This window comes from Citrobacter sp. U14242, assembly GCF_046555775.1.
In the GTDB taxonomy this organism is placed as follows: Bacteria; Pseudomonadota; Gammaproteobacteria; order Enterobacterales; family Enterobacteriaceae; genus Citrobacter.
This window is the reverse complement of sequence record NZ_JBKGLW010000005.1, coordinates 230687-288357: the sequence shown is the minus strand read 5'-3', so window position 1 is coordinate 288357 and position 57671 is coordinate 230687. Positions and strand designations below refer to the sequence as shown.

The 57671-nt window shown below is 52.4% G+C and carries 55 protein-coding genes and 2 tRNA genes (2 of these 57 running past the window's edge); 35 read left to right on the top strand and 22 right to left on the bottom strand.

What is annotated here, in order from left to right; genetic code table 11:
- A protein-coding gene (gene gltB, locus ACLJXE_RS10650; protein WP_410750854.1) for a glutamate synthase large subunit crosses the window boundary here: on the bottom strand, positions 1–3415 show its 5' portion. It extends 1046 nt beyond the left edge of the window; the window shows 3415 of its 4461 coding nt (coding positions 1–3415); its start codon is at positions 3413–3415; its stop codon lies beyond the left edge, outside the window.
- A 685-nt stretch (positions 3416–4100) separates the two neighbouring features.
- On the opposite strand from gltB, the gene ACLJXE_RS10645 reads away from it, so the two are divergent.
- From ACLJXE_RS10645 to mtgA, 4 genes are all read left to right on the top strand, one after another.
- Complete coding sequence (locus ACLJXE_RS10645; RefSeq protein ID WP_410750821.1) at positions 4101–5030, top strand: TIGR01212 family radical SAM protein; 930 nt, start codon at positions 4101–4103, stop codon at positions 5028–5030.
- Between the two features lie 94 nt (positions 5031–5124).
- On the top strand, positions 5125–7461 hold the full coding sequence (arcB, locus tag ACLJXE_RS10640; RefSeq protein WP_286629376.1) for an aerobic respiration two-component sensor histidine kinase ArcB: 2337 nt from the start codon (positions 5125–5127) through the stop codon (positions 7459–7461).
- Between the two features lie 229 nt (positions 7462–7690).
- Positions 7691–8344, top strand: coding sequence for an isoprenoid biosynthesis glyoxalase ElbB (gene elbB / locus ACLJXE_RS10635; RefSeq protein WP_410750820.1), 654 nt, complete (start codon positions 7691–7693; stop codon positions 8342–8344).
- Positions 8341–9060, top strand: a complete 720-nt coding sequence (gene mtgA / locus ACLJXE_RS10630; RefSeq protein ID WP_410750819.1) for a monofunctional biosynthetic peptidoglycan transglycosylase — start codon at positions 8341–8343, stop codon at positions 9058–9060. Before elbB ends, mtgA begins: the two co-directional genes overlap by 4 nt.
- A 102-nt stretch (positions 9061–9162) precedes the next feature.
- On the opposite strand, the gene npr is transcribed toward mtgA, so the two are convergent.
- The 11 genes from npr to ACLJXE_RS10575 all read right to left on the bottom strand — a co-directional run bounded on the left by npr (position 9163) and on the right by ACLJXE_RS10575 (position 17088).
- Positions 9163–9435, bottom strand: coding sequence for a PTS phosphocarrier protein NPr (npr, locus tag ACLJXE_RS10625; RefSeq protein WP_003828770.1), 273 nt, complete (start codon positions 9433–9435; stop codon positions 9163–9165).
- A complete protein-coding gene (rapZ, locus tag ACLJXE_RS10620; protein ID WP_048213428.1) occupies positions 9432–10286 on the bottom strand; it encodes an RNase adapter RapZ in 855 nt (284 codons plus the stop codon). Before rapZ ends, npr begins: the two co-directional genes overlap by 4 nt.
- A 45-nt stretch (positions 10287–10331) precedes the next feature.
- Positions 10332–10823, bottom strand: a complete 492-nt coding sequence (ptsN, locus tag ACLJXE_RS10615; RefSeq protein ID WP_048213427.1) for a PTS IIA-like nitrogen regulatory protein PtsN — start codon at positions 10821–10823, stop codon at positions 10332–10334.
- 83 nt (positions 10824–10906) lie between these two features.
- Positions 10907–11194, bottom strand: coding sequence for a ribosome hibernation promoting factor (gene hpf, locus ACLJXE_RS10610; RefSeq protein WP_005121327.1), 288 nt, complete (start codon positions 11192–11194; stop codon positions 10907–10909).
- Between the two features lie 22 nt (positions 11195–11216).
- Positions 11217–12650, bottom strand: a complete 1434-nt coding sequence (rpoN, locus tag ACLJXE_RS10605) for an RNA polymerase factor sigma-54 (protein ID WP_410750818.1) — start codon at positions 12648–12650, stop codon at positions 11217–11219.
- A 46-nt stretch (positions 12651–12696) separates the two neighbouring features.
- A complete protein-coding gene (gene lptB / locus ACLJXE_RS10600) occupies positions 12697–13422 on the bottom strand; it encodes an LPS export ABC transporter ATP-binding protein (protein WP_048213425.1) in 726 nt (241 codons plus the stop codon).
- Between the two features lie 6 nt (positions 13423–13428).
- A complete protein-coding gene (lptA, locus tag ACLJXE_RS10595) occupies positions 13429–13983 on the bottom strand; it encodes a lipopolysaccharide ABC transporter substrate-binding protein LptA (RefSeq protein WP_286629380.1) in 555 nt (184 codons plus the stop codon).
- Positions 13952–14527, bottom strand: coding sequence for an LPS export ABC transporter periplasmic protein LptC (lptC, locus tag ACLJXE_RS10590; protein ID WP_410750817.1), 576 nt, complete (start codon positions 14525–14527; stop codon positions 13952–13954). The genes lptA and lptC overlap by 32 nt, the downstream gene beginning before the upstream one ends.
- Positions 14524–15090 (bottom strand): 3-deoxy-manno-octulosonate-8-phosphatase KdsC, encoded by a 567-nt coding sequence (gene kdsC / locus ACLJXE_RS10585; protein WP_286629381.1) that lies wholly within the window; start codon positions 15088–15090, stop codon positions 14524–14526. Before kdsC ends, lptC begins: the two co-directional genes overlap by 4 nt.
- 20 nt (positions 15091–15110) lie before the next feature.
- Positions 15111–16097 carry an arabinose-5-phosphate isomerase KdsD gene (gene kdsD / locus ACLJXE_RS10580; protein WP_410750816.1) on the bottom strand — a complete coding sequence of 329 codons (987 nt, stop codon included), beginning with the start codon at positions 16095–16097 and terminating at the stop codon, positions 15111–15113.
- A 13-nt stretch (positions 16098–16110) separates the two neighbouring features.
- The gene (locus ACLJXE_RS10575; protein ID WP_271440746.1) at positions 16111–17088 is read right to left on the bottom strand and encodes a calcium/sodium antiporter; all 978 of its coding nucleotides are present in this window, start codon (positions 17086–17088) and stop codon (positions 16111–16113) included.
- A gap of 214 nt (positions 17089–17302) precedes the next feature.
- On the opposite strand from ACLJXE_RS10575, the gene mlaF reads away from it, so the two are divergent.
- The 7 genes from mlaF (at position 17303) to murA (ending at position 22151) form a co-directional block, all read left to right on the top strand.
- On the top strand, positions 17303–18115 hold the full coding sequence (gene mlaF, locus ACLJXE_RS10570) for a phospholipid ABC transporter ATP-binding protein MlaF (RefSeq protein ID WP_048213420.1): 813 nt from the start codon (positions 17303–17305) through the stop codon (positions 18113–18115).
- Between the two features lie 7 nt (positions 18116–18122).
- A complete protein-coding gene (gene mlaE, locus ACLJXE_RS10565) occupies positions 18123–18905 on the top strand; it encodes a lipid asymmetry maintenance ABC transporter permease subunit MlaE (RefSeq protein WP_048213419.1) in 783 nt (260 codons plus the stop codon).
- 4 nt (positions 18906–18909) lie between these two features.
- Positions 18910–19467: an outer membrane lipid asymmetry maintenance protein MlaD gene (gene mlaD / locus ACLJXE_RS10560; protein WP_048213507.1), complete on the top strand. Its 558-nt coding sequence runs from the start codon at positions 18910–18912 to the stop codon at positions 19465–19467.
- Positions 19468–19485: 18 nt separating this feature from the next.
- The gene (mlaC, locus tag ACLJXE_RS10555; RefSeq protein WP_286629382.1) at positions 19486–20121 is read left to right on the top strand and encodes a phospholipid-binding protein MlaC; all 636 of its coding nucleotides are present in this window, start codon (positions 19486–19488) and stop codon (positions 20119–20121) included.
- On the top strand, positions 20121–20414 hold the full coding sequence (gene mlaB, locus ACLJXE_RS10550) for a lipid asymmetry maintenance protein MlaB (RefSeq protein ID WP_271449024.1): 294 nt from the start codon (positions 20121–20123) through the stop codon (positions 20412–20414). Before mlaC ends, mlaB begins: the two co-directional genes overlap by 1 nt.
- A 169-nt stretch (positions 20415–20583) precedes the next feature.
- The gene (gene ibaG / locus ACLJXE_RS10545) at positions 20584–20838 is read left to right on the top strand and encodes a BolA family iron metabolism protein IbaG (RefSeq protein WP_005121314.1); all 255 of its coding nucleotides are present in this window, start codon (positions 20584–20586) and stop codon (positions 20836–20838) included.
- A 53-nt stretch (positions 20839–20891) separates the two neighbouring features.
- Positions 20892–22151: a UDP-N-acetylglucosamine 1-carboxyvinyltransferase gene (gene murA, locus ACLJXE_RS10540; protein WP_040234132.1), complete on the top strand. Its 1260-nt coding sequence runs from the start codon at positions 20892–20894 to the stop codon at positions 22149–22151.
- Between the two features lie 57 nt (positions 22152–22208).
- On the opposite strand, the gene sfsB is transcribed toward murA, so the two are convergent.
- Together sfsB and ispB are read right to left on the bottom strand one after the other, a co-directional pair.
- Positions 22209–22493: a DNA-binding transcriptional regulator SfsB gene (gene sfsB, locus ACLJXE_RS10535; protein ID WP_410750815.1), complete on the bottom strand. Its 285-nt coding sequence runs from the start codon at positions 22491–22493 to the stop codon at positions 22209–22211.
- Between the two features lie 226 nt (positions 22494–22719).
- Positions 22720–23691, bottom strand: coding sequence for an octaprenyl diphosphate synthase (gene ispB / locus ACLJXE_RS10530; RefSeq protein WP_410750814.1), 972 nt, complete (start codon positions 23689–23691; stop codon positions 22720–22722).
- 258 nt (positions 23692–23949) lie between these two features.
- Between ispB and rplU the strand changes: the two genes are divergently transcribed.
- From rplU to cgtA, 4 genes are all read left to right on the top strand, one after another.
- Positions 23950–24261, top strand: coding sequence for a 50S ribosomal protein L21 (rplU, locus tag ACLJXE_RS10525; protein ID WP_003025032.1), 312 nt, complete (start codon positions 23950–23952; stop codon positions 24259–24261).
- Between the two features lie 19 nt (positions 24262–24280).
- Positions 24281–24538: a 50S ribosomal protein L27 gene (rpmA, locus tag ACLJXE_RS10520; protein ID WP_003025030.1), complete on the top strand. Its 258-nt coding sequence runs from the start codon at positions 24281–24283 to the stop codon at positions 24536–24538.
- 127 nt (positions 24539–24665) lie between these two features.
- Positions 24666–25631, top strand: a complete 966-nt coding sequence (locus ACLJXE_RS10515; protein ID WP_410750813.1) for a DMT family transporter — start codon at positions 24666–24668, stop codon at positions 25629–25631.
- 15 nt (positions 25632–25646) lie between these two features.
- Positions 25647–26819 (top strand): Obg family GTPase CgtA, encoded by a 1173-nt coding sequence (gene cgtA / locus ACLJXE_RS10510; protein ID WP_286629386.1) that lies wholly within the window; start codon positions 25647–25649, stop codon positions 26817–26819.
- Between the two features lie 98 nt (positions 26820–26917).
- Here cgtA and dacB read toward each other — a convergent pair whose 3' ends face one another.
- On the bottom strand, positions 26918–28351 hold the full coding sequence (gene dacB / locus ACLJXE_RS10505; protein WP_410750812.1) for a serine-type D-Ala-D-Ala carboxypeptidase: 1434 nt from the start codon (positions 28349–28351) through the stop codon (positions 26918–26920).
- 248 nt (positions 28352–28599) lie between these two features.
- On the opposite strand from dacB, the gene greA reads away from it, so the two are divergent.
- Positions 28600–29076, top strand: a complete 477-nt coding sequence (gene greA, locus ACLJXE_RS10500) for a transcription elongation factor GreA (protein ID WP_003025019.1) — start codon at positions 28600–28602, stop codon at positions 29074–29076.
- A gap of 213 nt (positions 29077–29289) precedes the next feature.
- Here greA and yhbY read toward each other — a convergent pair whose 3' ends face one another.
- A complete protein-coding gene (yhbY, locus tag ACLJXE_RS10495; RefSeq protein WP_003025016.1) occupies positions 29290–29583 on the bottom strand; it encodes a ribosome assembly RNA-binding protein YhbY in 294 nt (97 codons plus the stop codon).
- 125 nt (positions 29584–29708) lie between these two features.
- On the opposite strand from yhbY, the gene rlmE reads away from it, so the two are divergent.
- From rlmE to glmM, 4 genes are all read left to right on the top strand, one after another.
- Positions 29709–30338 (top strand): 23S rRNA (uridine(2552)-2'-O)-methyltransferase RlmE, encoded by a 630-nt coding sequence (gene rlmE, locus ACLJXE_RS10490; protein WP_137382431.1) that lies wholly within the window; start codon positions 29709–29711, stop codon positions 30336–30338.
- Positions 30339–30437: 99 nt separating this feature from the next.
- On the top strand, positions 30438–32369 hold the full coding sequence (gene ftsH, locus ACLJXE_RS10485) for an ATP-dependent zinc metalloprotease FtsH (protein ID WP_271440744.1): 1932 nt from the start codon (positions 30438–30440) through the stop codon (positions 32367–32369).
- A 99-nt stretch (positions 32370–32468) separates the two neighbouring features.
- On the top strand, positions 32469–33317 hold the full coding sequence (gene folP / locus ACLJXE_RS10480; protein WP_048213410.1) for a dihydropteroate synthase: 849 nt from the start codon (positions 32469–32471) through the stop codon (positions 33315–33317).
- The gene (gene glmM, locus ACLJXE_RS10475) at positions 33310–34647 is read left to right on the top strand and encodes a phosphoglucosamine mutase (protein WP_101741911.1); all 1338 of its coding nucleotides are present in this window, start codon (positions 33310–33312) and stop codon (positions 34645–34647) included. The genes folP and glmM overlap by 8 nt, the downstream gene beginning before the upstream one ends.
- Positions 34648–34696: 49 nt before the next feature.
- Here the strand turns inward: glmM and dcuC are convergent, their stop codons facing one another.
- Together dcuC and iadA are read right to left on the bottom strand one after the other, a co-directional pair.
- Positions 34697–36163 carry a C4-dicarboxylate transporter DcuC gene (gene dcuC / locus ACLJXE_RS10470; protein ID WP_410750811.1) on the bottom strand — a complete coding sequence of 489 codons (1467 nt, stop codon included), beginning with the start codon at positions 36161–36163 and terminating at the stop codon, positions 34697–34699.
- A gap of 10 nt (positions 36164–36173) precedes the next feature.
- On the bottom strand, positions 36174–37307 hold the full coding sequence (iadA, locus tag ACLJXE_RS10465; RefSeq protein WP_286629388.1) for a beta-aspartyl-peptidase: 1134 nt from the start codon (positions 37305–37307) through the stop codon (positions 36174–36176).
- 148 nt (positions 37308–37455) lie between these two features.
- Here iadA and ACLJXE_RS10460 point away from each other — a divergent pair, with 148 nt between their 5' ends.
- From ACLJXE_RS10460 to ACLJXE_RS10450, 3 genes are all read left to right on the top strand, one after another.
- On the top strand, positions 37456–38349 hold the full coding sequence (locus ACLJXE_RS10460) for a LysR family transcriptional regulator (protein ID WP_286629389.1): 894 nt from the start codon (positions 37456–37458) through the stop codon (positions 38347–38349).
- A 168-nt stretch (positions 38350–38517) separates the two neighbouring features.
- On the top strand, positions 38518–38850 hold the full coding sequence (gene secG, locus ACLJXE_RS10455; protein ID WP_003025000.1) for a preprotein translocase subunit SecG: 333 nt from the start codon (positions 38518–38520) through the stop codon (positions 38848–38850).
- A gap of 13 nt (positions 38851–38863) precedes the next feature.
- Positions 38864–38950 (top strand) — tRNA-Leu (locus ACLJXE_RS10450).
- A 207-nt stretch (positions 38951–39157) separates the two neighbouring features.
- Here ACLJXE_RS10450 and argG read toward each other — a convergent pair.
- The gene (gene argG, locus ACLJXE_RS10445; RefSeq protein WP_005131837.1) at positions 39158–40501 is read right to left on the bottom strand and encodes an argininosuccinate synthase; all 1344 of its coding nucleotides are present in this window, start codon (positions 40499–40501) and stop codon (positions 39158–39160) included.
- Positions 40502–40835: 334 nt separating this feature from the next.
- Here argG and ACLJXE_RS10440 point away from each other — a divergent pair.
- The 12 genes from ACLJXE_RS10440 (at position 40836) to mtr (ending at position 54798) form a co-directional block, all read left to right on the top strand.
- Positions 40836–40912: transfer RNA gene (locus ACLJXE_RS10440), tRNA-Met, on the top strand.
- Positions 40913–41119: 207 nt separating this feature from the next.
- Entirely contained in the window at positions 41120–41572 is a 453-nt protein-coding gene (rimP, locus tag ACLJXE_RS10435; RefSeq protein ID WP_003024996.1) for a ribosome maturation factor RimP, read from the top strand.
- Between the two features lie 28 nt (positions 41573–41600).
- Positions 41601–43088, top strand: a complete 1488-nt coding sequence (gene nusA, locus ACLJXE_RS10430) for a transcription termination factor NusA (protein WP_260861734.1) — start codon at positions 41601–41603, stop codon at positions 43086–43088.
- A gap of 24 nt (positions 43089–43112) precedes the next feature.
- The gene (infB, locus tag ACLJXE_RS10425) at positions 43113–45803 is read left to right on the top strand and encodes a translation initiation factor IF-2 (RefSeq protein ID WP_286629390.1); all 2691 of its coding nucleotides are present in this window, start codon (positions 43113–43115) and stop codon (positions 45801–45803) included.
- 220 nt (positions 45804–46023) lie between these two features.
- Positions 46024–46428: a 30S ribosome-binding factor RbfA gene (rbfA, locus tag ACLJXE_RS10420; protein ID WP_003024988.1), complete on the top strand. Its 405-nt coding sequence runs from the start codon at positions 46024–46026 to the stop codon at positions 46426–46428.
- The gene (gene truB / locus ACLJXE_RS10415) at positions 46428–47372 is read left to right on the top strand and encodes a tRNA pseudouridine(55) synthase TruB (protein WP_410750810.1); all 945 of its coding nucleotides are present in this window, start codon (positions 46428–46430) and stop codon (positions 47370–47372) included. Before rbfA ends, truB begins: the two co-directional genes overlap by 1 nt.
- Positions 47373–47645: 273 nt before the next feature.
- On the top strand, positions 47646–47915 hold the full coding sequence (gene rpsO / locus ACLJXE_RS10410) for a 30S ribosomal protein S15 (protein WP_000059465.1): 270 nt from the start codon (positions 47646–47648) through the stop codon (positions 47913–47915).
- A 248-nt stretch (positions 47916–48163) separates the two neighbouring features.
- Positions 48164–50299, top strand: coding sequence for a polyribonucleotide nucleotidyltransferase (pnp, locus tag ACLJXE_RS10405; RefSeq protein WP_286629392.1), 2136 nt, complete (start codon positions 48164–48166; stop codon positions 50297–50299).
- Between the two features lie 109 nt (positions 50300–50408).
- Complete coding sequence (gene nlpI / locus ACLJXE_RS10400) at positions 50409–51293, top strand: lipoprotein NlpI (protein ID WP_003024982.1); 885 nt, start codon at positions 50409–50411, stop codon at positions 51291–51293.
- Between the two features lie 105 nt (positions 51294–51398).
- Positions 51399–51479 (top strand): protein YrbN, encoded by an 81-nt coding sequence (gene yrbN, locus ACLJXE_RS10395; protein ID WP_010723222.1) that lies wholly within the window; start codon positions 51399–51401, stop codon positions 51477–51479.
- Positions 51472–53400 carry a DEAD/DEAH family ATP-dependent RNA helicase gene (locus ACLJXE_RS10390; protein WP_286629393.1) on the top strand — a complete coding sequence of 643 codons (1929 nt, stop codon included), beginning with the start codon at positions 51472–51474 and terminating at the stop codon, positions 53398–53400. The genes yrbN and ACLJXE_RS10390 overlap by 8 nt, the downstream gene beginning before the upstream one ends.
- A 153-nt stretch (positions 53401–53553) precedes the next feature.
- The gene (gene mtr / locus ACLJXE_RS10385) at positions 53554–54798 is read left to right on the top strand and encodes a tryptophan permease (RefSeq protein ID WP_286629394.1); all 1245 of its coding nucleotides are present in this window, start codon (positions 53554–53556) and stop codon (positions 54796–54798) included.
- A 90-nt stretch (positions 54799–54888) separates the two neighbouring features.
- On the opposite strand, the gene ACLJXE_RS10380 is transcribed toward mtr, so the two are convergent.
- From ACLJXE_RS10380 to ACLJXE_RS10370, 3 genes are all read right to left on the bottom strand, one after another.
- The gene (locus tag ACLJXE_RS10380) at positions 54889–55896 is read right to left on the bottom strand and encodes a luciferase-like monooxygenase (protein WP_410750809.1); all 1008 of its coding nucleotides are present in this window, start codon (positions 55894–55896) and stop codon (positions 54889–54891) included.
- 80 nt (positions 55897–55976) lie between these two features.
- On the bottom strand, positions 55977–56855 hold the full coding sequence (locus ACLJXE_RS10375; RefSeq protein WP_286629396.1) for a U32 family peptidase: 879 nt from the start codon (positions 56853–56855) through the stop codon (positions 55977–55979).
- A gap of 8 nt (positions 56856–56863) precedes the next feature.
- On the bottom strand, positions 56864–57671 hold the 3' portion of the coding sequence (locus ACLJXE_RS10370; protein ID WP_286629397.1) for a peptidase U32 family protein. 188 nt of this gene lie beyond the right edge of the window; 808 of the gene's 996 nt are visible here — the last part of the coding sequence; the start codon falls outside the window, past its right edge; it ends in the stop codon at positions 56864–56866.

Genomic DNA, 57671 nt, shown 5'->3' with positions numbered 1-57671 from the left:
AGTTGGTCACTTTAAACGGCAGGCCGTGATAGTGATTCTTACGCAGTTTGTCGTCCTGCGTTGCCACACCGGTTGCGCAGTTGTTCAGGTGGCAAATACGCAGGTATTTACAACCGAGCGCGACCATTGGGCCGGTACCGAAGCCAAAACTTTCTGCACCGAGGATTGCCGCTTTGATGATGTCGACACCGGTTTTCAGACCGCCATCGACCTGTAAACGGATCTTATGACGCAGGCCATTAGCGACCAGTGCCTGTTGAGTTTCCACCAGGCCCAGCTCCCACGGACAACCCGCGTATTTCACCGATGACAGCGGGCTTGCGCCGGTGCCGCCATCGTAACCCGCGATGGTGATCAGATCCGCATAGGCTTTCGCCACACCAGTGGCAATGGTGCCGACGCCGGGTTCGGAAACCAGTTTGACGGAAATCATGGCTTTCGGGTTGACCTGTTTCAGGTCGAAAATCAGCTGCGCTAAGTCCTCGATAGAGTAAATATCGTGGTGCGGCGGCGGGGAGATCAACGTCACGCCCGGCACCGAATAGCGCAGTTTGGCGATATACGGAGTGACTTTATCACCCGGTAACTGACCGCCTTCGCCAGGCTTCGCACCCTGAGCGACTTTAATCTGGATAACATCGGCGTTGACCAGGTATGCCGGGGTCACACCGAAGCGACCAGATGCGACCTGCTTAATGCGTGACACTTTATTCGTGCCATAGCGCGCCGGATCTTCACCACCTTCGCCGGAGTTGGAGTTACCGCCGATGCTGTTCATTGCTTCAGCCAGCGCTTCGTGTGCTTCCGGGCTTAATGCGCCGATAGACATGGCTGCGGTATCAAAGCGTTTAAACAGCTCGGTTGCGGGTTCTACCTCGTCAATGCTTACGGCTTCATCACCAGGCGTGATCGCCAGCAGATCGCGCAGCGTGGCTGCCGGGCGCTCATTCACCAGCTTGGCATATTCCTGATAGTCGCTGTACTCGCCACTTTGTACCGCCTGTTGCAGTGTGCGCACAACGTCAGGGTTGTAGGCGTGATACTCACCGCCATGAACGTACTTCAGCAACCCGCCCTGGCTAATGGGTTTGCGTGCTAGCCAGGCATGTTTGGAGAGGTTTAGCAGAACCTGCTGGAAGTCAGTAAAACCTGCGCCACTGATGCGGCTAACCACGCCCTGGAAACACAGCGCCACGACATCGTCGTGGAGGCCAACGGCTTCGAACAGCTTGGAGCAGCGGTAAGAGGCGATGGTCGAAATGCCCATTTTGGACATGATTTTGTACAGACCTTTATTGATGCCGTTACGGTAGTTCTGCATCACGGTCCGGTAATCTTTGGCGATCGCCTGGGTATCGATCAGACGTCCCAGCGTTTCATAGGCGAGATACGGATAAATAGCCGTCGCGCCAAAGCCCAGCAGCACAGCAAAATGGTGGGGATCGCGGGCGCTTGCGGTTTCGACGATGATGTTGGCATCGCAACGCAGGTTTTGTTCTACCAGACGGGTTTGTACCGCCCCGACAGCCATGGGGGCAGGAACCGGTAAGCGGTTCTTCGCGATGTTACGGTCGGAGAGCACCAGCAGTACCGTGCCGTTACGCACCATCTGTTCAGCTTTATCGCACAGGGCTTTGACCGTTTCTTCCAGCGTGGTTTCAGTCACGTCGAAGGTGATATCCAACCGGTCGGCGCGATAGTGATCTTCTTTCATGGTGGTGAGCTGGGTGAAATCGGAGTACAGCAGAATCGGCGATTTGAAGCTCAAGCGGTGTGCCTGGCCTTCTGCCTCGCAAAAGACGTTCATCTCACGACCAATGCTGGTGGCCAGTGACATGACGTGTGCCTCACGCAACGGATCGATAGGCGGGTTTGTGACCTGTGCGAACTGTTGACGGAAGTAGTCATAAATAATGCGCGGCTGGCTGGAGAGCACGGCAAACGGGGTGTCATCACCCATTGATCCAACGGCTTCCTGGCCGTTCTCTCCCAGTACCCGAATGACAGAGTCCAGCTCTTCAGCGCTGTAGTTAAACTGTTTCTGGTAGCTGGCGAGGGTATCATCGTCCAGTTCGCGGCTGCCGACTTGATCGTCTGGCAGATCTTCAAACGGCACCAGCCGGCGGACGTTCTTCTCCATCCACTCTTTATACGGGTGGCGGCTTTTCAGATCGTCATCAGTTTCGGCGGAATGCAGAATGCGCCCGCTGCGGGTATCAATAACCATCAGTTCGCCCGGGCCGACGCGACCTTTCTCGACCACTTCATCCGGCTGATAATCCCAGATCCCAACTTCAGAAGCGCAGGTGATGAGCTTGTCTTTGGTGATGACATAGCGCGCCGGGCGCAGGCCGTTACGATCAAGGTTACAGGCGGCAAAACGACCGTCTGACATGACAATACCTGCCGGGCCGTCCCATGGCTCCATGTGCATGGAGTTAAAATCAAAGAACGCGCGCAGTTCCGGGTCCATGTCCGGGTTGTTCTGCCAGGCTGGCGGTACCAGCAGGCGCATAGCACGGATAATGTCCATGCCCCCCGCCAGCAGCAGTTCCAGCATGTTATCCATGGAACTGGAGTCGGAACCGGTTTCGTTGACGAACGGCGCGGCATCGTGCAGGTCCGGGATCAATGGGGTCTGGAATTTGTAAGTACGCGCGCGCGCCCACTGACGGTTACCGGTGATGGTGTTGATTTCACCGTTGTGTGCCAGGTAGCGGAACGGTTGTGCCAGCGGCCAGCGCGGCACGGTGTTGGTGGAGAAGCGTTGGTGGAACAGGCAGATGGCCGACTCCAGGCGCAGGTCCGCGAGGTCCAGGTAAAAGCGCGGCAAATCTGCCGGCATACACAGACCTTTATAGATATTAACCAGATTCGACAAGCTACAGACGTAGAAGTCTTTATCGTCCTGGAGGCGTTTTTCGATACGACGGCGTGCGATGAACAGGCGGCGCTCCATATCGCGTGGGCGCCAGCCAGCAGGGGCGTTGACAAAAATTTGCTCGATACGAGGCAGGGAGGAAAGGGCGATTTCACCGAGAACACCTTCGTTGGTTGGCACGTCGCGCCAGCCTACGATCGACAGAGTCTCCTGCTGTAATTCTTCTTCAACAATGCGACGAGATGCCGCTGCCAGTTCAGGGTCTTTATTTAAAAAGATCATGCCAACGGCGTAGTTTTTAGCTAAACGCCAGCCGCGCTCTTGCGCAACAATGCGGAAAAAGCGGTCAGGTTTTTGTAACAACAAGCCGCAACCATCGCCGGTTTTGCCATCGGCAAGAATTGCGCCACGGTGCTGCATACGGGCCAGTGCGTGTATGGCGGTACGCACTACCTTGTGGCTAGGTTCGCCTTCTATGTGGGCGATCAGGCCGAAACCACAGTTATCCTTCTCAAGGGATTTATCGTACAACATATCAGTGAACCTCCCCAGGCTCTGCGGGACACCTCTCCGATACCGTTTGCGCGCGGGCACACCAAGAGCATGGCGACGGGGTTTGCGTTTCATACGCTCACCTCGCATTCGCCCTCTTTATCCTTTTCGCATAGGTCAAACAAGTTTGAGGACTTGCTTCAGAGGGAATCTCAATTACTGCATAAATATGATGAGCAGACTGCTCATCCAGAAAGCTTCCAGCGGATTTCCAAGTTATCGGGAATCCACACACAGGTCAAATGGCAATCTTATTTATGCAAAAATGTGCTATAGGGCGATTAACTTTATGAATGCATTGAAAATAAAGGTATTTTTACATTGATTTAACCAGAGTGTGATCGCTGGTGAAGTGTGATCTGTCTCACTGTCAGGAAGGCCGGTTATCTCCCGTCCTCCCTTTGTTTATCTCAATGTTTGGTATTTTATGCTGGCTTGTAGACTTTTGGCGTCTTAAAGATACTGTTTTTACATGAGAGCCATCAGAAGATAAAAAAATAGCGAGATATAAGGAAAAGTAATTACTTTTTGATTGAATGAAATTTCGGTTATTTTGAATGGTTATTCAATAAATAAAGGCTCGCCAGGGCGATTGATCCAGGTCATCGCCGACTGAGGCTAAAAATGGCAGGCTTTGGCCTCTTTTCAAGGCGCGGTCTATCAGATTATGCAGTTACAGAAATTAGTCAATATGTTTGGTGGGGATCTTTCTCGCCGTTATGGGCAAAAGGTTCATAAACTCACGCTACACGGCGGGTTTAGCTGCCCAAATCGCGATGGCACCATTGGACGTGGCGGATGTACCTTCTGTAATGTCGCCTCCTTTGCTGACGAAGCGCAGCAGCATCATTCCATTGCTGAGCAACTCGAACATCAAGCGCAACTGGTGAATCGCGCGAAGCGCTATCTGGCCTATTTTCAGGCTTATACCAGTACCTTTGCGGAAGTACAGGTGCTGCGTTCGATGTACCAACAGGCGGTCAGTCAGGCCAGCATTGTCGGGCTGTGTGTTGGCACGCGCCCTGACTGTGTGCCGGATGCCGTGCTCGATCTGCTGTGCGAGTACAAGGAGCAGGGCTACGAAGTGTGGCTGGAACTGGGTTTGCAAACTGCCCATGACAAGACGTTGCATCGCATTAATCGCGGGCATGATTTTGCCTGCTATCAGCGTACCACCCAACTGGCACGGGAGCGTGGGCTGAAGGTGTGTTCACACCTTATTGTCGGTCTGCCGGGAGAAGGGCAGGAGGAATGCCTGCAAACGCTGGAGCGCGTGGTGGATACTGGCGTTGACGGTATTAAGCTGCATCCGCTGCATATCGTGAAGGGCAGTACGATGGCGAAAGCCTGGGAGGCTGGACGGTTGTACGGCATTGGACTGGATGAGTACACGGTCACCGCAGGTGAGATGATTCGCCATACGCCACCCGAGGTGATTTATCACCGCATTTCCGCCAGCGCGCGCCGTCCTACGCTACTGGCCCCGTTGTGGTGTGAAAATCGCTGGACCGGGATGGTCGAACTGGACAGGTATCTCAATGAACATGGCGTCCAGGGATCCGCTCTGGGGACCCCCTGGAGCCTGCCAGACGCGTAGCGCGATGAGGGAAACTACGCATTTCTTGCACAATCTTAAACGTCACGCTGAGAATTGAGTATTATTGTGCCAAGTTGTCGTGAAGGAACCCTCTATGAAGCAAATTCGTATGCTGGCGCAATACTATGTCGACCTGATGATGAAGTTAGGTCTGGTGCGCTTTTCGCTGCTGTTGGCGCTGGCTTTGGTTGTGTTGGCAATTGTGGTGCAGATGGCTGTCACTATGGTGCTGCATGGCCAGGTAGAAAGCATTGATGTCATCCGTTCTATCTTTTTTGGCCTGTTAATTACCCCCTGGGCTGTCTACTTCCTGTCTGTGGTGGTTGAACAACTGGAGGAGTCCCGGCAACGCCTTTCCCGACTGGTACAGAAGCTGGAAGAGATGCGCGAGCGCGATCTCAAGCTCAACGTGCAGTTGAAGGATAATATCGCCCAACTCAATCAGGAGATTGTCGAACGTGAAAAGGCGGAAGCTGAGCGGCAGGAGACGTTTGAACAGCTGAAGGTCGAAATCAAAGAGCGTGAAGAAGCGCAGATCCAGCTTGAGCAGCAATCTTCATTTTTACGTTCTTTCCTTGATGCTTCACCGGACCTGGTTTTTTATCGCAATGAAGATAAAGAGTTTTCCGGCTGTAACCGTGCGATGGAGCTGCTGACAGGTAAGAGCGAAAAGCAACTGGTGAATCTAAAGCCGGCTGATGTGTATTCGCCAGAGGCGGCTGAAAAAGTTATTGAAACCGACGAGAAGGTATTCCGCCATAACGTTTCGCTGACCTATGAGCAATGGCTCGACTATCCGGACGGGCGCAAAGCCTGCTTTGAGATCCGTAAAGTGCCCTACTACGACCGCGTCGGGAAACGACACGGTCTGATGGGCTTTGGTCGTGATATTACCGAGCGTAAGCGCTATCAGGACGCCCTTGAGCGCGCCAGTCGTGACAAGACTACCTTTATCTCTACGATCAGCCACGAGCTGCGTACGCCGCTTAACGGTATCGTCGGTTTAAGTCGGATTCTGTTAGATACAGATTTAACCGCTGAGCAGGAAAAATATCTCAAAACTATCCATGTTTCCGCCGTGACGCTGGGGAACATTTTCAACGATATTATCGATATGGATAAGATGGAGCGGCGCAAAGTCCAGCTCGATAACCAGCCAATCGATTTCACCAGCTTTATGGCGGATCTGGAAAACCTCTCCGGCTTGCAGGCGCAACAAAAAGGGCTGCGCTTTGTGCTTGAGCCGACGCTACCGCTGCCTCATAAGGTCATTACAGACGGAACGCGTCTGCGTCAAATTCTGTGGAATCTGATCAGCAATGCCGTGAAATTCACCCAGCAAGGGCAGGTGACGGTGCGGGCTCGCTATGACGAGGGAGACATACTGCATTTTGAGGTGGAGGATTCCGGGATCGGTATTCCGCAGGATGAGCAGGATAAAATCTTCGCCATGTACTATCAGGTGAAGGACAGCCATGGTGGTAAACCCGCAACGGGAACCGGGATTGGTCTCGCGGTATCTCGCCGTCTGGCGAAAAATATGGGCGGTGATATTACGGTTTCCAGCCAGGCCGGAAAAGGCTCCATCTTTACGCTAACCGTGCATGCTCCTGCCGTGGCAGAAGAGATTGAAGATGCTTTCGAAGACGATGAAATGCCGTTACCAGCCCTGAATGTGCTGCTGGTGGAAGACATTGAACTGAACGTCATTGTCGCGCGTTCGGTGCTGGAAAAACTGGGTAATAGCGTGGATGTCGCGATGACCGGGCAAGCCGCGCTGGATATGTTCAAACCGGGTGAATATGACCTGGTGCTGCTGGATATTCAGCTACCGGATATGACAGGGCTCGATATCTCCCGCGAGCTGACCCAAAAATATGCGCGCGAGGACCTGCCGCCGCTGGTGGCGCTTACTGCCAACGTACTGAAAGATAAAAAAGAATATCTGGATGCAGGAATGGACGACGTGCTGAGTAAGCCGCTGTCAGTTCCGGCGTTAACCGCCATGATCAAAAAATACTGGGATACCCGAAACGAAGAGGAGAGCACTGTGACGTCTGAAGAAAGCAGTAAATCGCAAGCGCTGTTAGATATTCCTATGTTGGAACAATACCTCGAACTGGTTGGGCCGAAGTTGATCACCGACGGTCTGGCGGTGTTTGAGAAAATGATGCCGGGATATTTGAGCGTGCTGGAGTCTAATCTGACTGCCCGTGATAAAAAAGGCGTGGTTGAGGAAGGCCATAAAATTAAAGGTGCAGCCGGATCTGTCGGTCTGCGCCACCTGCAACAGTTGGGTCAGCAAATTCAATCACCCGACCTTCCTGCCTGGGAAGATAACGTAGCTGAATGGATTGAAGAGATGAAGCAGGAGTGGCAGCACGACGTAGCGGTATTAAGAGCCTGGGTTGCGAGCGTGGAAAAAAAATGACCCCGGCTTGACCGGGGTGCGCGAATACTGCGCCAACACCAGGGAAATCGTGGCTGCGCCGTAAATTATTATCATTGTTTACAAGGGCGCAGCCCTAATTTTCAGGCCGCACGCAGTTAAGATAGCAAATCTTAAATAATTTGTTACATGAATCAGTTAAATGTGTGAAGCGTGGCATTCTAATCAGAATTATTAATATGCTTCAGTCAGTTGCGAAAGGAGTATCACGATGAAAAAAGTTGGCGTAGTGCTCAGTGGATGTGGCGTGTATGACGGTGCAGAAATTCACGAAACCGTACTCACGCTGCTGGCTATTGCCCGCAATGGCGCTCAGGCTATCTGCTTTGCGCCAGATAAACAGCAGGCGGATGTCATTAATCATCTGACGGGCGAGCCGATGCCGGAAACGCGCAATGTCCTGATTGAAGCTGCGCGTATTGCGCGTGGTGATATTCGCCCCCTGGCCCTGGCGGCTGCAGCGGAGCTGGATGCGCTAATCGTGCCTGGCGGGTTTGGCGCAGCAAAAAATCTGAGCAATTTTGCCAGCCAGGGCACTGAATGTCGGGTTGATAGCGACTTGGCCGCACTGGCGAAGGCGCTGCATCAGGCCGGTAAACCCCTGGGATTCATGTGTATTGCTCCTGCTATGTTACCTAAGATTTTTGACTTCCCGCTGCGTCTGACAATTGGCACTGACATCGATACAGCGGAAGTGCTGGAGGAGATGGGCGCTGAACATGTGCCTTGCCCGGTCGATGACATTGTGGTTGATGAAGATAATAAAGTTGTCACCACACCTGCTTATATGCTGGCGCAGGATATCGCCCAGGTGGCGAGTGGGATCGACAAACTGGTCTCGCGTGTGCTGGTGCTGGCTGAATGAGAAAAGGGGCTACCGCCTTTCTGCGACGTCTATTTCTGCGGGCAATTATTGTCCTCGCCGTGTTTTGGGGCGGGGGTATAGCACTCTTCAGCGTGATGCCCGTTCCTTTCTCGGCGGTCATGATTGAGCGGCAGCTTGGTGCCTGGATACAGGGTGATTTCGGCTATGTGGCGCATTCTGATTGGGTCAGTATGGATGAGATATCACCGTGGATGGGACTGGCTGTCATTGCTGCTGAGGACCAGAAATTTCCCGACCACTGGGGATTTGATGTCTCTGCGATAGAGAAAGCGCTGGCGCATAACGAACGTAATGAAAACCGTATTCGGGGCGCCTCGACGTTATCGCAACAAACGGCAAAAAACCTCTTTTTGTGGGATGGGCGTAGCTGGGTGCGCAAAGGGCTCGAGGCCGGGTTAACGCTGGGGATAGAAACAGTCTGGAGTAAGAAACGAATCCTGACGGTTTATTTGAATATTGCGGAGTTTGGTGATGGAGTATTCGGTGTAGAGGCTGCATCACAGCGCTATTTCCATAAACCCGCCAGCCGTCTTAGCCCGTCTGAAGCGGCATTGCTGGCGGCGGTTCTGCCCAATCCGTTACGTTTTAAGGCGAGTGCGCCTTCCGGCTATGTGCGCAGTCGTCAGGCGTGGATCATGCGCCAAATGCGCCAGTTGGGCGGTGAGTCGTTTATGCGTGAAAATAAGCTGTATTAACGGGGTTATTGCCGGATGGCGGCGTAAACGCCTTATCCGGCCTACGGATGCCTGCAGCGGTTGATTTGTAGGCCCGATAAGCGCAGCGCATCAGGCACTTAACTAATCCTCATCAAACCCCGAATTAAACAGCGCAATCACGGCTGCCAGGGCCTCAACTTCTTGCGGACCCGTGGCTTCGACTTCTATCTGGCGTCCTTTGGCGGAATCCAGCATCAACAGAGCGATAACGCTGTTTGCCTCGGCTTCCGTTCCTTCATCATTACGCAGCAGAACTTCTGCTTCAAAACCCTGCATTAGCTCAAACAGTTTCATTGCCGGCCGGGCATGCATGCCCAGCTTATTCGTGATTTCAACAGTTTGCTTCACGGTCATGATTTGCGTTTTTCCAGCGTACGATGGCGTGACTGCACGTTTTTACCGCGTGAGCGGAAGTAGTCTGCCAGTTGCTCTGCAATATACACCGAACGGTGTTTCCCGCCGGTACAGCCGATGGCTACAGTGAGGTAGCTGCGGTTGTTGGTCTCCAGCATGGGTAACCATAGCTCAAGGTAGCTGCGAGTCTGGTAGATAAAATTGTGTACTTCTGTGTGTCTGTCCAGAAAGGCTGCGACGGGCCTGTCCAGACCGGTCATCGGACGTAGCTTTGGATCCCAGTGCGGGTTAGGCAGGAAGCGGACATCAAAGACGTAATCCGCATCGATAGGGATTCCGTGTTTAAAGCCAAAGGATTCAAATACCATCGTCAGTTCACGTTCACGTTTGCCCAGCAGTCGGGTACGTAACATTTCCGCCAGCTCGTGCACAGACATTTCAGAGGTGTCTACGATCAGGTCAGCGCGCGAACGCAACGGCTCCAGTAAATCGCTTTCTTTATCGATAGCGCTTTCCAGGGATAAATTCTTGCTGGACAGTGGGTGTAAACGGCGTGTATCGCTGTAGCGGCGAATCAGCGTGTTACGGTCGGCATCAAGGAACAGCAGTTGCGGTGAGAAGCCTTCAGGCAGGTTACTCATTGCCTGCTCAAAAATCTCCGGGGACTCGGGCATATTGCGCACATCAATGCTGACAGCCGCAGATATCTGGCGATCGGCGAGGGTTCGAGCCAGTTCGGGCAACAACACGACGGGAAGGTTATCCACGCAGTAAAAACCCATATCTTCCAGAGCGCGCAGGGCGACAGACTTACCTGACCCTGAACGACCGCTGACGATCATCAGTACCATGTACTGTTTCTCCTCACAACGACAGAAAAAGATGCCATTGGGTTGTTATGCTTCATCCTGTCCACCTTCAGTGTCAGTGATGATTTGATACAACTCCTGGTCACTCTGCGCGGCGCGCAGGCGACGACAGATGGTTTTATCTGCCAGACGTTTTGCGACCAGTGACAACGTATGCAAATGCGTTTTGGTTTGGTCCGCCGGGACCAGCAGGGCGAAAAGCAGATCGACTGGCTGATTATCAATGGCATCGAACGCGATTGGCGTTTCAAGTTGAACAAATACACCAACCGCACGCAGGGTGTCCTCTTCCAGCTTTCCATGCGGAATGGCAATACCATTGCCAATACCGGTACTGCCCATTTTTTCACGCGTCAGAATGGCTTCAAATACCACCTGAGGAGGCAAACTAAGTTGTTTTGCCGCCAGTTCACTGATGATTTCCAGTGCGCGTTTCTTGCTTTGGCAGTGAACGGCCGCGCGTGTACATTCCTGGTTAAGAACATTGCTCAGTTGTAGAGTCGTATCGTTATTTGTCATAATTTCACCTAAGCGCTAACTGTACAAATGGCCCGTTGTGTTTCACAACAGGCCGTCCTGCACCCGCTAACTGCCCGGACAAGTTAGTGCTGTTTCAGTTTATCTTTATGTTTTGTTAACTGCCGAGCCAGTTTATCAATTAAACCGTCAATGGCGGCGTACATATCCTGACCTTCCGCGCTGGCATGAATTTCGCCACCGTTTACATGCAGTGTTGCATCCGAGATGTGTGTCACCTTCTCCACTTTCAACACAATATAGACCTGATTAATCCGGTCGAAATATTGTTCAAGCTTGGCGAACTTTGTGGTGACAAAGTCGCGCAGGGCCTCAGTGATTTCGACGTTGTTTCCAGTGATGTTGAGCTGCATAGTGTCTTCCTTATCGGTTGGGTCAAACCAGCTGTTTGCGCTGGTTAGACGGCGGAATGGATAAAGACTCTCGGTACTTCGCAACGGTGCGGCGCGCCACCATGATACCTTGTTCTGACAGCATAGAGGTTAACTTGCTGTCACTCAGCGGTTTCGCAGGGTTCTCCGCAGCAATTAATTTCTTCACCAGTGCGCGGATTGCTGTGGAAGAGGCTTCGCCTCCACCTTCAGTGTTGACGTGACTGGAGAAAAAATACTTCAATTCAAAAATGCCGCGTGGACTGTGCAGATACTTTTGCGTGGTCACTCGGGAAATGGTCGATTCATGCATCTCGACGGCCTGGGCGATATCTGCCAGAACCATCGGTTTCATATACTCTTCGCCTTGCTCAAAGAAGGCCTGTTGTTGCTCAACGATACAGCGGCTTACGCGCAATAGCGTGTCATTACGGCTTTCCAGACTTTTAATCAGCCATTTCGCATCCTGAAGGTTGCTACGAATAAACTGGCTGTCAGCATCATTGCGCGCGTTATTGCACAGAGCGGCGTAGTGTTGGTTAATCTGTAAACGCGGAATGCTGTCACTGTTGAGTTCTACTACCCAGCGATCGTTATGCTTACGCACCAGCACATCCGGGATCACGTACTCTGGTTCACCGGTCTGGATAGACTGTCCGGGTCTTGGGTCAAGCGACTGGATAAGATTGACGGCTTCTTTCAGCACATCTTCTTTCAGTCGGGTTACGCGCATCAGCGTACGGAAGTCGTGGTTGGCGAGCAGATCAAGGTGATCGCTGATGATCAGACGTGCTTCTTCCAGCCATGGTGTGGCTTTGTCAAACTGCGAAAGCTGGATCAGTAAGCAATCGCGGAGATCTTTTGCCGCCACGCCAACGGGATCAAACCGCTGAACGCGTTTAAGCACGGCTTCGATTTCATCGATACCGACGTCGTCATCGCCCATGCTGTCGAGAATGTCGTCCAGCGTGACGGTGAGATAGCCTGTTTCGTCGACTGCATCCACAATTGACGTGGCAATAGCACGATCGGTGTCTGAGAATGGAGTCAGTTCCACCTGCCACATCAGGTAATCTTGCAGCGATTGCGTGGTTTCACCCTGATACACAGGCAGCTCGTCATCGATGTAATCCCCGCTGGTGCCAGACGGCGTACCTGCGGTGTAAATCTCATCCCAACTTGCATCCAGCGGTAGCTCTTCCGGCATCTCTTTTTGTTCGAGTGCGTCAGCCGTATCGAGGGATTCGCTATCCTGCTTTTCCTGGGTATCAATTTCGTCGTGAAGATCGGTTTGCTCGAGCAGTGGGTTACTTTCCAGCGCTTGCTGAAGTTCTTGCTGAAGTTCCAGCGTGGACAACTGCAACAGACGGATAGCCTGTTGTAGCTGAGGCGTCATCGCCAGTTGTTGGCTAAGCCTGAGTTGCAAACCTTGCTTCATGTTCAGAGTTGTTGTCTCCTGCGGTGACGTGAAGTCTACTACCCTATCAGAGTCTGAAGTCTTCCCCAAGGTATACGCGTTTTACGTGCTCGTCCTGCAGGATTTCTGTCGGCGTACCGTGTGCGATCAGATGTCCCTGGCTCACAATGTAGGCGCGCTCACAAACAGCCAGCGTTTCGCGCACGTTATGGTCGGTAATCAGCACGCCAAGCCCGCTGTCGCGCAGGTGTTCAATAATACGTTTGATATCAATAACGGAAATGGGGTCAACACCGGCAAAGGGTTCATCCAACAGGATAAATTTTGGATTAGCGGCCAGTGCGCGAGCGATCTCCACACGGCGGCGTTCCCCACCGGAGAGTGCCTGTCCAAGGCTGTCACGCAGATGTTCGATATGGAATTCTTCCATCAGCTCATTGGCGCGATCTTCACGTTGCTCGCTGGAGAGATCATCACGAATTTGCAGAACCGCCATCAGGTTATCAAATACACTCAGGCGACGAAAAATAGAGGCTTCCTGCGGTAAGTACCCGATACCGCGACGGGCACGCGCATGCAGGGGTAACAGACTGATATCTTCGTCATCAATGATAATGTTGCCAGCATCGCGCGGCACAATACCGACTACCATGTAAAAGGTTGTTGTTTTGCCCGCACCGTTAGGGCCGAGCAGACCGACGATCTCCCCGGAGTTGACGGTCAGGCTGACATCTTCCACCACACGACGGCCTTTGTAGGCTTTTGCAAGATTCTTTGCAGTTAATGTTGCCATAACGAATCAGTTACCTTTTTTCTCTGCCGGAGTCTTGGTCTTGTTTTTGTCCTGCAATTGCGACGGAACCAGAACGGTGGTGACGCGTTTGCCTTTCTCACTGAAGGCCTGCATTTTCTGTTCTTTTACCAGATAGGTGATCTTATCGCCCGTGATGTTGCTATCGAGCTGTTCCAGATAAGCCTTACCGGTAAGGACGACAAAATCTTTTGCCAGCTCATAGTGCATCTGTGAGGCGCGGCCTTTAACCGGTTTACCATTGTCCTGCATCTGGTAAAAGGTCGCCGGATTGCCATAACCATCAATCACTTCTTTACCGTCTTCACCGCCCGGACGAGTGACGACGACCTTATCGGCATTAATTTTGATCGTGCCCTGCGTCACGATGACATTGCCGGTAAACGTCACCACGTTGCCCTGCATATCCAGAGACTGCTGGTCCGATTCAATGTGAATCGGCTGCTCGGTATCGCCAGTGACGGCAAATGCCGGAATGCTGGCGGCCAGAAGTGAGCTGGCAAGCACAAGATTAAGGCTGAGTTTGTTTGTTTTGGATTTCATATGAGGTTCTAACCTTTTCAATCAGCTCGGCGTTCTTGCTGCGTAAGTTGCCGCGCATCTTCAGTCCGCTGGAGTTAAATGTTGTTCCATACAACGTGACCAGATCATCGGAAGTGACATCTTGCGTCACAAGGTTGATCTGCGCGTTATCGGTAGTAATTCTGCGTAGTTGAGAGTCAGGCACCAGCGCGTTAACCTCAACATGGCCATACAGGTACAGCATCCGATCGTTGGTCAATTTGGCCTTATCGGCTTTGATAGACCAGGTCGGTACTTTGTCCTTATCAAATGTGGTTAACACCGGTTGGGTGAACCACGAAACTGCTTGATCTGAATAATATTCAACGTGTTGCGCGATCAAATGGTAGCTCAGCGCGCCCTCAGGGCTGTACACGACGGTGTCGGTATGCTCGCTCTTATAGGTTGGCTCGTTGTTATTTACGACAACCTGAGTCGTGTCGTCTTTGTCTGCCAGGTTAATACCAATCATCACAAGGACAGCCAGCGACAGTAGAATGATAACCCAACGTCTGGTTTTGCTCATATCGATTGCCCTTTGGCCTCATCCAGTTTGCCCTGCGCCAGGAGTAATAAGTCGCAGACTTCGCGAACTGCGCCGCGCCCCCCGTCGATACGGGTGACGTAATCGGCCCGCGGGATCAGCAACGGATGAGCATCCGCTACCGCTATGCTTAATCCCACTTTTGCCATCACCGGCCAGTCGATCAGGTCATCGCCAACATACGCCACATTCTCAGGCGCGATCGCCAGTTTGCTAAGCAGATCGCCAAAGGCAACCAGTTTGTCCGACTGCCCCTGATACAGATGTGTGATCCCTAATGTGGCACAGCGATCTTCTACAAGTTTAGCCTTTCGTCCGGTAATAATGGCAACCTCAATACCGGAAGTGAGCGCACAACGAATGCCGTAGCCATCGCGGACGTTAAACGCCTTCAGCTCTTCACCGTTGTTGCCCATATAAATCAGACCATCAGACAGTACGCCATCCACATCAAGGATCAGCAGACGGATGTTTTCTGCCCTGGTGATGACGTCAGTGCTGACGGGTCCATAACAGGTCGCAAGCGACGCACCTGCTTTACTCATTTTCTTTATCCTTGAGTTTCTTACACTACACCTGCACGCAGCAGATCATGCATATGTAACACACCCAGTAACTGGTCGCCATCAGCAACCATAACCGAGGTGATATGGCGGGACTGCATTAAGTTCAGGGCATCAACGGCAAGAATCCCTGGACGCACGCGAATGCCCCCAGGGGTCATCACATCGGCAATGCCTAACTGGCGTACATCAACGCCCATATCGAAGACACGACGTAAATCGCCATCCGTAAAGATGCCGTCAATCTTCATCGCATCATCGCAAATGACGGTCATGCCGAGATTTTTCCGTGTGATCTCCAGTAAGGCGTCACGCAGACTGGCGCTTTTAGTCACATGCGGGATTTCGTCTCCCGTATGCATAATATCGTTAACGCGCAACAAAAGCTTACGCCCCAGTGCGCCACCAGGATGAGATAACGCAAAATCTTCTGCGGTGAAGCCGCGTGCTTTTAGTAACGCAACGGCAAGCGCATCGCCCATGACCAGCGTTGCGGTCGTGCTGCTGGTCGGTGCCAGACCTAATGGGCAGGCTTCTTTGGGCACTTTAACACACAGATGTACATCTGCTGCACGCGCCATACTGCTTTCCGGACGGCCGGTCATGCAGATAAGGGGGACGTGAAGGCGTTTGAGCACCGGGATTAACGCGGCAATCTCATTGGATTCGCCGGAGTTAGAAATGGCGATCACCACGTCCTGCGGTGACACCATACCCAGATCGCCGTGTGCGGCTTCGCCAGGATGCACAAAAAATGAGGGCGTGCCGGTACTGGCAAACGTGGCGGCCATTTTGCGCCCGATATGCCCTGATTTTCCCATTCCCATCACCACGACTTTGCCCGGGCAACTGAAAATCTTTTCACAGGCGAGGGTAAAGTTCTGGTTGATGTACTGATCAAGCTCCGCCAGGCCTTCACGTTCAATTGTCAGGACGTCCTTGCCTGCTTGCTGAAAGTCAAAACCCGGTTGCAACTCTAAGTGCGACATAATGCGTTTCCAGTTATCCAACGAGAAGTGGCGATAACCAATACAGCATCGCCAGCCATATGATAAAACCGCTGGTCAGAAGCGCACCCGCGCCACGACCAATCTGGCGCGGGCGTCGCCAGCAGAGTAATGCAAAAATAACGCTCACCAGCAGCATGACGCTATAGTCACGGATGAAGGCCATCGGGTTGACCTCGCCCGGTGTAATCAGTGCAGGTAACCCAAGAACAATAACAATATTAAAAATGTTCGCGCCGATGATGTTACCGACGGCAATATCGTTTTCACCTTTACGCAAACCTGCAATGGCGGTTGCCAGTTCTGGCAGACTGGTACCAATGGCCACGACCGTCAAACCGATAGTAAGCTCGCTCATGGCAAAGTAATTTGCCAGTACAGTGGCGTTATCAACCACCATACGCGTTGCCATTGGCATAATGATCAGCGCTATCCCCAGCCATAAAAATGCGACAGGCAATCCGCCTTCGCGAGGCAGTTCCGCAACTTGCTCCCGGGTCAGGCTGTCATTGCCCTGACGTTCTGCCAGACGGGCGATTTTAACAATGAATAGCAGCCATAGCACGGCCAGAAGCAGAAGAAAGAGGCCATCACTGCGGCTTAACTGCCCGTCATACAGTACGGACGCGGCCAAAATGCTTACCAGCAACATTAACGGTAATTCACGACGCAGAACATCAGAATGCACGGTAAAAGGATGAATGAGTGCTGACAGGCCTAAAATAAGAAGAATATTGGTGATGTTGGAGCCGATGGCGGTACCGACGGCTAAATCGAGCTGCCCATTCATTGATGCCGCAACAGAGACAATAATCTCAGGTAGGGACGTGCCGATGCTGACGACCGTCATTCCAATAATGATGGGGGGGATACCAAAGGTGCGGCATAAAATGGATGCAGCAAATACCAGACGGTCGGCACCGTAGACCACCAGAAGTAAACCAATTATTAACAGTGCCGTCGCTAAAAGCATCTAAAGTCCTTTCTTCAGGTATACTCGCCGGTCCACTTGAAGGATCTTCTGGAAGCCGTAACGAATTCTTAATTTTGACTTTATGCGGCTAAAAAGTAAAACAAATGCCAGCTTTCGCTAACCAGGACAGCCAATAATCTGTAAATATGTCGAGTTCAGGGCTAAATTGAGCGCCAACTCTTCGATCAACGAGGCAATAGTAAAGGATGAATCAATGGGTCAGTCTGTGGCGAATCTAGTCGATATGCGCGATGTCAGCTTTTCCCGAGGTGACCGCTGCATCTTTGATAATATTTCCCTGACGGTGCCGCGCGGTAAGGTGACGGCGATCATGGGGCCATCTGGCATCGGCAAAACGACGCTGTTACGTCTGATTGGCGGGCAGATCCCGCCAGATAAGGGCGAAATCCTGTTTGACGGCGAAAACGTCCCAGCCATGTCTCGTTCACGTTTGTACACCGTGCGTAAGCGCATGAGTATGCTGTTTCAGTCCGGTGCGCTGTTTACCGACATGAACGTGTTTGACAACGTTGCTTATCCACTGCGTGAGCATACGACGCTGCCCAAGGCGTTGCTCAAGAGCACGGTGATGATGAAGCTGGAGGCCGTCGGCCTGCGTGGTGCGGCAAAACTCATGCCTTCTGAATTATCCGGTGGGATGGCGCGACGTGCGGCATTAGCGCGCGCCATTGCGCTGGAGCCTGATCTCATTATGTTTGATGAACCGTTCGTCGGTCAGGATCCTATCACCATGGGTGTGCTGGTGAAGCTGATTTCAGAGCTGAACAACGCGCTGGGCGTCACCTGCGTGGTGGTCTCTCACGATGTGCCAGAGGTACTGAGTATTGCAGATTACGCCTATATCATGGCTGACAAAAAGATAGTGGCCTACGGTAGTGCTCAGGCACTACAAGAAAATGCCGATCCGCGCGTGCGTCAGTTCCTCGATGGTATCGCCGATGGGCCGGTTCCGTTCCGCTACCCGGCGGGCGATTACCACACCGATTTACTCAAAACAGGGAGTTAAGCCACCCATGTTGTTAAATGCGCTGGCATCACTCGGACATCGAGGGATAAAAACCCTCAGGACGTTCGGGCGAGCCGGATTAATGTTGTTCAATGCGGTAGTCGGCAAGCCGGAGTTTCGCAAACATGCGCCGCTGCTGATCCGCCAGCTCTATAATGTCGGTGTCCTGTCGATGCTGATCATTATCGTTTCTGGCGTGTTCATCGGGATGGTGCTGGGATTGCAGGGATACCTGGTCCTGACAACCTACAGTGCAGAAACCAGTCTCGGTATGCTGGTGGCGCTGTCCTTGCTGCGAGAACTGGGGCCAGTTGTTGCGGCGCTGCTGTTCGCCGGGCGGGCCGGATCGGCGTTAACCGCGGAAATTGGCCTGATGCGGGCAACCGAGCAACTTTCCAGCCTGGAAATGATGGCGGTTGACCCTCTGCGTCGAGTGGTCTCTCCGCGTTTTTGGGCGGGTGTCATTTCATTGCCGCTGCTGACGATTATTTTTGTCGCGGTTGGGATCTGGGGTGGTTCGCTGGTAGGCGTTAGCTGGAAGGGGATTGATGCAGGCTTTTTCTGGTCGGCTATGCAAAATGCCGTCGACTGGCGTCTGGATCTGGTCAACTGTTTGATTAAGAGCGTGGTGTTCGCCATTACGGTCACATGGATTGCATTGTTCAATGGTTATGATGCGATTCCGACCTCTGCCGGAATTAGCCGGGCTACGACACGCACCGTTGTGCACGCATCTCTTGCCGTTCTGGGGCTGGATTTTGTGCTGACCGCACTGATGTTTGGGAATTGAGTTCATGCAAACGAAAAAAAATGAAATTTGGGTCGGGGTATTCCTGCTGGTTGCGCTGCTGGCGGCGTTATTTGTCTGCCTGAAAGCGGCTAATGTGACCTCCATGCGTACTGAACCAACCTACACGGTTTATGCGACCTTTGATAATATCGGCGGCCTGAGAGAGCGCTCTCCAGTGCGGATAGGTGGGGTTGTTGTGGGGCGAGTTTCGGATATCTCGTTAGATCCCAAAACATACCTGCCACGCGTAACGCTGGACATCGAATCGCGCTTTAACCATATCCCGGACACCAGCTCGCTGAGCATCCGCACCTCTGGTCTGCTGGGTGAGCAGTACCTGGCATTAAACGTGGGTTTTGAAGATCCTGAGCTGGGAACGTCTATCCTCAAAGATGGCAGTACGATTCAGGACACTAAATCCGCGATGGTGCTGGAGGATATGATTGGTCAATTCCTCTACAACAGTAACAGTAAAGGTGATGACAATAAGAATTCTGGCGATGCGCCAGCCGCAACTGAAGGCAATAATGAAGCCACTACGCCTGCGGGCGCAACGAAATAATCTCAGGAGAATCGACGTATGTTTAAACGATTGATGATGGTGGCTATGCTGGTCATTGCTCCACTTAGCGTGGCAACCGCAGCGGACCAGACAAACCCGTATAAACTGATGAATGAGGCGGCGCAGAAAACTTTCGATCGTCTGAAAAACGAACAGCCGAAGATCCGTTCTAACCCGGATTATCTGCGTGATGTTGTCGACCAGGAACTGCTGCCGTATGTGCAAGTGAAATATGCGGGGGCGCTGGTTTTAGGGCGCTACTACAAAGAAGCTACGCCTGCGCAGCGTGACGCTTATTTCGCCGCGTTTCGTGAATACCTGAAGCAAGCCTACGGTCAGGCGCTGGCGATGTACCACGGTCAGACCTATCAGATCGCACCGGAACAACCGCTGGGTGATGCGACCATCGTGCCTATCCGCGTGACGATTATCGATCCAAACGGTCGTCCTCCGGTGCGCCTGGATTTCCAGTGGCGTAAAAACTCCCAAACCGGTCACTGGCAAGCGTATGACATGATCGCCGAAGGCGTCAGTATGATCACGACTAAACAGAATGAGTGGAGCGACCTGCTGCGCACGAAAGGTATTGATGGCCTGACTGCACAGCTGAAATCTATCTCTCAGCAGAAAATCACTCTGGAAGAGAAGAAATAATGACGCAGTCACTCACCTGGACGCGTGAAGGTGACAAACTGACGCTCGCGGGAGAGCTGGATCAGGACGTGTTAAATCCGTTATGGGATGCACGTGTTGAGGCGATGAAAGGGGTAACCTGCATCGATCTGAGCCAGGTCTCCCGGGTTGATACCGGTGGTCTGGCATTGCTGTTGCATCTGGTTGACCAGGGCAAGCAACAGGGAAATCGCGTTTCGCTTACCGGTGTTAACGATAAGGTTTATACCCTGGCACAGCTTTACAATTTGCCTGACGACGTCCTTCCGCGTTAATTTTTCCAGGCTGGATAAGGCCTTGTGCCTTCATTCAGCACCTCCATCACAGGGGATCTGCCGCCAAAGCCTTGTCTGATTTATCAGCGAGGCTTTTTGCTTATTTATGACAGCGCCACTTTGCTCTAAGATGTTGGGCTGTTTTCACTATCTGACGAATGAAGAACCCATGGAAAATAATGAAATTCAGAGCGTGCTGATGAACGCACTCTCCCTCCAGGAAGTCCACGTTTCTGGTGACGGCAGTCACTTTCAGGTTATTGCCGTGGGTGAGATGTTTGACGGCATGAGCCGGGTCAAGAAGCAGCAATCGGTCTATGGTCCATTGATGGAGTATATTGCGGATAACCGCATTCATGCTGTGTCGATTAAAGCGTTTACCCCAGCGGAATGGGCGCGTGATCGCAAACTTAACGGTTTTTGAGCTACGGGTGTGATGCCGGTAGCGAAGATGAATTCTTAACAGAGAACAGAATAATGGATAAATTCCGTGTTCAGGGGCCAACGAAGCTCCAGGGCGAAGTCACTATTTCAGGCGCTAAAAACGCCGCACTGCCGATCCTTTTTGCGGCGCTGCTGGCTGAAGAACCTGTAGAAATTCAAAACGTCCCGAAACTGAAGGACGTCGATACCTCCATGAAGTTGCTGAGCCAGTTGGGGGCGAAAGTAGAGCGTAATGGGTCTGTGCACATTGATGCGCGTGACGTTAACGTCTTCTGTGCACCGTACGATCTGGTGAAAACCATGCGTGCGTCCATCTGGGCATTAGGGCCGTTGGTGGCTCGTTTTGGTCAGGGTCAGGTGTCATTGCCGGGCGGCTGCACAATTGGTGCGCGTCCGGTTGACCTGCACATTACCGGCCTCGAGCAGTTAGGTGCCACCATCAAGCTGGAAGAAGGCTATGTGAAGGCGTCCGTTGAGGGCCGTTTGAAAGGCGCACACATTGTCATGGACAAAGTGAGTGTCGGTGCAACGGTCACCATTATGTGCGCGGCAACGCTTGCAGAAGGCACCACCATCATCGAAAACGCCGCCCGCGAACCGGAAATTGTGGATACCGCTAATTTCCTGATTGCGCTCGGTGCGAAGATCACAGGGCAGGGTACCGATCGTATTACCATTGAAGGCGTTGAACGTCTCGGTGGCGGTGTGTATCGCGTTCTGCCAGACCGTATTGAAACCGGGACGTTCCTGGTGGCGGCGGCGATTTCTCGCGGAAAAATCATCTGCCGTAATGCACAACCAGACACACTGGATGCTGTTCTGGCGAAGCTGCGTGATGCCGGTGCGGATATCGAAGTCGGTGAAGACTGGATTAGCCTCGACATGCACGGCAAACGTCCTAAAGCAGTTAACGTGCGCACTGCGCCACATCCGGCTTTCCCGACTGACATGCAGGCCCAGTTCACACTGTTGAACCTGGTGGCCGAAGGTACTGGCTTCATTACGGAAACCGTGTTTGAAAATCGCTTTATGCACGTGCCTGAACTGAGCCGTATGGGTGCTCACGCGGAGATCGAAAGCAATACTGTGATTTGTCACGGCGTTGAAACGCTCTCCGGTGCACAGGTAATGGCGACCGATCTGCGTGCGTCCGCAAGTTTGGTATTAGCGGGATGTATCGCTGAAGGCACAACGGTCGTTGACCGTATTTATCACATCGATCGCGGCTATGAGCGCATCGAGGATAAATTGCGTGCGCTGGGCGCAAACATTGAGCGCATTAAAGGCGAGTAATCGCCAACGCGTCTTGTAACCCCCAGGATCGTTGATCCGGGGGTTGCTGCTTTACCGTTACTCAATATTCTCTTTTGCTTTCCGTACTCTCATCATTCGCGTTCTGTCGATGAATTCATGCGTCCTGGCGTCATGGTAGCGTGACGGCCAAATTACCCACGGGTCTGTTCCCAGTGCTTTCGCGATAATCAATTCACCTTTCGGCCACGGTCGGGTTAACGTATTTGCCAGCGTTGATGAACTTAAGCCATTCTTACGTGACTCAGCGGCCATTGACGTACCTTTTTTGCGTAGCCCCGCGATGATGTCAGCCGGATGCCAGTCAATGAATTTGCTTTCCATAGTTCCACATCTCCTTTGGTTAACCTGTTAGGTTTCACAATCAGCCTGTGGAGTTACTATACGCTCTGAGAACGAATGCTCTAAAATGTTCTCGTAAGGTTCTTATATATTCAGAATATGCCAAAATTATGCGAGTGACCTGGCTGTTTTGTGGAGTCTATTGGAGTTTATAAGCGCATCCCGTGTGCTGCACGGGATGCTGGAAAGCGAGGCGAGGAGAGGAAAATTAACGGTCGCGCTGTACGGCGATATGCGCCAGGCCAATCAGGGCTTCTTTCCACGGAGTATCTGGAAGTACCTGAAGTGCCGCGATGGCTTTATCAGCCTCTTCTTCTGCGCGTTGACGGGTCCATTCCAGTGACCCGCAAGCGTTCATCGCCGCCAGAACCGGCTCCAGAAGGTGGCGACCATTCCCTTGCTCAATCGCCTGGCGAATCATTTGCGCCTGCTCAGGGGTGCCGTGGCGCATCGCATGCAGCAACGGTAGCGTAGGTTTACCTTCGTTGAGGTCATCACCCACGTTTTTACCCAACTGTTCGCCATCTGCGCTGTAATCCAGTAAATCGTCGATAAGCTGGAAAGCCGTTCCGAGGTAGCGACCATAATCCTGTAAGCCTTTCTCTTGCTCATCGCTACAACCTGCAAGGATACCTGAACATTGGGCCGCGGCTTCAAACAGACGCGCCGTCTTGCTGTAGATAACACGCATATAGTTTTCTTCGGTGATATCCGGGTCGTTGACGTTCATTAACTGAAGGACTTCGCCTTCAGCAATGACGTTGACCGCTTTAGACATCACTTCCAGCACTTTCAGGGAGCCGAGGCTGGTCATCATCTGAAAGGCGCGGGTATAGATAAAATCGCCGACCAGAACGCTGGCAGCATTGCCAAACGCTGCGTTTGCCGTGGCTTTCCCACGGCGCATGTCGGATTCATCCACAACATCGTCATGAAGCAGGGTTGCGGTGTGGATAAACTCGATTAAGGCAGCGATCGTGACATGGGCATTTTCCTGATAACCAACGGCACGCGCCGCGAGTACGGCGATCATTGGGCGAATGCGTTTTCCGCCGCCGCTCACGATGTAGTACCCCAATTGATTGATCAACTGGACGTCGGAATTGAGCTGTTCAAGGATTGTCGCATTGACACCCGCCATATCTTGCGCGGTTAACTCATTGATTTTTTCTAAATTCATCGCAAAAGCCGGGCTTCTCGCCCCGATTACCTCACTATTTGAGAAGGTAACGTCGGGTTTAGGGTTAGAAATATATGTTGATTGTACTGAAAAAACGCCGCAGATAAACGTTACGGTACACGTTGTGTTTTTTTTCTTCATGTATTGACGGTAGCACTTGTCAAAGGCTCGCGTTTTGCGTAATATTCGCGCCCTATTGTGAATATTTATAGCGCACTCTGAATCATCAAAAAGGTGTGCGCGGAAGCGGAGTTTTTTATGTACGCGGTTTTCCAAAGTGGTGGTAAACAACACCGAGTAAGCGAAGGTCAGACCGTTCGCCTGGAAAAGCTGGACATCGCAACTGGCGAATCTGTTGAGTTCGCTGAAGTTCTGATGATCGCAAACGGTGAAGAAGTCAAAATCGGCGTTCCTTTCGTTGATGGCGGCGTTATCAAAGCTGAAGTCGTTGCTCACGGTCGTGGCGAGAAAGTTAAAATTGTTAAGTTTCGTCGTCGTAAACACTACCGTAAGCAGCAGGGCCATCGTCAGTGGTTCACTGATGTGAAAATCACTGGCATCAGCGCTTAAGTTAAGGGGAGCAGATTAAATGGCACATAAAAAGGCTGGCGGCTCGACTCGTAACGGTCGCGATTCAGAAGCTAAACGTCTGGGCGTAAAACGCTTCGGCGGTGAAACAGTTCTGGCTGGTAGCATCATCGTTCGTCAACGTGGTACTAAATTCCACGCTGGCTCCAACGTTGGTTGCGGCAAAGACCACACTCTGTTTGCTAAAGCAGACGGTAAAGTGAAATTTGAAGTGAAAGGCCCGAAAAACCGTAAATTCATCAGCATTGTTGCTGAATAAGTTTTTCGCGTCCCGGTAACGGATAAAAGCCCCGCAACACGTTGCGGGGCTTTTTACATTCGACGACCGGTAAATACGCTCGTCGCGCCGTGATAACCCGGAAACGAGCCCTTGCAGGGAATACGGCATGAAGCAGCAGGCAGGTATTGGTATTCTTTTAGCACTCACGACAGCTGTCTGTTGGGGGGCTTTACCAATAGCGATGAAGCAAGTGCTGGAGGTGATGGAACCTCCTACCGTAGTGTTCTACCGTTTTTTAATGGCAAGCATTGGCCTTGGCGCTATTCTTGCGGTTAAAAAAAAGCTCCCGCCATTGCGTATTTTTCGCAAAGCGCGTTGGCTGGTGCTGTTGGCTATTGCCACTGGTGGACTGTTCGGTAACTTCATTCTGTTTAGTTCGTCTTTACAATATTTGAGCCCAACGGCTTCGCAGGTTATCGGTCAACTGTCACCTGTTGGCATGATGATCGCCAGTGTCTTTATCCTGAAGGAAAAGATGCGCGGTACGCAGGTTATTGGTGCCATTATGCTTCTGAGCGGGTTGGTGTTGTTTTTTAATACCAGTCTGATCGAAATTTTTACCCGGCTGACCGATTACACCTGGGGCGTGATCTTTGGTGTCGGTGCCGCGACGGTTTGGGTGTGTTATGGGGTCGCGCAAAAGGTGTTATTGCGCCGCCTGGCATCACCTCAGATCCTGTTTTTACTGTACACTTTATGTACGATAGCGTTGTTGCCGCTGGCTAAACCCGGTGTAATAGCGCAACTCAGCGACTGGCAGCTTGCCTGCCTCGTGTTCTGCGGCCTGAATACACTGGTAGGATACGGTGCCCTTGCGGAAGCAATGGCTCGCTGGCAGGCGGCACAGGTGAGCGCCATAATTACGCTCACTCCGCTGTTTACGTTGTTATTTTCAGATTTATTATCACTGGCCTGGCCCGATTTCTTCGCCAGACCGATGCTAAACCTTTTAGGTTATCTCGGTGCGTTTATCGTGGTTGCGGGCGCGATGTATTCCGCCATTGGTCATCGAATTTGGGGCGGTTTACGTAAGCATGAAACGGTGGTTTCGCAGCCCCGCTCAGGCGAATGATTTACGGAGAGTAAAATGAAGTTTGTTGATGAAGCATCGATTCTGGTCGTTGCAGGCGATGGCGGTAACGGTTGTGTCAGCTTCCGCCGCGAAAAATACATCCCCAAAGGCGGTCCGGACGGTGGTGACGGTGGTGATGGCGGTGACGTCTGGCTGGAAGCCGACGAAAACCTGAACACGCTGATTGATTACCGTTTTGAAAAATCATTCCGTGCGGAACGTGGTCAGAATGGCGCAAGCCGTGATTGCACCGGCAAGCGTGGTAAAGACGTTACCATCAAAGTGCCAGTAGGGACACGGGTTATCGACCAGGGTACGGGCGAAACGATGGGCGACATGACCAAACACGGTCAGCGTCTGATGGTCGCTAAAGGTGGCTGGCACGGCCTGGGTAACACCCGTTTTAAATCGTCGGTCAACCGTACCCCGCGTCAGAAAACGATGGGTACACCTGGCGATAAACGTGACCTGATGCTGGAGCTGATGCTGTTAGCCGATGTCGGTATGCTGGGTATGCCAAACGCGGGTAAATCGACGTTTATCCGCGCGGTATCTGCGGCGAAACCGAAAGTGGCGGATTATCCATTCACCACGCTGGTACCGAGCCTCGGCGTTGTGCGTATGGACAACGAAAAGAGCTTCGTGGTTGCTGATATCCCGGGTCTGATTGAAGGCGCTGCTGAAGGCGCTGGTCTTGGTATTCGCTTCCTGAAGCACCTGGAACGTTGCCGCGTGCTGCTGCACCTCATTGATATCGATCCGATTGACGGTTCCGATCCGGTAGAAAATGCCCGTATTATTATTGGCGAACTGGAAAAATACAGTCAGGATCTGGCGTCTAAACCTCGCTGGTTAGTGTTCAACAAAATTGATTTGATGGACAAAGCTGAAGCGGAAGAAAAAGCGAAAGCGATCGCGCAAGCGCTGGGCTGGGAAGGTAAATATTACCTGATCTCTGCCGCCAGCCAGCTGGGTGTGAAGGATCTTTGCTGGGATGTGATGACCTTTATCATTGAGAACCCAATCGTTCAGGCTGAAGAAGCGAAACAGCCGGAGAAAGTTGAGTTCATGTGGGATGATTATCACCGTCAGCAGCTCGCTGAAGTCGAAGACGAAGCGGAAGATGACTGGGATGATGATTGGGACGAAGACGACGAAGAAGGCGTTGAGTTCATTTACAAGCGTTAATCCCAACCAAAACCCCGGCCATGTTGCCGGGGTTTTGGTTTCCAGGGTGCGCTGTAGGCCGGATAAGGCGCGTTTGTGCCGTCATCCGGCAAACATACTCAGTTATTCTGGTATATATCTTTGTACAACCGACTCTCGAAGCGCACCAGCGGAATACGGCGGTTACGCTGGTCTGCAGGCTCTACCGCATAGCCAGACAGGTACTGCACGAAGGCCATGCGTTGCCCGCTGGCGGTGGTGATGAACCCCGCGAGGTTGTACACCCCTTGCAGTGAGCCTGTTTTCGCGGAAACCTTGCCATCAACACCAGCCTGATGCAGGCCTGCACGGTATTGCAGAGAGCCGTCGTGGCCTGCCAGCGGCAGCATCGTAATAAAGTTCAGCTCATTGTCATGCTGCGCGATGTATTGCAGCACCTGCATCATGGTGGCGGGGGCAATCAGGTTATGGCGGGAGAGGCCAGAGCCATCGGCAATAATCGTATTGCCGATATCGACGCCCGCCTGCTGACGCAGGATCTGGCGTACGGCATCGGAACCTGCCCGCCAGGTGCCCGGTACGTTAAATCGCGCATGGCCAATCATGCGAAAAACGGTATCGGCAATCATGTTGTCTGATTTTTTCAGCATAATCTTAAGCAGATCATGCAACGGTGCTGATTGTTTGCTGGCGACTACGGTACCCGGTTCGTTGACCTGAGTCTGACGCAGCAGCGTACCGCTGTAGGTAATACCCGCTTGTTTTAGCTCATCTTTAAGAATGGCTCCGGCATAACTGGCACCGTCCTGAATAGCAAACGCCAGTGGCAGAGGTTCGGCGCGCTGCGGCAGACAGCCGGTTAACGTGAAGCGGTTTAAATCGCCGGGTACCACGTCCAGTTCACAATATTGCGCTTCCGCGGAGCCGCGCGCGAGGGTGCGGACCTGGCTGAACATAGTTACCGGGTAGTATGACGCTACGCGAATAAAGGCAAGATCGTTGGGTTTTTGTGCACTGTAAAGCGATACCGAGAAGCAATTTCGGTCGACAATCGCCGCTGCTGGCGGAGCGCTAAAACATTGCGTCATGTCGTTCCAGGGCCAGCCGGGCGCTTTATCATGGCTGGCAAAAATGGAGGTATCGATCAGGACATTTCCGGCAATTTGCGTCACCCCTGATTTTTTCAGAGTTGCTACCATATTGCGAATATCCTGACGTTTTAACGTCGGATCGGCACCAAATCTTGCAACTAAGTTACCTTTCAATATCCCATTTTCTACGTTGCCTTTTGTCTCAAGCGTCGTGGTGAAACGGAAATCAGGTCCGAGTTGAATCAATGCCGCCAGAGCGGTGATCACTTTCTGGGTACTGGCCGGGAGTGCCATCTGCTGGCTATGGTAATCAATCGCGGGCGCAGGCGCGCCAACCTTCTGTACCATAAGGGCGAGGTTGGCCCCGGCAGGAAGCTGGTTGATGTACTCGTCGACATTCGCAGCCTGAACGCTGAACGCTATACTGGCAGTTAATCCAATGGCAAATCTGGGAAATCGCATAATCTCGCGCTAACAACCTGGAATCAGGCCGTCATACTACGGCGCAACGCCCTAAAAAGTAAACGATGACCCATAGGGAACTCCAGGGTAAAATGAACATCAAATAGAGAATTGTAGCTGACCTGGGACCTCGTGCCCCGGGTCGGTATTTTTTTGCTTCTGACTCTGGCATGGCGTATGCCAGGGTGGGCTTAGCAGCCGGGGTGAGGACAATCACCCCCTACAGGAATGTTCAAGAGGTATAACAAATGCAAGCTATCCCGATGACCTTACGTGGTGCTGAAAAACTGCGCGAAGAGCTGGATTTTCTCAAATCTGTGCGCCGCCCTGAAATTATTGCCGCGATCGCGGAAGCGCGTGAACACGGTGACCTGAAAGAGAACGCGGAGTATCACGCGGCTCGTGAACAGCAGGGATTCTGCGAAGGTCGCATTAAAGATATCGAAGCCAAACTGTCTAACGCGCAGGTTATTGACGTCACTAAAATGCCAAATAACGGCCGCGTTGTGTTCGGTGCGACGGTTACCGTTCTGAATCTTGATAACGATGAAGAGCAGACCTGGCGCATTGTGGGCGATGATGAGGCTGATTTTAAACAAAACCTGATTTCGGTGAACTCACCTATTGCTCGTGGCCTGATTGGTAAAGAGCAGGATGATGTGGTGGTTATCAAAACGCCGGGCGGTGAAGTTGAGTATGAAGTGACGAAGGTCGAATACCTGTAAGAATTTCCCAATACACACATCATACTGCACGCGGCATGTGCGTTGGCTGTGCTCGAATTATTTAGTGTATCTGTAAGATGTTGATGTATTGTAAAGAAAGGAAAAAGGCCGCATAGCGGCCTTTTATCAACGAAGAGAGCGTGGCATTTTGCTCTCCTGCTAGCGGAAATTCCCGCGTTTTACACAAACTTCGTGTTCAACTTTGGGATATTCTTAGCGTGGCAGCGAGATTTTACGTTCTTTCGTCGGGCGATACAGTACCAGCGTTTTGCCGATGACCTGTACATTGCAGGCGCCGGTTTCGCGTACGATAGCTTCCACGATCAAGGTTTTAGTATCGCGATCTTCCGAGGCGATTTTCACCTTGATAAGCTCATGGTGCTCTAACGCTTGTTCAATCTCGGCCAGTACCCCTTCGGTCAAACCATTATTGCCAAGCATAACTACAGGCTTGAGCGGATGTGCCAGACCTTTCAGGTGCTGTTTTTGTTTAGTACTCAGATTCATCGTATATTTTTGCTTACGTTGGGATTGAAAACGGGTCATTCTACCGCCATCTCCCATATATCGCCAAATAGCTGTGTAGATATTTACACCATTGGTTACGATGAACTGCCCGATGGGAAAGTGAAATGACAGGTAAAAAGCGTTCTGCCAGCTCGAGTCGCTGGCTTCAGGAACACTTTAGCGATAAATATGTTCAACAGGCACAGAAAAAGGGGTTACGTTCCCGTGCCTGGTTTAAACTTGATGAAATACAGCAAAGTGACAAAATTTTTAAACCGGGGATGACGATTGTTGACCTCGGCGCTGCACCCGGTGGCTGGTCGCAATATGCGGTTACGCAGATCGGAAACAGCGGCCGCATTATCGCTTGCGATCTTTTACCTATGGATCCAATCGTTGGTGTGGACTTCCTTCAGGGCGACTTTCGTGATGAATTAGTCCTGAAAGCGTTACTTGAGCGTGTAGGTGACAGTAAAGTACAAGTTGTCATGTCTGATATGGCGCCAAATATGTGTGGAACACCGGCGGTGGATATTCCCCGGGCCATGTATCTGGTTGAACTGGCACTTGGAATGGCTCGTGATGTATTAGCGCCAGGTGGTAGTTTTGTAGTGAAGGTGTTCCAGGGCGAAGGCTTCGATGAGTATCTAAGAGACATTCGCTCCCTGTTTACGAAGGTCAAAGTTCGTAAGCCGGACTCTTCTCGCGCCCGTTCGCGTGAAGTGTACATTGTAGCGACCGGGCGTAAACCATAACCGGTAGATTTCAAACGTAAGTTTGAAAGACACTGGATATAGAGTATCCTGACGCTGTTTTTAACACAGTTGTAATATGAGGTTAATCCCTTGAGTGACATGGCGAAAAACCTAATACTCTGGCTGGTCATTGCCGTTGTGCTGATGTCAGTATTCCAGAGCTTTGGGCCCAGCGAGTCTAATGGCCGTAAGGTTGATTACTCTACCTTCCTGCAAGAGGTCAATCAGGACCAGGTTCGTGAAGCGCGTATCAACGGACGTGAGATTAACGTTACCAAGAAAGATAGTAACCGTTACACGACCTACATTCCGGTTAACGATCCGAAGCTGCTTGATAACCTGCTGACTAAAAACGTCAAGGTTGTTGGCGAGCCGCCTGAAGAGCCGAGCCTGCTGGCTTCTATCTTCATTTCCTGGTTCCCAATGCTGCTGCTGATTGGTGTCTGGATCTTCTTCATGCGTCAGATGCAGGGCGGTGGTGGCAAAGGTGCCATGTCGTTCGGTAAGAGCAAAGCGCGCATGTTGACCGAGGATCAGATCAAAACCACTTTTGCTGATGTCGCTGGTTGTGACGAAGCGAAAGAGGAGGTCGCTGAACTGGTTGAATACCTGCGCGAACCGAGCCGTTTCCAGAAGCTGGGCGGTAAGATCCCGAAAGGCGTCCTGATGGTCGGTCCTCCGGGTACAGGTAAAACCTTGCTGGCAAAAGCCATCGCGGGTGAAGCGAAGGTTCCATTCTTCACAATTTCCGGTTCTGATTTCGTGGAAATGTTCGTCGGTGTGGGCGCATCTCGTGTGCGTGACATGTTCGAACAAGCCAAGAAAGCGGCACCGTGCATCATCTTCATCGATGAAATCGACGCCGTAGGTCGCCAGCGTGGCGCGGGTCTGGGTGGCGGTCACGATGAACGTGAACAGACGCTGAACCAGATGCTGGTTGAGATGGACGGCTTCGAAGGTAACGAAGGTATTATCGTTATCGCGGCAACTAACCGTCCGGACGTTCTTGACCCTGCGCTGCTGCGCCCAGGCCGTTTTGACCGTCAGGTTGTGGTGGGGCTGCCAGACGTTCGCGGTCGTGAACAGATTCTGAAAGTGCATATGCGTCGCGTACCGCTGTCTCCGGATATCGATGCGGCAATTATTGCTCGTGGTACGCCTGGTTTCTCCGGTGCGGACCTGGCGAACCTGGTGAACGAAGCGGCACTGTTTGCAGCGCGTGGTAACAAGCGTGTTGTATCGATGGTTGAGTTCGAGAAAGCGAAAGACAAAATCATGATGGGTGCGGAACGTCGCTCCATGGTGATGACGGAAGCGCAGAAAGAATCTACCGCGTACCATGAAGCTGGCCATGCAATCATCGGCCGTCTGGTACCTGAACACGATCCGGTGCATAAAGTGACGATTATCCCGCGCGGTCGTGCGCTGGGTGTCACCTTCTTCCTGCCTGAAGGCGACGCAATTAGCGCCAGCCGTCAGAAACTGGAAAGTCAGATCTCCACGCTGTACGGTGGTCGTCTGGCGGAAGAGATCATCTACGGTGCTGAACATGTTTCTACCGGTGCGTCGAACGACATTAAAGTCGCGACGAACCTGGCGCGTAACATGGTCACTCAGTGGGGCTTCTCTGACAAACTGGGGCCGTTGCTGTACGCGGAAGAAGAAGGCGAAGTGTTCCTGGGACGTTCTGTTGCGAAAGCAAAACATATGTCCGATGAAACCGCGCGTATTATCGATCAGGAAGTGAAATCACTGATTGAGCGCAACTATGACCGTGCTCGCCGTCTGCTGAACGATAACATGGACATCCTGCACTCAATGAAAGATGCGCTCATGAAATATGAGACCATCGATGCACCGCAGATTGATGATCTGATGGCTCGTCGCGAAGTGCGCCCGCCAGCGGGTTGGGAAGAGTCTGGTTCATCTAACAACTCTGGCAACAATGGCACCCCGAGTGCGCCGCGTCCGGCTGAAGAGCCGCGGACGCCGAACCCGGGCAACATGTCAGAGCAGTTAGGCGACAAATAAGTTATCGTCATCTGATGACCATGTTTTAATTGAAAACCCTGGGGCTTGCTCCGGGGTTTTTCTTATCTGTTCATTAAAGATTTTACCAGGGATAACACTATGAAACTCTTTGCTCAGGGATCTTCGCTGGATCTCAGCCATCCCCACGTCATGGGGATTTTAAACGTCACACCAGACTCTTTTTCTGATGGTGGAGCGCACAACTCCCTGGTTGAGGCGGTAAAACACGCAAATCTGATGATTAACGCAGGGGCGACTATCATTGATGTGGGTGGTGAGTCTACGCGACCGGGAGCGGCGGATGTTAGCGTGGAAGAAGAACTGCAGCGTGTGATCCCGGTTGTTGAGGCAATCGCTCAACGTTTTGAAGTGTGGATTTCGGTAGATACCTCAAAACCAGAGGTCATTCGTGAGTGCGCCAGAGTGGGTGCGCATATCATTAACGATATACGTTCGCTCTCTGAGCCGGGCGCGCTGGAAGCTGCGGCAGAAACCGGGTTGCCGGTTTGCCTGATGCATATGCAGGGACAGCCGAAAACTATGCAGGAAGCGCCGAAGTATGAGGATGTATTTGCTGAGGTAAATCGTTACTTTGTTGAGCAAATAGCACGTTGTGAACGGGCCGGAATCACAAAAGATAAATTGCTACTCGACCCAGGATTCGGATTCGGTAAAAATCTTACTCACAACTACACATTGCTGGCACGTCTGGCGGAATTTCATCATTTTAATCTGCCGCTGCTGGTAGGGATGTCACGAAAATCAATGGTTGGCCAATTGCTCAATGTGGGTCCATCTGAGCGTTTGAGCGGCAGCCTTGCATGTGCGGTCATTGCTGCAATGCAGGGAGCGCAGATTATTCGTGTCCATGACGTCAAAGAAACCGTAGAAGCGATGCGTGTGGTGGAAGCCACATTGTCTGCAAAGGAAAACAAACGCTATGAGTAATCGTAAATATTTTGGCACCGATGGGATTCGTGGCCGTGTAGGCGACGCTCCAATCACCCCTGACTTTGTGCTCAAGCTGGGTTGGGCGGCAGGAAAAGTGCTGGCACGTCATGGTTCACGCAAAATCATTATCGGTAAAGATACGCGTATTTCCGGCTATATGCTGGAATCTGCGCTGGAAGCGGGCCTGGCTGCCGCGGGGTTGTCAGCTTCTTTCACAGGCCCCATGCCAACACCAGCTGTTGCGTATCTGACACGAGCATTCCGTGCTGAAGCCGGGATTGTTATCTCCGCTTCGCACAACCCATTTTATGACAACGGGATTAAATTCTTCTCCATCGACGGGACCAAACTGCCGGATGCAGTTGAAGAAGCGATTGAAGCGGAGATGGAAAAAGCAATCACCTGCGTAGATTCGGCCGAGCTGGGTAAAGCCAGCCGTATTGTCGATGCTGCCGGTCGCTATATTGAGTTTTGCAAAGGAACATTTCCGAATGAGCTGAGCCTGAACGAGCTTAAAATTGTGGTGGACTGCGCTAACGGCGCAACGTACCACATTGCGCCAAATGTACTGCGCGAACTGGGTGCTAACGTCATTGCCATTGGCTGTGAACCAAATGGTGTAAACATCAATGAAGAAGTTGGCGCGACCGATGTTCGTGCGCTGCAGGCGCGCGTAATCGCAGAAAAAGCCGATCTGGGTATTGCGCTGGACGGTGACGGCGACCGCGTTATTATGGTTGACCACGAAGGTAATAAAGTCGACGGCGACCAGATCATGTACATCATCGCGCGTGAAGCGCTGCGCCAGGGGCAACTGCGCGGCGGTGCGGTGGGTACACTGATGAGCAACATGGGGCTGGAGCTGGCGCTAAAACAACTGGGTATTCCGTTTGCCCGTGCGAAAGTGGGCGACCGCTACGTACTGGAAAAAATGCAGGAAAAAGGCTGGCGTATCGGTGCGGAAAACTCAGGTCATGTGATTCTGCTGGATAAAACGACTACGGGTGACGGTATTGTGGCGGGTCTGCAGGTACTGGCCGCGATGGTGCGTAACCATATGAGTCTGCACGATCTGTGCAGCGGCATGAAAATGTTCCCGCAACTGCTGGTTAACGTACGTTACACCGCCGGCAGCGGCGATCCGCTGGAGCATGAAAGCGTGAAAGCGGTGATGGCAGAGGTTGAAGCGGCACTGGGTAATCGTGGACGCGTACTGCTGCGTAAGTCGGGCACTGAGCCATTAATCCGTGTGATGGTTGAAGGTGAAGACGAAGCACAGGTTACGGAGTTTGCGCACCGCATTGCGGATGCAGTGAAAGCCGTTTAACCCTATCCATAAGTGTAAAAGCCGGAGTCTCTCAGACTCCGGCTTTTTTTTACTGTACTGCAAGCGGCTGTTTACGCCGACGCTGCCAGAAGTAGCCACCGATCATCAATAGGACGAGGACGGCCAGCCACGGGAGAACCGCCAACAAGTGCCCGGATCGGGCGAATGTCAGTGCAATCATCAGCAACCATCCTCCCAGCATCGGAATTGCGGTGCGTTTAACGATATCCACCGGTGATACACCTGCGATCCCGGCGATGGCGATAATCACGCCGGCAATAGGCGACAACGTCCGCCCAATACCCGCTGAGATCTGAATCGGCAGCATCATAACCGCCACGTCGCTGCCGATATGGCGGCTGATATCCGGCACCATCGGGGCGAAGGAGAAAAAGGCTGCATTCCCGGAGCCCATCAACGCTGAAATCGCAAAGGTGATTAACGTCATCAGTAAGATTATGGACGCTGCGCTGAGGCCAAATTCTCCTGAGAGTGACAGCAGCGCATCAACCGCGCCAATTGCTTTCAGACCGGCGGAGAAAACTTCACCGGCGATAATCAGCGTGACTACCGTGGCAAACACACTGCCCATACTGTCGAAAACTTTTTGTACGCCAGCCATCACTTCGCGAGCTTTACGATGGCGGCAATATTCGCAAATCAGAGTAATGGCCAGGCTTATCAGTACGGCGGTATCCAGCGTAATTTTGAGTGAGCTGAACAGCAAATCACTGCACGCCAGCATTAAAACCAGCGGTAACATTGGCAGGAACAGCCAGGCTACCGGCGCTTCGGTTTCTTCGGTTGAGGTTAATGTCTGCATTTGCTGCGCTGTATTGTCACCGCTCTCCCGGCGATCGAAAAAGCGTTGTACAACGATATGAAGCAGAGCGATGAAAAGAATAACCGGAACGACAATCGGTAACTGATCCTGAACAAAATAGTTAACTACCTCGATACCTGCCGTTTTGGCGGCGAGAACCGAGTTCCCGGAGCCTGGACCAAACTCAACCGCACAGGTACTGGCGATAACGGCGGCAACGGCGGCGCGACTACAGCCAAGACGGGTCAGTAGCGGGTACAGTGTTGCCATTAACAGCAGACCCAGCCCGGTGGCGCTACTGATAAACAGCGACAGGAATTGACCCAGCAACAGCGCCAGCCCTAGCAGTAGATAAGGGGAGTTCAGACGTTGCAAGGGGCGGGATGTGACGCGCACCAGCACCTGACTTGCGCCAATAGCCGACATATAGGTGGCAAAGCCACCTATCAGCATGATTTGTAGCCCGAGACCGCCGAGACGCACGCTTAGGGTATCGCGAATAAACTCAAAGGCGTCAAATGGGCCAAATCCGGTGCTTTTTTTTACCAGGCTACTGAGAGTAGCCATCCCGCTAAAATGCGCGATAAGCAGTAGTACGATCCCGGTTAACAGCAACACCGACTGAGGGTGATACTTTTTCAGGATCAGACGCCCGGCAAAAATAATGGCGACCAGCGCCAGTAATAATGACATTCTCAATTCCTCACTCAAAGTTGCCAGTGACCAGACACTCACCATCACGCAGTAACGGCTTGCCGGCGGCAAACAAGTGGGCCAGTGAGAGGTCATCATTGAGCACGCAAATATCAGCACGTTCTCCTGCGCAAAGTACGCCGCCCGAAATACCCAGTGAGCGGGCGACGTTCGCCGTCAACATCGCGATCGCCTGAGACACTGGAATACCGACATCAATCAGGCGAGGTAACAGGTTGAGGTTGCCACCTACCGGCGCGGCGCTTAGTCCTTCTACGATGCCTTGCGCATTAAAGCGCGGCACGCTGCCATTACCGTCAGAGCTAATGGTGATGCGATCTGCAGGAACCTGTGATTCCAGTGCGTGGAGAATCGCTTGTTCCTGGGGCATAAATCGGCTGCCACCAGACGTCACGTCGATATGGCCACCGCGATGTGCGAAAGCGATAGCCTGTTCGAACAATGCTTCTGTCCTCGCAACATGCGTCGGCGAAATGTGGTGAATGGGAATACCGGCATCACACAATTCCATAAGCTGTGACATCCCTTCCGGCAGATTGCCCAGGTGCACATGCAGCAGCCCTTTTTTTCCGGCCAGCAGTGAGGATACGCGGATGTCACTGATTATTCTTAATAACTCCTGGAAAGAGGGATAGGAGCCACGGTGGTCGGCGAGGGCGATTTTGACACCCAGGATTGCCGGGATAAAGGCCATATCATCGCGAATGGACCGCGTAATTGTCGGGCTGGGTACCGCGTAGGCTCCGGTATGCATATACGCACGCAGACCCTCCAGATTGAGAGACTGCATTTTGGCGTAAAGATCTTTTGGTGAGCGGGATATCGCATCAGTGCCCAGCACGCCGACGACCGTCGTAATACCGGCCTGAATCAAATCGCGCAGTTTGACGGCTGGTGTCCGGCTGGCAAAGCCGGCTTCACCGCCGCCGCCGGTAAGATGGACATGCTGATCGATAATTCCGGGAATTACCCACTTACCGCGGCAATCGATGACTTCTTTGACGCCATCAAAGAGTGCAATATCTTTTTCAACAGCCACAATGCGATCGGCATGTATAAGCAGGGAACAGAGGCCTAAATCCTCTGGGGAAAATACGCGGGCATTGGTCAGTAAAGTAAACATATCGGTCCTGTCAAACGTCAAGGGTGAGAGTCGGCAGGTGAAACGGAATATTGTTGTTATGATGTCCACATTAAAGCCATTACTATAACTGTGACTATTGCCGATTTGTTATCGGTGGATACGGTTATGGCATGATGGGGAATGAGACGTGGATTCGAAGTGGTTAGAAGATTTTCTGGCGTTGAGTCAGTATGGGAATTACTCCCAGGCAGCGATACAGCGGCATATCACCCAACCCGCGCTAAGCCGACGTATAAAGGCACTGGAGGAAATGTTGGGGGTCCCGCTGTTTGACCGCACCACGACGCCCGTTACGCTAACCTGTTATGGCGAACGTTTTGAACCTTATGCCCGGCAAGTCCTCAGTACACTTACGGAGGCGCGCCATGACCTGTGTGCGATGATGCCAGCGACGGACAATACGTTGGTGATGGTGAGTCTGCATACGCTGTCAGTCAATATCCTGCCTGATATGATCAACTATCTGCGCCAGAGTGAACCGCAATTAAACTTCACGGTAAATGCCAGCATTCAGGGGATTGATAATCACTTTAATGCCCTGATAAACCGGCAAATTGATATGCTGGTGACTTACGATTTGCCCTCGTCACAACCGGGGCTGGAGATTGCCGGAGGGCTGAAACGTTCTTTATGGCGATATGAGCGTTTTATCCCAGTGATTTCTGCGCAACTCGCGGACAGACTGGATGATCCGCATACCCCGATCCCCTGGCTATGCTACAGCGACTATACCTTTGTCAGACGTATTATTGATCCGGCAGAACAACGAGTGCGCCCACGGTTGAAAAAAGTGTTTGAGACTGGGCTAAGCGAAACAATACGAGAAATGGTGCTGCGCCATATGGGAATGGCGTGGTTACCCGAATCCATGGTGGCTGAGGAGTTGGTGAATCAGGAAATCATTCACTGTTGGCCAGAAAATTCGGATCTGGTTTGTGAAATCCCTATTGTTGTTTGGGCAAACCTTGACGATCAGCGGTCAGTAATGCAGCGATGCTGGGATAAGTTGCTGCGTTTTTGATTGATGTGGCGATTTTTTCCGCACTTGATACAATGCTAACAAATTGCCCTTGCGAAGGTTATTCGCTTTGGTTAGTATTCACACCCGCTTCAGTGGGAAACAGTTGAAATTCCCGCTTTATTGGTCGAAGCATTGGTACGCGGCAACTCCGCAAGGAACAGGTTGATTATGCACGAAGCTCTTTTGGTAGTTTTCCTTATTGTAGCAATTGGCCTTGTTGGCTTGATCATGCTGCAGCAAGGTAAAGGCGCTGATATGGGAGCCTCTTTTGGCGCAGGCGCTTCTGGTACACTGTTTGGTTCAAGTGGTTCTGGTAACTTCATGACCCGTATGACAGCTGTGTTAGGGACTCTGTTCTTCATTATCAGTCTGGTGCTGGGTAACATGAACAGCAATAAGACCAATAAAGGAAGTGAGTGGGAAAATCTGAGTGCACCGGCGAAAACCGAGCAAACTCAGCCAGCTGCTCCGGCTCAGCCGACCAGCGATATCCCGCGTTAATAGTTGTATCTGTGCTGAGGTGGTGGAATTGGTAGACACGCTACCTTGAGGTGGTAGTGCCCTAACGGGCTTGTGGGTTCGAGTCCCATCCTCAGTACCAATATTCCAAAGAAAAGACGCTGCAAAGCGTCTTTTTTTTCGTCTGTAATTTGTGGCGGCTCCGTAGGTCTGATAAGCGTGGCACCATCAGGCGATGTAATAATGTCGGGTGGCGGTGTAAAAACCTTATCCGACCTACGGGCAACAGAGTATCCCTCTATTCTGCGCATAAAAAAGGCCGCTTTCGCGGCCTTAAGATGGTGAATATTTACTTCGCTTTGTTTTCCAGATTCTCAACCTGTGGCAGACCGGTTGCGGAAGAGGCGGTCAACAGACCAGACTGTGCATAGCCGAACAGCTTCTCACGAGTGTCGGTAATATCCAGGTTACGCATGGTCAGCTGACCGATACGATCGTCTGGTGAGAATACGGAATCACCTTTCTCCATGGTCAAACGTTCTGGTTTGTAGGTCAGGTTGTCAGACACGGTGTTAAGGATTGAATAGTCGTTACCGCGGCGCAGTTCCAGCGTGACTTCACCGGTAATCTGGCTGGCTACCCAACGTTGCAGACCATCACGCAGCATCAGCGCCTGTGAGTCAAACCAGCGCCCCTGATACAGCAGACGACCGAGCTGGCGACCGTGAGCGTGATATTGCTCAATGGTGTCTTCGTTATGAATACCGGTCAGCAGACGTTCGTAGGCGATATGCAGCAGTGCCATCCCCGGGGCTTCATAGATACCGCGGCTTTTTGCTTCAATGATACGGTTTTCAATCTGATCGCTCATACCCAGACCATGACGACCGCCGATACGGTTGGCTTCCAGCATCATCTCAACATCGTCACTGAAGGTCTTACCGTTCAGCGCAACCGGATGACCCTGTTCAAAACGCACGGTCACTTCTTCAGCCGGGATCTTCACGCTCTCATCCCAGAACTTCACGCCCATAATCGGGTTAACGATTTTGACGCTGGAGTTCAGGAATTCCAGATCTTTTGCTTCGTGAGTCGCACCGAGCATATTGGAGTCTGTTGAGTACGCTTTCTCAACGGACATCTTGTAGTCGAAGCCGCAGGCGATCATAAATTCGGACATCTCATGGCGACCACCGAGTTCGTCGATAAAATCGGTATCCAGCCAGGGTTTATAAATCTGTAGTTCGGCGTTGGTCAGCAGACCGTAACGATAGAAACGTTCAATATCGTTGCCTTTATAGGTACTACCGTCACCCCAGATATTTACGCCATCTTCTTTCATGGCGGCAACCAGCATGGTGCCTGTCACTGCGCGGCCCAGCGGGGTGGTATTGAAATAGGTCAGTCCGCCGGTGGTGTTATGGAACGCACCGCACTGAATGGCAGCGATCCCTTCGGCAACCAACTGCTTGCGGCAATCAACCAGGCGAGCATTCTCAGCACCATATTCCATTGCACGGCGAGGAATGGCGTCATAGTCATCCTCATCCGGCTGGCCCAAATTCGCAGTATATGCATATGGGACAGCCCCTTTTTGTCGCATCCACAGCAGTGCTGCACTGGTGTCCAGGCCGCCGGAAAAAGCGATACCAATACGTTGACCTACCGGGAGATGCTTGAGAATCGTCGTCATAAAATAAAACCCTGCTTGATAGACTGGTGAAGAGGTCGGTTTTTTATGTTAAGTGCATTTTTATGCAAAATAAATGAGTTTTCATTTAATCATCTTTTAAAGGTGACAGGAAGAGTTTAGTGATAATTTCGTTAAATAACGGCGTGGGTGGCATATTTATCTTGCTGGGCTAGCGCTGGGCAGCATTCATTCATTTGCATACTAGTAACAAGGTTGACATAACGTATAGAGGATCAATATACTGTGCGCAGATTTTACGTCCCGTCCTCGGTACCAAATCCCAGCAGTATTTGCATTTTTTACCCAAAACGAGTAAAATTTGCCACGTTTCAGGCGCGGGGTGGAGCAGCCTGGTAGCTCGTCGGGCTCATAACCCGAAGGTCGTCGGTTCAAATCCGGCCCCCGCAACCACTTTCCCTTAGAGTTCTTTTTCAAATATACTGTGAAGACTTAGGCCTTCGTAGCTGGATTTGAAAAAAATTCTTTCGGAAGGTTCTCCGAACCGCAGGTGCGGTTATAGGGTTCAGTTATCTAAAGCCCCGATTTATCGGGGTTTTTTGTTATCTGACTACAGAATAACTGGGCTTTAGGCCCTTTTTTTATGTCTTGGGGGTGGGCTTGTCCACATTAGAGCAAAAATTAACAGAGATGATTACAGCGCCAGTTGAAGCCTTGGGGTACGAGCTGGTCGGCATCGAATTTATTCGCGGTCGCACATCCACACTGCGCATCTATATTGATAGTGAAGATGGCATCAATGTTGATGATTGTGCTGATGTGAGCCATCAGGTAAGCGCGGTGATGGATGTCGAAGACCCAATCACTGTTGCCTACAACCTGGAAGTCTCCTCTCCGGGTCTCGACCGTCCTCTGTTCACGGCTGAACACTACGTGCGTTTCCTGGGTGAAGAAGTCACGCTGGTTCTTCGTATGGCGGTACAAAACCGTCGTAAATGGCAGGGCGTTATCAAAGCGGTGGACGGTGAGATGATCACGGTCACAGTCGAAGGTAAAGATGAAGTGTTCGCGCTGAGTAATATCCAGAAGGCGAACCTGGTTCCCCACTTTTAACAGTCTGGATTGAGGTGAAAAGCCCGCGATGAACAAAGAAATTTTGGCTGTTGTTGAAGCCGTATCCAACGAGAAAGCGCTGCCACGCGAGAAAATTTTTGAAGCGCTGGAAAGTGCACTGGCTACAGCAACAAAGAAAAAATATGAACAAGAGATCGATGTCCGCGTAGAGATCGATCGTAAAAGCGGTGATTTCGATACCTTCCGTCGTTGGGTTATCGTAGAAGAAGTCACTCAGCCAACGAAAGAAATTACGCTGGAAGCGGCGCGCTTTGAAGACGAAAGTCTGAACGTGGGTGAATACGTTGAAGATCAGATCGAATCTGTCACCTTTGACCGTATCACTACTCAGACCGCGAAACAGGTTATCGTACAGAAAGTACGTGAAGCTGAACGTGCGATGGTTGTCGATCAATTCCGTGAACACGAAGGCGAAATCGTCACTGGTGTGGTGAAGAAAGTCAACCGTGACAACATTTCCCTGGATCTGGGCAGTAATGCTGAAGCTGTGATCCTGCGTGAAGACATGCTGCCGCGTGAAAACTTCCGTCCTGGCGACCGTATTCGTGGTGTCCTGTACTCTGTGCGCCCGGAAGCGCGTGGTGCGCAGCTGTTTGTGACGCGTTCCAAGCCGGAAATGCTGATCGAACTGTTCCGCATTGAAGTGCCAGAAATTGGCGAAGAAGTGATTGAAATTAAAGCGGCGGCTCGCGATCCGGGTTCTCGTGCGAAAATCGCAGTTAAGACCAACGACAAGCGTATCGATCCGGTCGGTGCCTGTGTTGGTATGCGCGGTGCGCGTGTTCAGGCAGTTTCTACCGAACTGGGCGGCGAGCGTATTGATATTGTCCTGTGGGATGATAATCCGGCGCAGTTCGTGATCAACGCAATGGCGCCAGCAGACGTCGCTTCTATCGTGGTGGATGAAGACAAACACACCATGGATATTGCGGTTGAAGCCGGTAACCTGGCTCAGGCGATTGGACGTAATGGTCAGAACGTCCGCCTGGCTTCACAACTGAGCGGTTGGGAACTCAACGTCATGACCGTTGATGATCTGCAGGCTAAGCATCAGGCTGAAGCACATGCGGCCATCGATACCTTCACTAAATATCTCGATATCGATGAAGATTTCGCGACTGTTTTGGTTGAAGAAGGTTTTGCGACGCTGGAAGAACTGGCCTACGTGCCAATGAAAGAACTGCTGGAAATTGACGGCCTTGATGAACAGACCGTTGAAGCGCTGCGCGAGCGTGCTAAAAACGCACTGACCACTCTGGCACTGGCCCAGGAAGAAAGCCTCGGTGATAACAAACCGGCTGACGATCTGCTGAATCTGGAAGGATTGGATCGTGATATGGCTTTCAAACTGGCTGCCCGTGGTGTTTGTACGCTGGAAGATCTCGCTGAACAGGGCATTGATGATCTGGCTGATATCGAAGGGTTAACCGACGAGAAAGCCGGTGAGCTGATTATGGCTGCCCGTAATATTTGCTGGTTCGGCGACGAAGCGTAATAAACTGTAGCAGGAAGGAACAGTATGACAGATGTAACCGTAAAAACGCTGGCTGCAGAGATACAGACCTCCGTGGATCGCCTGGTACAGCAATTTGCTGATGCAGGTATCCCTAAGTCTGCTGATGACTCTGTGTCCGCACAAGAGAAACAAACCTTGCTGGCGCACCTGAACCGTGAAAACGGTTCCGCGCCGGATAAGTTGACATTGCAGCGTAAAACGCGCAGTACTCTCAATATTCCAGGTACCGGTGGAAAAAGTAAATCGGTACAAATCGAAGTCCGCAAGACACGCACCTTTGTGAAACGCGATCCGCAAGAGGCTGAACGCCTTGCCGCGGAAGAGCAGGCGCAGCGTGAAGCGGAAGAGCAAGCCCGTCGTGAGGCAGAAGAAGCTGCCAAACGCGAGGCGCAACAAAAAGCCGAACGTGAGGCCGCAGAACAAGCTAAACGTGAAGCCGCTGATAAAGCGAAACGTGAAGCTGCGGAAAAAGACAAAGTGAGCAATCAACAGACCGACGATATGACAAAAACCGCCCAGGCCGAAAAAGCCCGCCGTGAAAACGAAGCCGCAGAACTGAAGCGTAAAGCGGAAGAAGAAGCACGTCGCAAGCTTGAAGAAGAAGCGCGCCGTGTGGCTGAAGAAGCCCGTCGTATGGCAGAAGAAAACGAGAAGAATGGTGTGAATAACGCTGAACCTGTTGAAGATACCAGCGATTATCACGTTACCACTTCTCAGCACGCTCGCCAGGCAGAAGACGAAAACGATCGTGAAGTTGAAGGCGGTCGTGGTCGTACTCGCAGTGCGAAAGCTGCGCGTCCGGCGAAGAAAGGCAATAAACACGCCGAATCTAAAGCTGACCGTGAAGAAGCGCGTGCAGCGGTTCGTGGCGGCAAAGGCGGTAAACAACGTAAAGGTTCCGCGCTGCAGCAGGGCTTCCAGAAGCCGGCTCAGGCCGTTAACCGTGACGTTGTGATCGGCGAAACCATCACCGTTGGCGATCTGGCGAACAAGATGGCAGTTAAAGGCTCTCAGGTCATCAAAGCGATGATGAAACTGGGTGCAATGGCAACCATCAACCAGGTTATCGACCAGGAAACCGCACAGCTGGTTGCCGAAGAGATGGGTCACAAAGTTATCCTGCGTCGTGAAAACGAACTGGAAGAAGCGGTAATGAGCGACCGTGACACTGGTGCGGCGGCTGAACCGCGTGCACCTGTTGTGACCATCATGGGCCACGTTGACCACGGTAAAACGTCTTTGCTGGATTACATTCGTTCTACGAAAGTGGCCTCAGGCGAAGCGGGCGGCATTACCCAGCACATCGGTGCGTATCATGTTGAAACCGGTAACGGTATGATCACCTTCCTGGATACCCCGGGGCACGCCGCATTTACCTCCATGCGTGCTCGTGGTGCTCAGGCAACGGATATCGTGGTTCTGGTTGTTGCTGCAGACGACGGCGTGATGCCGCAGACCATCGAGGCTATCCAGCACGCGAAAGCGGCAGGTGTGCCAGTAGTGGTTGCAGTGAACAAGATCGATAAACCAGAAGCAGACCCAGATCGCGTTAAAAATGAACTGTCCCAGTATGGCATCATGCCGGAAGAGTGGGGCGGCGAGAGCCAGTTCGTTCATGTTTCTGCAAAAGCCGGTACCGGTATCGACGAGCTGCTGGATGCTATCCTGCTGCAGGCCGAGGTTCTGGAGCTGAAAGCAGTACGTAAAGGTATGGCGAGCGGTGCGGTTATCGAATCCTTCCTGGATAAAGGACGTGGCCCGGTTGCTACCGTCCTGGTTCGCGAGGGTACCCTGAACAAAGGCGATATCGTACTGTGTGGCTTCGAATACGGTCGCGTTCGTGCGATGCGTAACGAACTGGGTCAGGAAGTGCTGGAAGCAGGTCCGTCCATTCCGGTGGAAATCCTCGGTCTGTCCGGTGTTCCGGCTGCAGGTGATGAAGTGACCGTCGTTCGTGACGAGAAGAAAGCACGTGAAGTTGCGCTGTATCGTCAGGGCAAATTCCGTGAAGTTAAACTGGCTCGTCAGCAGAAATCTAAACTCGAGAACATGTTTGCTAACATGACCGAAGGCGAAGTTCACGAAGTGAACATCGTACTGAAGGCTGACGTTCAGGGTTCTGTAGAAGCGATCTCCGACTCTTTACTGAAACTGTCTACCGACGAAGTCAAAGTGAAGATCATCGGTTCTGGCGTGGGTGGTATCACCGAAACCGACGCTACGCTGGCTGCGGCATCCAACGCGATTCTGGTTGGCTTCAACGTCCGTGCTGATGCTTCTGCACGTAAAGTGATTGAATCTGAAAGCCTGGATCTGCGTTACTACTCCGTCATCTACCATCTGATCGACGAAGTGAAAGCAGCGATGAGCGGCATGCTGTCTCCGGAACTGAAACAGCAGATCATCGGTCTGGCTGAAGTCCGTGATGTGTTCAAATCACCGAAATTCGGCGCCATCGCAGGTTGTATGGTTACCGAGGGTACGATTAAACGTCACAACCCAATCCGCGTTCTGCGCGACAACGTGGTTATCTATGAAGGCGAGCTGGAATCCCTGCGCCGCTTCAAAGATGACGTTAACGAAGTCCGTAACGGTATGGAATGTGGTATCGGCGTTAAGAACTACAACGACGTTCGCGTTGGCGATATGATCGAAGTATTCGAGATTATTGAGATCAAACGTACCATCGCATAATCTTCGTCGTCTTTTGGGCCACAACGGCGTTGGCTGCGCTCGCTCACCCCGGTCACATAGTTATCTATGCTCCCGGGGATTTACGAGCTTGCCACCTTGTTGCCACCCCAAATCCTTAGAAGATGATTAGGCGTAGGCCGGGTAAGCGAAGCGCCACCCGGCAAGAAATTTAAAAAGGGGCTTATGGCCCCTTTTTTGTCTTTATTCTGGAGAATTTATTATGGCGAAAGAATTTGGTCGCCCACAGCGTGTAGCGCAAGAGATGCAGAAAGAGATCGCGCTCATCCTGCAACGCGAAATCAAAGATCCTCGAGTCGGTATGATGACTACCGTGTCCGGCGTTGAGATGTCTCGTGACCTGGCATATGCCAAAGTGTTCGTGACGTTCCTGAACGACCAGGACGAAGCGGCCGTGAAAAATGGTATTAAGGCACTGCAGGAAGCTTCTGGTTTCATCCGCTCTCTGCTGGGGAAAGCGATGCGCCTGCGTATCGTGCCTGAGCTGACCTTCTTCTACGACAACTCGCTGGTCGAAGGGATGCGCATGTCCAACCTGGTGACCAGCGTGGTGAAGCATGATGATGAACGTCGTGTGAACCCTGCGGACGACAGCAAGGAGGACTGATGAGTCGTCCTCGTCGTCGTGGTCGCGACATTCATGGTGTTTTGCTGCTGGACAAACCTCAGGGCATGTCCAGCAATGACGTCCTGCAAAAAGTAAAGCGCATCTACAATGCCAACCGTGCCGGTCATACTGGCGCGTTGGATCCGCTGGCGACAGGCATGCTGCCTGTCTGCCTCGGTGAAGCAACGAAATTTTCACAGTACCTGCTGGACTCTGACAAACGTTATCGTGTGATTGCCCGCCTGGGCCAGCGTACGGATACCTCTGATGCTGATGGGCAAATCGTGCAGGAACGTCCGGTGACCTTTACTGAGGAACAGCTTGCGAGTGCGCTAGAGACTTTCCGCGGCGATATTGAGCAAATTCCATCGATGTACTCGGCGCTGAAATATCAGGGCAAGAAGCTGTACGAATATGCTCGTCAGGGCATCGAGGTGCCGCGTGAAGCGCGCCCAATTACCGTTTATGAACTGCTGTTTATTCGCCACGAAGGGAATGAACTGGAGCTGGAAGTTCACTGCTCCAAAGGTACCTATATTCGTACTATTATTGACGATCTGGGTGAGAAGCTGGGATGCGGTGCACACGTAACGTATCTGCGCCGTCTGACGGTCAGCAAATACCCGGTGGATCGTATGGTTACGCTGGAGCATTTGCACAGCCTGGTTGAACAGGCCGAACAGCAGAGCATTCCAGCGGCGCAGCTACTTGATCCGCTGCTGATGCCAATGGACAGTCCGGCATCGGACTATCCGGTGGTTAATCTGCCTTTAACGTCATCGGTTTACTTTAAAAATGGTAATCCGGTGCGCACGTCGGGCGTACCGCTGGAAGGGCTGGTGCGTGTGACAGAAGGCGATGACGGCAAATTTATCGGCATGGGGGAAATGGATGACGAAGGTCGGGTTGCCCCCCGTCGACTGGTGGTTGAGTATCCTGCATAGCGCTCTCTGTCTTGCGATAAGCAGGCGCTGCGAGTAGAATACTGCCGCTTAACGTCGCGTGAATTGTTTAACAATCTGCGTGGCGTATACACAAAATCATTCGAGCTGCATCAAGGCGGCAAGTCTGAGAATCCTCAGGAGCTTACTTAGGTAAGTGACTGAGGTGAGCGGACGCAGCCAACGCAGAGTCAGTTTGAAGGATAAAGTGTATACACTGGGATAGCTGAATTAGAGATCGGCATCCTTTCATTCTTAATACTTTGGAGTTTTAAAATGTCTCTAAGTACTGAAGCTACAGCTAAAATCGTTTCTGAGTTCGGTCGTGATGCAAACGACACCGGTTCTACCGATGTTCAGGTTGCTCTGTTGACTGCACAGATTAACCACCTGCAGGGCCACTTTGCAGAGCACAAAAAAGATCACCACAGCCGTCGTGGTCTGCTGCGCATGGTTTCTCAGCGTCGTAAACTGCTCGACTACCTGAAACGTAAAGATGTTGCACGCTACACCGCGCTGATCGAGCGTCTGGGTCTGCGTCGCTAATTCTTTCGAGTTTCAGAAAGAGGGGGCCTTCATGGCCCCTTTTTTCCAGCAGATGGCAGCAATTCGCTGGAAACTAATGTATTGTTGCTATGAATGATCTTCCGTTGCAGAGGTTCGCGCGGCTAATGAGAGGCTTTACCCAATGCGTATGGGTTAGGGTTGTCATTAGTCGCGAGGATGCGCAGAAGGTCGGGTATTAACGATGGCGCATAAATGTGCCGTCAAAAAAATAGAGAAAGGATATTATTTTGCTTAATCCGATCGTTCGTAAATTCCAGTACGGTCAGCATACCGTTACGCTGGAAACCGGCATGATGGCGCGTCAGGCGACTGCCGCTGTTATGGTTAGCATGGATGACACTGCGGTATTCGTTACCGTTGTTGGCCAGAAAAAAGCGAAACCAGGCCAGGACTTTTTCCCGCTGACCGTTAACTATCAGGAGCGTACCTACGCTGCTGGTCGTATCCCTGGTAGCTTCTTCCGTCGTGAAGGCCGTCCAAGCGAAGGCGAAACCTTGATCGCGCGTCTGATTGACCGCCCGGTTCGTCCGCTGTTCCCGGAAGGCTTCGTTAACGAAGTTCAGGTTATCGCAACCGTCGTTTCCGTTAACCCACAGGTTAACCCGGATATCGTAGCGATGATTGGTGCATCCGCTGCGCTGTCTCTGTCTGGTATTCCGTTCAACGGCCCGATCGGTGCTGCGCGTGTTGGTTATATCAATGACCAGTATGTACTGAACCCGACTCAGGACGAGCTGAAAGAAAGTAAACTGGATCTGGTTGTTGCCGGTACCGAAGCTGCCGTATTGATGGTTGAATCTGAAGCTGAACTGCTGAGCGAAGACCAGATGCTGGGTGCTGTGGTATTCGGTCACGAACAGCAGCAGGTTGTTATCCAGGCGATCAACGAGCTGGCTAAAGAAGCGGGCAAACCACGTTGGGACTGGCAGCCAGAAGCGGTTAACGAAGCGCTGAACGCGCGTGTTGCTGCACTGGCAGAAGCGCGCCTGAGCGATGCTTACCGTATCACTGACAAACAAGAGCGTTATGCTCAGGTTGACGTGATCAAATCTGAAACCATCGCGCAGCTTACTGCAGAAGATGAAACCCTGGACGCTAACGAGCTGGGTGAAATCCTGCACGCTATCGAGAAAAACGTTGTTCGTAGCCGCGTACTGGCCGGTGAGCCGCGTATTGATGGCCGCGAAAAAGACATGATCCGTGGTCTGGACGTGCGTACTGGCGTTCTGCCGCGTACTCACGGTTCCGCACTGTTCACCCGTGGTGAAACTCAGGCGCTGGTTACCGCAACGCTGGGTACTACCCGTGATGCACAGAACCTCGACGAACTGATGGGCGAGCGTACCGACAACTTCCTGTTCCACTACAACTTCCCTCCGTACTGTGTAGGTGAAACCGGTATGGTCGGTTCTCCGAAGCGTCGTGAAATTGGTCACGGCCGTCTGGCGAAGCGTGGCGTACTGGCAGTGATGCCGGAACTGGATAAATTCCCGTACACCGTTCGTGTTGTTTCTGAAATTACTGAATCTAACGGTTCTTCTTCCATGGCTTCCGTATGTGGTGCTTCCCTGGCGCTGATGGATGCAGGCGTGCCGATCAAAGCGGCTGTTGCGGGTATCGCGATGGGTCTGGTGAAGGAAGGGGACAACTTTGTTGTTCTGTCTGACATCCTGGGCGACGAAGACCACCTCGGCGATATGGACTTCAAAGTGGCGGGTTCCCGCGACGGTATCTCTGCACTGCAGATGGATATCAAAATTGAAGGTATCACCAAAGAGATCATGCAGGTTGCTTTGAACCAGGCTAAAGGTGCACGTCTGCACATCCTGGGTGTGATGGAACAGGCGATCAACGCGCCGCGCGGCGATATCTCTGAATTTGCTCCGCGTATCCATACCATCAAGATCAGCCCGGACAAGATCAAAGACGTTATCGGTAAAGGCGGTTCTGTTATCCGTGCCCTGACCGAAGAAACTGGCACCACCATTGAAATCGAAGATGATGGTACTGTGAAGATTGCTGCGACTGACGGCGAGAAAGCGAAATATGCTATTCGTCGTATCGAAGAAATCACCGCTGAAATCGAAGTAGGTCGTATCTACAACGGTAAAGTGACCCGTATCGTTGACTTTGGCGCATTCGTTGCCATCGGTGGCGGTAAAGAAGGTCTGGTGCACATCTCTCAGATCGCTGACAAGCGCGTTGAGAAAGTGACCGATTACCTGCAGATGGGCCAGGAAGTACCGGTCAAAGTACTGGAAGTTGATCGCCAGGGCCGTGTACGTCTGAGCATTAAAGAAGCAACTGAGCAGTCTCAGCCTGCAGGCGAACCGGAAGCTCCGGTAAGCCAACAAGGCGAGTAAGGTTGCCATTGCCCTCCGTGAAAGCGGAGGGCTTTTAACCCGGCAGGACGCCTTGTTAGCAACCGGGGAACCTGGACGTTCATTCAATCGTTGTCTTCGGGAGTGGGAAATGAAGCCTTTTTTGCGCTGGTGTTTCGTTGCGACAGCACTCACGCTGGCTGGATGCAGTAATTCCGCCTGGCGTAAGAGTGAAGTCCTCGCAGTACCACTGCAACCGACTTTGCAGCAGGAAGTGATTCTGGCACGTATGGAACAAATTCTTGCCAGTCGGGCTTTAACCGATGACGAACGCGCACAGCTTTTATATGAGCGCGGAGTGTTGTATGATAGTCTCGGTCTGAGGGCACTGGCGCGAAATGATTTTTCACAAGCGCTGGCTATCCGACCAGATATGCCTGAAGTATTCAATTACTTAGGTATATATTTAACGCAGGCAGGCAATTTTGATGCTGCCTATGAAGCGTTTGATTCTGTACTTGAGCTTGATCCAACTTACAACTACGCGCACTTGAATCGCGGTATCGCATTGTATTACGGCGGTCGTGACAAGTTAGCGCAAGATGATCTGCTGGCGTTTTATCAAGACGATCCCAATGATCCTTTCCGCAGTCTGTGGCTTTATCTCGCCGAGCAGAAGCTCGATGAGAAGCAGGCTAAAGAAGCGTTAAAGCAACGTTTCGAAAAATCGGATAAAGAGCAATGGGGATGGAACATTGTCGAGTTCTACCTGGGCAACATTAGCGAAGCAACGCTGATGGAACGCCTGAAGGCGGACGCAACGGATAACACCTCGCTCGCTGAGCATCTCAGTGAAACCAACTTCTATTTAGGTAAGTACTACCTAAGTCTGGGGGATTTGGACAACGCTACGGCATTGTTCAAACTGGCGGTGGCTAACAACGTTCATAACTTTGTTGAGCACCGATACGCATTGTTGGAATTATCGCTCCTGGGCCAGGACCAAGATGACCTGGCAGAATCGGACCAGCAATAGCTGACGTACACATCAGCCCGTAATCTTTTTGATTGCCATCACCTTCACGGGTGAGGGCGTTGTTGTTCGTTAATACACCTACTTTGAGCCGGTTCACACTTTTCAATGAAAATTGCAGATCAATTTCATGATGAGTTATGTAGACTGGCCGCCATTAATTTTGAGGCACACGTACTACATGGCTGAATTCGAAACCACTTTTGCAGATCTGGGCCTGAAGGCTCCTATCCTTGAAGCCCTTAACGATCTGGGTTACGAAAAACCATCTCCAATCCAGGCAGAGTGCATTCCGCATCTGCTGGGCGGTCGCGATGTTCTGGGTATGGCCCAGACAGGTAGCGGCAAAACTGCAGCGTTTTCCTTACCGCTGCTCAACAATCTTGATCCTGAGCTGAAGGCACCTCAGATTCTGGTGCTGGCACCGACCCGCGAACTGGCGGTTCAGGTTGCAGAAGCCATGACGGAATTTTCTAAACATATGCGCGGCGTGAACGTGGTTGCCCTGTACGGCGGCCAGCGTTATGACGTGCAATTACGTGCCCTGCGTCAGGGACCACAGATCGTCGTCGGTACGCCGGGCCGTCTGCTGGATCACCTGAAGCGCGGTACTCTGGACCTCTCCAAACTGAGTGGTCTGGTGCTGGACGAAGCTGATGAAATGCTGCGTATGGGCTTCATCGAAGACGTCGAAACGATTATGGCGCAGATCCCGGAAGGTCATCAGACTGCTCTGTTCTCTGCTACCATGCCGGAAGCGATTCGTCGTATTACCCGCCGCTTTATGAAAGAGCCGCAGGAAGTCCGTATTCAGTCCAGCGTTACCACGCGTCCTGACATCAGCCAGAGCTACTGGACTGTATGGGGCATGCGTAAAAATGAAGCGCTGGTGCGTTTCCTGGAAGCAGAAGATTTTGATGCGGCGATTATCTTCGTTCGTACCAAAAACGCGACCCTGGAAGTGGCAGAAGCGTTGGAACGTAGCGGCTATAGCAGTGCTGCACTGAACGGCGACATGAACCAGTCCCTGCGTGAGCAGACTCTGGAGCGTCTGAAAGATGGCCGTCTGGATATTCTGATCGCAACCGACGTTGCGGCCCGTGGCCTGGACGTTGAACGTATCAGCCTGGTTGTTAACTACGACATCCCGATGGACTCTGAGTCTTACGTTCACCGTATCGGTCGTACCGGTCGTGCGGGTCGTGCTGGCCGTGCGCTGCTGTTCGTTGAGAACCGCGAGCGCCGTCTGCTGCGTAACATCGAACGCACCATGAAGCTGACCATTCCGGAAGTCGAACTGCCGAATGCAGACCTGCTGGGCAAACGCCGTCTGGAAAAATTCGCCGCGAAAGTACAGCAGCAGCTGGAAAGCAGCGATCTGGATCAGTACCGCGCTCTGCTGGCGAAAATGCAGCCGGAAGAAGAGCTGGATATCGAAACACTGGCTGCAGCACTGCTGAAAATGGCTCAGGGCGAACGTCCGCTGATCCTGCCGCCAGATGCGCCGATGCGTCCGAAACGCGAATTCCGCGACCGTGATGACCGTGGTCCGCGTGACCGCAACGATCGTGGCCCGCGTGATCGCAATGACCGTGGTGGTGAAGACCGTCCGCGTCGTGAACGTCGTGACGTTGGCGATATGCAGCTGTATCGTATTGAAGTGGGTCGTGATGACGGTGTTGAAGTACGTCATATCGTTGGCGCGATTGCTAACGAAGGTGATATCAGCAGCCGTTATATCGGTAACATCAAGCTGTTTGCTTCCCACTCCACCATCGAACTGCCGAAAGGTATGCCGGGTGACGTGCTGCAACACTTTACTCGTACCCGCATCCTGAACAAGCCGATGAACATGCAGCTGGTTGGCGATGCAGTACCGCACACCGGTGGTGAGCGTCGTGGCGGTGGCCGTTTCAGCGGTGAGCGTCGTGAAGGCGGTCGTGGTGAAGGTCGTGGCTTTAGCGGCGAACGTCGTGAAGGCGGTCGTGGCGATGGTCGTCGTTTCAGCGGCGAACGTCGTGAAGGAAACCGTGGTCCACGTCGTGACGATTCTTCTGCTCCGCGTCGTGATGACTCCGCGGGTCGTCGTCGTTTCGGTGGTGATGCGTAATTCTCGCTAATCTTCGGTTCCATACCGTAAAGTAAAATATACAGCCCCGATCGAAATGATTGGGGCTTTTTTTATTTCCTTTGTACTCATGTACTGGTACAGTGCGGCGCATTGATATGTCGTCACAATATAAATGACTGGAGAGATGGCTGAATGGCAACACTAACCACCACCAAAACGTCACCTTCGCTGCTCGGCGGCGTGGTGATCATCGGCGGCACGATTATTGGCGCGGGAATGTTTTCCCTGCCGGTGGTGATGGCAGGTAGCTGGTTCTTCTGGTCAATGGCTGCACTGATCTTTACCTGGTTCTGCATGTTGCATTCAGGGCTGATGATCCTTGAAGCTAACCTTAACTACCGGATTGGCTCCAGCTTCGATACCATCACCAAAGATCTGCTGGGTAAAGGCTGGAACGTCGTTAACGGCATTTCCATTGCTTTCGTACTCTATATCCTGACTTATGCCTACATTTCGGCGAGTGGTTCGATTCTGCACCACACTTTCTCGGAGATGTCGCTGAACGTTCCGGCGCGTGCGGCAGGTTTTGGCTTTGCTCTGCTGGTGGCGTTTGTCGTGTGGCTAAGTACCAAAGCGGTCAGTCGCATGACGGCGATTGTGCTGGGGGCGAAGGTGATTACCTTTTTCCTGACTTTCGGTAGCCTGTTAGGGCACGTCACGCCGACCACATTATTTAACGTAGCGGAAAGCAACGCATCGTACACCCCGTATCTGTTGATGACGCTGCCGTTTTGTCTGGCGTCGTTTGGCTACCACGGTAACGTCCCGAGCCTGATGAAGTACTACGGTAAAGATCCGAAGACCATCGTTAAGTGCCTGGTCTACGGTACGTTGCTGGCTCTGGGACTGTATACCGTATGGTTGTTGGGGACGATGGGCAATATCCCACGCCCGGAGTTTATCGGTATTGCACAGCAGGGCGGTAATATTGATGTGCTGGTCCAGGCGTTGAGCGGTGTACTGAACAGCCGCAGTTTGGATTTGCTGCTGGTGGTGTTCTCCAACTTTGCAGTGGCGAGTTCGTTCCTCGGTGTGACGCTGGGGCTGTTTGATTACCTCGCGGATCTGTTTGGCTTTGACGACTCTGGTATGGGACGTTTTAAAACGGCATTACTGACGTTTGTACCGCCTATTGTGGGGGGCCTGCTGTGGCCGAACGGCTTCCTGTACGCCATTGGTTATGCAGGACTCGCAGCAACCATCTGGGCCGCAATTGTCCCGGCGTTGCTGGCACGTAAATCCCGTGAGCGTTTTGGTAGCCCGAAATTCCGCGTCTGGGGTGGCAAGCCGATGATTGCGCTGATTCTGGTATTCGGTATTGGCAACGCAGTTATCCATATTCTGTCGAGCGTGAATCTGTTGCCTGTGTACCAGTAACGTTTTAGTGCCGGATGGCGGAGGCTCCTTATCCGGCCTACTTGATTCTGTAGGCCCGGTAAGCGAAGCGCCACCGGGCAAAACAATGCACTATCCCACTAACTCTTCTTTCACCTGCATCGCCAGCTCAAACGAATGCAGACGTGCCTGATGGTCAAAAATCTGCCCGTTAACCATAATTTCATCGGCCTGGGTTTCACGCAGAATTGATTCCAGTCCGTGACGCACTTTCGCTTTATCACCGACCAACGACATGCTTAACGCCTGCTGTACGCCATACTGCTCGGATGCTGACCACAGCTGATGCATATTCTCCACCGGCGGCGGGAGTTGCCCCGTTTCTCCCCGACGCAGTTTCATAAACGCCTGCTGCATTGAGGTGAAGAGAAAATCAGCATCGCGATTGCTGTCGGCAGCGATGATATTGATACACACCATCGCATACGGCGTGGCCAGACGTGCGGAGGGTTTGAACTGGGTGCGATAGAGATGTAGCGCCTGGTGCAGCATATCCGGTGCGAAGTGTGAGGCGAAGGCAAACGGCAGGCCAAGCTGGGCTGCCAGCTGTGCACTGTACAAACTGGAGCCTAACAGCCAGACCGGGATTTGCTCACCATAGCCAGGAACCGGGCGTACCTGTGGATTTGGGTCACGGGCGTCAAACCAGTCCACTAGCTCTGTCACATCGCGGGGGAAGTTATCAATATCGCCACTCATATGGCGACGCAGTGCGCGCATGGTGGGTTGATCGCTGCCCGGCGCACGACCCAGCCCGAGGTCAATCCGCCCCGGATACAGCGTATTCAGCGTGCCGAACTGCTCCGCAATCACCAGCGGCGAATGGTTTGGGAGCATGACGCCACCGGATCCCAGATGCAGGGTGGTGGTATTGGCCGCCAGAAAGCCTAACAACACCGAGGTCGCCGCGCTGGCGATGCCGGTCATATTGTGATGTTCTGCCAGCCAGTAGCGGTGGTAGCCGCGTTTTTCAGCGAGCTGTGCGAGTTCGAGCGAATGGGAGAAGGCTTCTCGCGCGGAGGAACCCTGAGGGATCGGCGCGAGATCCAGCACCGAGAACGGAATGGTTTTGTCAGTCATAACGGCTCACTTTGTTACCGGTTAATCTTTTAATATTGCATTAAAGATTAGCGAGTGTTGTTAACAAAGTGAGCTATTAATCACATCTGCAGCTCCAGCCCGGCCAGACGCTTCCAGTAGCCGTTGCAGTCACTGTGGGAGGCAAGTGGTAACGGGGCACTGCCATTCTCGTTGGCACGGAAGGCATCCAGCATGGCGAATGTCTCGGTTCCCAGTGGGGAAAGGCGCACAATATCAACCAGCCCCTGCATGGACGTTAGCTCGTTACCGAGGTTGTAGACGTAGCCGCTCATGGTCTGAATACCGTTGAGGACAAAGACCTGCTGATTCTCCTGCGACAGAACATCACGCCCGTTGGGGTATTTGATGCAGCAGGTTTCGCACTCGTCTTTAGGCTTATCTTCGGAGCGTGCGGTAAAGCAGCGGGCAGAGTAGGCCAGCGGCAGATGCCCGTAGCTCAGAACTTCGGTTTCAAACTGATTGCGAATACCCAGTTCGTCACACTGGTTGAGCAGGTTCACCAACCAGTCGCGCGACAACTCAACCGGCATACACCAGCGCACCATGCCTTGCTTGAGCAGAATACGCAGCGTCACGGCGTTGTAGCAGTTGAGCGCGTGCCCGGCGACGAATGGCAGCTTACGCTCGGCGCACATGTTCACCACGCCGAGGTCGCTGGCTTCCAGCAGGAAGTCACCGTTTTCCACATAGCGCTTCAGTTCTCCCAGTTCTGAGGAGGCCTGCACCAGCGCCAGCGTAGAGAGCACCACCTGTTTGCCGCTGCCGGCGAGAGATTTCGCCATATCGAGCCAGTCACCTACTTTGGTCGCACGGCGCTTGCTGCACACCGCTTCGCCCAGATAGATAACGTCGGCCTGGCTGGTCGCGGCCTGCTGATAAAAGTCTTCCAGCGTCTCTTTCGACCAGTAGTAGAGCACCGGCCCTAATGAATATTTCATTGCTTTTCTCACTGCCATTTACGGTGATACGCACCAAGCGTGGTCTGCGTGCCTTCGGACATGGAGCCCAACGTTTCCATCCATTCAGGCTGTGGAACGAAGTTCTGCGGGGAGGCTTTGCAGCGGTCGATCGCCTGACGCCAGACTTTCGCTACCTGGCTGACATAGGCCGGGCTACGCTGGCGACCTTCGATTTTCACCGAGGCAATATTGGCGGCCAGCAGTTCTGGCAGCAGTTCGAGCGTATTCAGGCTGGTGGGTTCTTCCAGCGCGTGGTAGCGCTCGCCATCTACCAGATAACGCCCTTTACACAGCGTTGGATACCCAGCGTTTTCGCCATCCTGATAGCGATCGATCAGCACCTCGTTCAGGCGAGATTCCAGACCCTGCGCGGTCTGCTGCCAGCGCACAAAGCGGGCGGGAGAGCAGGCGCCGACGGTGTTGGGAGATTCACCTGTCAGGTAAGACGAAAGATAGCAGCGGCCTTCCGCCATAATGCACAGGCTGCCGAAGGCAAACACTTCTAACGGAACCGGCGTCACACGCGCGAGTTGTTTCACCTGATGAATGGACAGCACGCGCGGCAGTACCACGCGCGCGACGTCAAAATTGCGGTGATAAAAATTTACCGCCTCTTCATTGGTTGCCGATGCCTGAACAGAGACATGGCGCTCAATATGTGGATAGCGCTCTGCGGCATACTCAAGCATGGCGAGATCGGCGAGGATCAGCGCATCCGCACCCAGTTGTGCCGCCATATCCACAGCACGCTGCCAGCGAGCGTAACCATCCGGGTGGGCAAAAGTGTTAATGGCG

Coding starts and splice junctions, on each gene's coding strand:
- ACLJXE_RS10645 (WP_410750821.1), top strand. CDS start 4,101: ATGCAGTTACAGAAATTAGTCAATATGTTTGGTGGGGATCTTTCTCGC.
- arcB (WP_286629376.1), top strand. CDS start 5,125: ATGAAGCAAATTCGTATGCTGGCGCAATACTATGTCGACCTGATGATG.
- elbB (WP_410750820.1), top strand. CDS start 7,691: ATGAAAAAAGTTGGCGTAGTGCTCAGTGGATGTGGCGTGTATGACGGT.
- mtgA (WP_410750819.1), top strand. CDS start 8,341: ATGAGAAAAGGGGCTACCGCCTTTCTGCGACGTCTATTTCTGCGGGCA.
- npr (WP_003828770.1), bottom strand. CDS start 9,435: ATGACCGTGAAGCAAACTGTTGAAATCACGAATAAGCTGGGCATGCAT.
- rapZ (WP_048213428.1), bottom strand. CDS start 10,286: ATGGTACTGATGATCGTCAGCGGTCGTTCAGGGTCAGGTAAGTCTGTC.
- ptsN (WP_048213427.1), bottom strand. CDS start 10,823: ATGACAAATAACGATACGACTCTACAACTGAGCAATGTTCTTAACCAG.
- hpf (WP_005121327.1), bottom strand. CDS start 11,194: ATGCAGCTCAACATCACTGGAAACAACGTCGAAATCACTGAGGCCCTG.
- rpoN (WP_410750818.1), bottom strand. CDS start 12,650: ATGAAGCAAGGTTTGCAACTCAGGCTTAGCCAACAACTGGCGATGACG.
- lptB (WP_048213425.1), bottom strand. CDS start 13,422: ATGGCAACATTAACTGCAAAGAATCTTGCAAAAGCCTACAAAGGCCGT.
- lptA (WP_286629380.1), bottom strand. CDS start 13,983: ATGAAATCCAAAACAAACAAACTCAGCCTTAATCTTGTGCTTGCCAGC.
- lptC (WP_410750817.1), bottom strand. CDS start 14,527: ATGAGCAAAACCAGACGTTGGGTTATCATTCTACTGTCGCTGGCTGTC.
- kdsC (WP_286629381.1), bottom strand. CDS start 15,090: ATGAGTAAAGCAGGTGCGTCGCTTGCGACCTGTTATGGACCCGTCAGC.
- kdsD (WP_410750816.1), bottom strand. CDS start 16,097: ATGTCGCACTTAGAGTTGCAACCGGGTTTTGACTTTCAGCAAGCAGGC.
- ACLJXE_RS10575 (WP_271440746.1), bottom strand. CDS start 17,088: ATGCTTTTAGCGACGGCACTGTTAATAATTGGTTTACTTCTGGTGGTC.
- mlaF (WP_048213420.1), top strand. CDS start 17,303: ATGGGTCAGTCTGTGGCGAATCTAGTCGATATGCGCGATGTCAGCTTT.
- mlaE (WP_048213419.1), top strand. CDS start 18,123: ATGTTGTTAAATGCGCTGGCATCACTCGGACATCGAGGGATAAAAACC.
- mlaD (WP_048213507.1), top strand. CDS start 18,910: ATGCAAACGAAAAAAAATGAAATTTGGGTCGGGGTATTCCTGCTGGTT.
- mlaC (WP_286629382.1), top strand. CDS start 19,486: ATGTTTAAACGATTGATGATGGTGGCTATGCTGGTCATTGCTCCACTT.
- mlaB (WP_271449024.1), top strand. CDS start 20,121: ATGACGCAGTCACTCACCTGGACGCGTGAAGGTGACAAACTGACGCTC.
- ibaG (WP_005121314.1), top strand. CDS start 20,584: ATGGAAAATAATGAAATTCAGAGCGTGCTGATGAACGCACTCTCCCTC.
- murA (WP_040234132.1), top strand. CDS start 20,892: ATGGATAAATTCCGTGTTCAGGGGCCAACGAAGCTCCAGGGCGAAGTC.
- sfsB (WP_410750815.1), bottom strand. CDS start 22,493: ATGGAAAGCAAATTCATTGACTGGCATCCGGCTGACATCATCGCGGGG.
- ispB (WP_410750814.1), bottom strand. CDS start 23,691: ATGAATTTAGAAAAAATCAATGAGTTAACCGCGCAAGATATGGCGGGT.
- rplU (WP_003025032.1), top strand. CDS start 23,950: ATGTACGCGGTTTTCCAAAGTGGTGGTAAACAACACCGAGTAAGCGAA.
- rpmA (WP_003025030.1), top strand. CDS start 24,281: ATGGCACATAAAAAGGCTGGCGGCTCGACTCGTAACGGTCGCGATTCA.
- ACLJXE_RS10515 (WP_410750813.1), top strand. CDS start 24,666: ATGAAGCAGCAGGCAGGTATTGGTATTCTTTTAGCACTCACGACAGCT.
- cgtA (WP_286629386.1), top strand. CDS start 25,647: ATGAAGTTTGTTGATGAAGCATCGATTCTGGTCGTTGCAGGCGATGGC.
- dacB (WP_410750812.1), bottom strand. CDS start 28,351: ATGCGATTTCCCAGATTTGCCATTGGATTAACTGCCAGTATAGCGTTC.
- greA (WP_003025019.1), top strand. CDS start 28,600: ATGCAAGCTATCCCGATGACCTTACGTGGTGCTGAAAAACTGCGCGAA.
- yhbY (WP_003025016.1), bottom strand. CDS start 29,583: ATGAATCTGAGTACTAAACAAAAACAGCACCTGAAAGGTCTGGCACAT.
- rlmE (WP_137382431.1), top strand. CDS start 29,709: ATGACAGGTAAAAAGCGTTCTGCCAGCTCGAGTCGCTGGCTTCAGGAA.
- ftsH (WP_271440744.1), top strand. CDS start 30,438: ATGGCGAAAAACCTAATACTCTGGCTGGTCATTGCCGTTGTGCTGATG.
- folP (WP_048213410.1), top strand. CDS start 32,469: ATGAAACTCTTTGCTCAGGGATCTTCGCTGGATCTCAGCCATCCCCAC.
- glmM (WP_101741911.1), top strand. CDS start 33,310: ATGAGTAATCGTAAATATTTTGGCACCGATGGGATTCGTGGCCGTGTA.
- dcuC (WP_410750811.1), bottom strand. CDS start 36,163: ATGTCATTATTACTGGCGCTGGTCGCCATTATTTTTGCCGGGCGTCTG.
- iadA (WP_286629388.1), bottom strand. CDS start 37,307: ATGTTTACTTTACTGACCAATGCCCGCGTATTTTCCCCAGAGGATTTA.
- secG (WP_003025000.1), top strand. CDS start 38,518: ATGCACGAAGCTCTTTTGGTAGTTTTCCTTATTGTAGCAATTGGCCTT.
- argG (WP_005131837.1), bottom strand. CDS start 40,501: ATGACGACGATTCTCAAGCATCTCCCGGTAGGTCAACGTATTGGTATC.
- nusA (WP_260861734.1), top strand. CDS start 41,601: ATGAACAAAGAAATTTTGGCTGTTGTTGAAGCCGTATCCAACGAGAAA.
- infB (WP_286629390.1), top strand. CDS start 43,113: ATGACAGATGTAACCGTAAAAACGCTGGCTGCAGAGATACAGACCTCC.
- rbfA (WP_003024988.1), top strand. CDS start 46,024: ATGGCGAAAGAATTTGGTCGCCCACAGCGTGTAGCGCAAGAGATGCAG.
- truB (WP_410750810.1), top strand. CDS start 46,428: ATGAGTCGTCCTCGTCGTCGTGGTCGCGACATTCATGGTGTTTTGCTG.
- rpsO (WP_000059465.1), top strand. CDS start 47,646: ATGTCTCTAAGTACTGAAGCTACAGCTAAAATCGTTTCTGAGTTCGGT.
- nlpI (WP_003024982.1), top strand. CDS start 50,409: ATGAAGCCTTTTTTGCGCTGGTGTTTCGTTGCGACAGCACTCACGCTG.
- yrbN (WP_010723222.1), top strand. CDS start 51,399: ATGAAAATTGCAGATCAATTTCATGATGAGTTATGTAGACTGGCCGCC.
- ACLJXE_RS10390 (WP_286629393.1), top strand. CDS start 51,472: ATGGCTGAATTCGAAACCACTTTTGCAGATCTGGGCCTGAAGGCTCCT.
- mtr (WP_286629394.1), top strand. CDS start 53,554: ATGGCAACACTAACCACCACCAAAACGTCACCTTCGCTGCTCGGCGGC.
- ACLJXE_RS10380 (WP_410750809.1), bottom strand. CDS start 55,896: ATGACTGACAAAACCATTCCGTTCTCGGTGCTGGATCTCGCGCCGATC.
- ACLJXE_RS10375 (WP_286629396.1), bottom strand. CDS start 56,855: ATGAAATATTCATTAGGGCCGGTGCTCTACTACTGGTCGAAAGAGACG.